This window comes from Thermovenabulum sp. (assembly GCF_049701175.1).
Lineage (GTDB): Bacteria > Bacillota > Thermosediminibacteria > Thermosediminibacterales > Thermosediminibacteraceae > Thermovenabulum.
Window position 1 is genome coordinate 57672 of the sequence record NZ_JBNATW010000004.1, and the last position, 52071, is coordinate 109742.

The window sequence follows — 52071 nt, forward strand, 5'->3', positions numbered from 1 at the left end:
GATATTAGAACCAATAATAATAGAAAAGAAGGCAAATGAAAGATGCTATCATAAACTTTTAAGAACAAATGGAGCCGAAAAGAAAAACATATTACTTGAACTCAGAAAAGAGCAAATGATCCCTCTAGCACGCATTCAAACAAGCTTGGAAACAAATCAGCCCAACAGAATAAATATAGATATTCGCCCAGATTTTTTTAGCTGTGAAATATACCCTGATTCAACGATATTAGAAACGAAAAAATTCTTAAAATCATCGAACAAAAACAAAATAAATGATAAATTAATGGATTTTATTTCAATAATACTATTAAAAAATGATAAAAAACTAATGGAAAGAATAGTAAAGTACTGTAAAGAATCAAGAAACAGAACAAACACACGTGAAGCGGTAATACTTAGCATAATGGAAAACCTCATGGGTACAAATAACAACATTGAAGAGATATTTTTTGAAACAATACAAAAGGAAATTTATGATTATTTAGATTTTTTGTATGAAATAAGAATCAAAATATATAAATACGTAATAGAAACAGCGTTCAAGATATATTCCCGGATAACAGAATTTATAGAAAGCAATGCACATATATTTACAATGCCGTCATATACAGAAGAGGGAGCTGTTAAACTATGGGAATTGCTTTATCGTAATTTAGACATAATATTCTTAAAACCACCGCTATACACATCTGCATTAAAAATAACAAACGCAATAAATAAAAATATACCCTGCGAAGATATCAAAGAAGAAATAAAAAAAATTATTATAGATAATAATCGAAAAGAAACAAATTACACTTTTATTGCAAATTTAATAAATACAGACGACTTAGTAAAAATGAAAATTAAGTTAGATCAAGCAATTATAGCAGCAAAAATATATGACACAATTAAAAATATTAAAAAATATGAAAAAAACAATAAAAAAAGTAAAGAAATAATGAAAGAAAAAGACATATACACACAAATAAAAGATCTAGTTGAAGAAATAGAAATAATGGCAGAAAATATGGAATTAGAGTATATAAAGAATGAAATAGCTATAGTATCACAATTAATAGAAAATAAATTAAAAGAACAACCGTATAAACTAAGGCAGGTATAACAATACCTGCCTTTTAAAAATATTTCTTGAACAAAAAATGATATAAGATTAAAATATTTAAAAGAAAAAAAAATAAGGAACAAAAAAGACTACAAAATCCCTCCAAACCTCCTTCCATCAAAAGGAGGGCTGTTTTTTTTATAAATAACATAAAAAAAGGAAGAAAAGAGATGATATTAAATGAAGTGGAAAGAAAGGGCAAGGCAACATTAATATTAGTTTTTATATTAGTAATATTGACGGATGTTTATTTTTTAATGTCCTCATATAATGAGATAATAGCAAATGACACATTATGGCACATAAAATCAGGGGAATGGATGATAAAGAATAAAGCAATTATAAAAAAGGATGTATTCAGCTGGACGGCACGGGGTATAAAATGGACAGCGCATTCATGGTTGTATGACATAATAATATATGTTTTATATAAATATAGTTCTTTTGCAGGGCCAATTATATTCACACTAATACTGGGTGCGATTTATGGGTATTTACTAATTGTAAATCATTCAAACAATTTTTACATGCTGATAACAAGCTATATTAACTATATAATAGTGCTTAAATATTTATGGACGATTAGACCACATACAGTTGCAGGAGTGCTGTTTATTTTTCTTCTTTACATCTTAACAGAAGGGAAATTAAAAGATGGCAGCTGTATAAAAGGAATCTTAATATTTGTGTATTTTGTACTATGGGCAAATATGCATTCGTCCGTCTCCATAGGAATATTCGTAATTACCATTTATGTTATATTTTGCAAAGCCGATTGGAAGCATTTAATATTTTCTATCATAGGCACAGTAATAACACCACAGTTTACAGGCATATTTAGATACAGCTATGCTGCAAGCAGCAATGCTGATATAATAAACAATATTAACGAATGGCATTCTCCTGATTTTCACAATATTCTATTTATCTATATAGCGGTTACATCAATAATCAATCTTATAATAAAAGCCAAAGAGGACAGCAAAATAACAGAGGCAGAAATAATAATGACAGCAAACTTACTGCTCTTTTTAAAATCTTTAAGGCACATGTTAATGCTTGTTCCCGTTATATCAATGTATTCCGTTGACATAACGAGAACATTCGCAATAATAAACAAGGACAACCTGATTATGATAAAAAGATATTCCCCATTAATAACGATGGTTATAATGATAACAATGTTATTAACAATGATTTTGGGATGCAATGCAAATCAGGTAATAACAAATATAATAACAGGTGACATATTAAGTCAGCAAACCGAAGCAAAGGTAGCGCAATACATATTGGAAAACAAACTAACTGAAAATATATTTAATGATTATCTTCTTGGGGATTATTTTTTATGGTATGGCATACCGGTATTTATAGACAGTCGTGCTGATATGTATATATTTAACAAAAAAGAGATATGGGACGATTTCATGGCACTTAGAAATATAACTACAGCTGAACCGGAGAAGATAATAGAAAAGCACAACATAAAAACGGTCGCTATAGATAAAAAGACAAGATTAAGTTTGTACATGCAAAAGCTGGCAGTAGAAGGCAAGGCAAAATATATAGCAAAAATAGGGAACTATGATATATTTAAGATAGAAGTCAATAAATAAAGAAGTTACAGAAAAATAATCAATAAGAAGGAGGTATAAGAAATGCTTAATAAGATTTTGTTAATAGGGAGGCTTACACAATATCCGGAAATAAGGTATACACCGGGAGGCTCTGCAATAGCGAGGTTTACCATTGCAGTACGGAGGCCTAACTGGAATAAGACGGACAAAAATAACGAGGTAGATTTTATCCCCATAGTAGCATGGGGTAACATGGCAGAGAATATGAAATATACTCAAAAAGGTGAGTTAGTATTTGTAGAAGGGCGACTAAATATAAGGAAGTATCAAACGGCAACGGGCGGAAATAAGACTGCAACTGAAGTTAAAGCAATGAGAATAATATTTATGGAACGAACCACAAAAGTAAAACAAGAGGATATGCAAAAAAGCAGTATAAATATCAATACAAGTAATAGTAAAGAAGATACAAGCGAGAATAAAAAAAGAACATACGATATTTCTTTTGCAGCTTCAAACGGTAAGAACACTTATGCAGAGCAAGAAAGATTCATAGACATAGACATTGAAGGTGATGTGGAAGAAGAACTGAACTTTGACGATGTAGAAGACGGGGTTGACATAGATTTAGAAGGATTAGAAGAAATAATAGGAGATATAAAAAAAGAAGATGACGAAGAAATAATTTTTTAATTTCTTAATAATAATATAAGGCAGAAAAAACTAAGAGAGCAGGCTGTTTTAAGGCCTGCTTTTTTTATTATTACATAGAAAGGTAAAAACCGACTCAGAAGGGAGCAAGAAGGAGTATGATATGCGGGCCATGTATTGTAGTACCTGCGTATAATGAAGAAAAGAGGTTATTAAAGTATAAGGATATATGGATAGAATCAAATAAAAAGTATTTTATCATTTTAGTTGATGACGGTTCTGTTGACAACACCAGTAAAATAGCAAAGGACTTAAATTTTTATATGGTTATAAGGAGGGAAAGCAATATAGGGAAAGGATACAGCGTAAGGGAAGGGGTATTGGAAGCATTAAGGCAGGGAGCTGAATCAATACTGTATGTAGATGCTGATTTAAGTGTTATGCCTGACGAATGGGAAATAGTATTAAACGAATTAAAAGACAGCGATATAGTTGTAGGTTCAAGGAATTTAAAGGAGTCAGAAGTTGAGAGAAGTTTATACAGAGATGCGATATCAAAAATACTATCAAGACTGCAAAACTCAATATTAAACCTTGGCATAAAGGATACGCAGTGTGGGTGCAAAGCATTCAGAAGGGAAGCAGCGGAAAAAATTTTTTATGCACCTTTGAAGCACAATAGGTTTGAGTTTGATATAGAAGTGCTTATCCGTGCAAGGAAAAACGGCTTGAAGATTAAGGAAGTAGGAATAAAATGGCATGAAGAAAAAGGCAGTAAAGTTCACATCATAAGAGACGGCATAGAGATAGCCAAACTACTTATAGAGGCTCAAAGAGAAAAAAGCATACTAAAATCAACATAATAAAAAGCAAGGGGGCATAAAGGAATGGCAAAGCTAAATCCCATACAAAGACTACCATGTGGCATATATATAGATTTAAGATATAACGAATGTTGCATAAGAGTCTGTCCAAAAGAAGAAGTAAGGGCAAATCCCAATAAAGTAGAGGAGTGTCAATACTGGATAAAAGAAGCAGAAAAAGAAAACAAAGAAATTCAGAAAGAACAAAAGAAAAGGAAAAAAACAAAAAATAAAACAAAACAGGAAGAATATATACAAGAGATGCTAATCATATAAAAAGGAGGTTAACTGCTATGAACAATGTAGTTTTAGTAGGTCGTTTGTCACAAGAGCCTTTGATAAAGGAAACATCTTCCGGCAGAAAATACGTAAGTTCACAAATTGCAGTTAACGATCGTCTAAAAGAAACGACATATTTTATACCATTTACAGCATGGGGCAAAAATGCCGATGTTATAGAACGTTATTGCCAAAAAGGGGATATGATAGGAATAACGGGAAAACTGGTAACGATAATAACAGAAGACGAAAACGGGAAATCAAGGAAAAATGTATTTGTTGAAGTAGAAAATGTAGAATTAATGATGACAAGGCCAATAAGCAAAGAAAACAACATAGAAGAAGATATAGAAGAAGAAATAGAAGTAGACGACAAATTTTGGGAAATAAAAGATGAAGATGATGATCTTGACGACGAAATAGACAAACTGTTAAATGAAGAAGAAGAAGAATAAAAAAGCAGGAGGTATAAGTAAACAAATGCTGGTAATAGCAAGGATACTTGGCACTATATCCACAATAACGGGCGTTATAGGCTTTATAGAATTCTATGCTAATCCTCACAAGATACCCATATACATATTTATATCCATAGCAACGGGCGTTGTAGCATTCATACTAAACAGCCTGTATAGGGCCTTTATTAATTACATCACGGGAGTAGCTGGCATACTAACGGCAACGAGCGTCATACTAGGATATATGTTATACAGCAAAGCGGGGAAATGGATTGAAAATATGAAGGACAATCCTTGGGTAACGGAAGGAGATATAAAACTAATAAGCAATTTAGCCAAGATTCTTCCGATACTTTTAATAGTTATATCGTTTGGGATAATATTGTACTTGGTAAGAGAAGGGCAGGGCAGGAACAAGCCTGAATATAAAGGCAAACATCCGGAAATAAAAAAAGAGAATACATTAGATATAGAAATATGCAAATACCAAAACAAGCCTGTAGTGTTAAAACATATAGACAGATACTTACACACCATAGTTGTAGGGACGATAGGTACGGGCAAAAGCAGCAGGGTATTAAAACCAATGATATGGCAGGACTTAAAAGCAATAGCACAAGGCGAAAAATTAGGTGTAACCGTAATAGAACCGAAGGGAGATTTTGCGGACGATGTAGCAGCAATGTGCAGGGATCTAAAAATACCGTATGTATATATAAACCCGATAGATCCCGGGACACCTTGTTTCAATCCAATGGAAGGAGATCCTGAAACGGTTGCCGAAATAATGAGGACGGTATTGCGTTCACTATTTGGCAAACAGGAAGCATTTTTTAGATTGAACCAAGAGATCGCAGCAAGAAACACGGCATTGCTGGTAAAAAAAATCAAAGGAAATAATGCAACAATAATGGACATGGTAGAAGTATTAAGGAATGAAAACATGTTAATGAAGTATGTAGAAGAATTAAAAAACAAAGAAGGAACGACAGCATTAGTACAATATTTCTTGGTAGAAGTTTTAGGGCAAAACAAAGACAAGATAAACCAGTTTACATTAGGATTAAGATTACAGCTTGAAGACATAACAGGGAACAGCATGTTGCAGAGGGTATTGATAGGCAAATCTGATGTAAAATTGGATGAGCATTTAGAGAAAGGCGGAGTATTAATAGTAAACACGGCGATGGGCAATCTTGGCAAATTAGGAGATGCTTTTGGTCAGTTTATAATGATGCATTTACAGCAAGCGGTATTTAGAAGGCCGGGTACAGAGAGGACAAGAACGCCGCATTTTTTATATATTGATGAATTTCCAAGGTATATAAATCCTGATTTTGAGCGACTTTTGGCAATAGGTCGTTCGTTTAGATGTGCGACGGTATTAGCATTACAAACTACTGAACAGTTAGTACATGAAGACAAGCATAATTTTAAGAACATAGTTTTAGAAACATGCAGGAACAAAATTATACTCAATTTGGGAAGCGAAGGGGATGCACAACTGTTTTCAAAGGAATTTGGGGAATTTGAATATCTAGAGAAGGTATTTTCTTATAAAAGAGATTCGTCAATATTGTTGATGCCTTTCTGGAAAGAAGAAAACTACAGATTAGATACAAAAAAGGAGAAGAGATTTGATTATACAAAATTGTTAGAAATACCACGATTCAAGGGAATAGTAAGGATAGTAAAAGATGGGGAACCAATTATGCCGATAATGGGTGATTTTGATTTATGCGAATGGGACAAAAAGAGATGGAATAAAAACAAAGCAAATAAAAATCAAAAACGCTTAAAAATAAAAGATGACTTAACAATTAAAGAAAATAATAAAAAATTAAACATTATTTACGATGAAGTAAAAGATATATATGTGAAAACAAACAACAATGAAGACAATACAAACGAAGAAGAAAAAAAGAAAACAGTAACTCAAGATGATAACTTTTTTGTTGTATAGATAAAACAAAAAAGCAACAGAGGCAATAATATTAACTCTGTTGCTTTTTTTATTATATGGAGGGCCGTTTAAAGAGGGATATCTTCTACTACAACATAATATTTAATGCTGTGTTTAGGGATAATAAGATGCCTATTATCTCCCGTCATCACTTCAATGCAGTATTGTCCTGCATCAATTATTTTTGCAAGGAATTTTTCTCCATCATTTAGCACTATCTGGATGACTTTTAATTCTTTCAGTCTATTTTCATCTTTATAGGCAGGGGGTTTGTCTTTCTTATCTGTATTATTTTTGTTTTCATTCAAGTTATTTCCTCTGGATTTTCCTGAAACATTTTTATTATGCATAATATAATATTCCCTCCTACAACAATTAATACATAAAGATTATATCAAATAAATTAAATTTTTTAATAACTGGAGAAAGATTTTTAAAGGAAAATAAACCTAAGTAAGGAGAAAAGAAACAATGATATATATAATCATATCCATAATGCTTGGTTCTGCAGGGCATATAATTGCAAAATATTCTACATATAACTTAAAAAACATTGTTGGATTGACAAAAAATCTATATTTTTATATTTCTGCTTTTTGCTATGGCATAAGTTATATTTTTTGGTTGATGTTTTTAAGGGACAAGCCACTTTCAATAGTTGTTCCGTTAAACAGTATAACTTATGTAATTGTAGCAATGTTATCTCATTTTATTTTTGGAGAACAATTAAAACCAATACAGTATATAGGTATTGCTGTTATCATACTAGGTATTTCTCTCTTGGAACAATAGCAACAAAAAATAATATTCAACATTAAGGCAAGGGGGAGACGTATTTAAATTAAAAATTAAATACAATAAAACTTAAAAACAATTAAAAAACAAAAATTATATTATAAAAAAAAACATGAGGTATTTGGAATGTATTGTAGAAACTGTGGAGAAAAATTAGAAGACAATTCAGAAATATGTCCAAAATGTAAAACCCCGGTCAAAAAGAAAACAAAAACAATATTCCTCCCTAAGAGATACATTATGTACGCAGCAATTATTTTAGCAATAATTTTTGTAATAACTCTGCTACGTCCTGCTAAACCCGAGGACATTGCAAAGAATTTTCTAACAGCTCTAAGAACAAGTGATTACAATAAAGCCTATAGCATGTTACATTTTGAGGGCCAAAATTATTCAAATGTATTTCTGACAAAAGACGATTTTATTAAAGCAATGAAAGACAAAGAAAAAATAAAAGGTAAAATAACAAATATAGACTTAGATACACAACAAGACGTCAATGAGATTAACAATCTCTTGTTAAATACTTTGGGGACAACAGAAATGAAAACAAAATATTCCAAAGACAAATACAAAGAATATTTAGGATATATAACACGAGAAAATGGGAATAATGAGACAATACAGCTTTTCCTTTTAAATACTGGCAGCAAAAGGTGGCCAAAATGGAAGATAATAGGAGATAATTTAAGTGAAATAAGAACTATAGAGACATATCCTGAAATCAAAGTGTTCGTAAACGACAAAGAAATAAATCCTAAAAATCCGGGATTTTATCAATATAAATGCTTTATAGGATTCTCTCCAAAATACAAATTAACAGCTGATTTAATACAGCCTGTAGAATTTGAAAACAACGAAAATTATATAAGATTTTATGATTTTGAGCCTTCAGAAAAAATAAAAGAAGAAATAACAAATTTAATAAACAATTTTATAGAAGCCGATATAAAAGCCTCAAAAGAACTTGATCCTTCGTATTACGAACCATTCGTATCAAAACAACCTGTATTTTTGACACAATCATTGTATGACAGATTATCATACAACATAAATAATATGAAAAATTATGGATATTATTTGGAAGCTAATTTGGTAGATATAAATTATGAAGAAATTAAGTTTTTCAACAGCCTAAATGAAATAACTCTACTTGCAAAAGAAACGTGGAAATATGTAAAAAAGAACACTACTGACAATTCAATAATAGAGGAAAAACCTTCTTTTACTGTTAAATGGCAGTTTAATATAAGAAAAGAGAATAATAAGTGGGTTATATACGATATGAACAATAGGTCATATTTCTAAGTTAATAAGGCAAAGGGATATTTACCCTTTGCCCTGTACTTATCAAAAAAAGATAAGGAGGAAAACATTCAATGAAAAGGCGAACTTTGTTGCTTTTAATGTTATTTTTAATAGCAACTTTAACAATTAACGCAGCATACCTGTATATGAAGCAAAAATCTACACAAGAAGCAATACCAAACAACAATAAGGATATTGCTAACAATCCCGAAGAAATACTTAAAAAGATAGAAGAACAACTGAATAAAAACCAATCAATGCATTGCATAGTATCCACAAAACTTAATGACGAACTAAAAACAAAGACAGAATTGTTTATAAAAAAGCCAAAACAAGCATTAATCAAATTTTTACAACCAAACAATGGGGTAACAATTGGGATAAATAATAAAGAAATGTGGGTGTATTTTAAAGGGGACAATACATTACATGCAGTAGACATAAATCAACTAAATGGAATAAGCCAAAGCATAATAACAGATGTCAATACATCATTTAAGAAATACATACAAGACTACGAAATAACTGCGGAAAATGAGACAGCTGATAACGAAATAATGTTGATAATGAATGCAAAAGCAGAGAAAAATAACGATCCTCAAAAAGATACAAATATTACAATAAAAATAAATAAAGAAAACTGGGGCATAATAAGTGAAACTCATGAAAAATTTGATGGGACAAAAATAACAATAGAGTACAATGATATTAATTATTCGGATATAGACGACATCGTATTTGAACCACCTCAAAGTGCCAAAAGAAGTTATTCCCCTGAAATTTTCTATGAATTTCTGATACAACTTTATGCACAATCAGGGCAATATGAAACAGCGAGATACTTTGCGAAAAAAGCATTTGAAAATCTTACAGAAGAAAGCAGCAAACAATTATATGCTTATACTGCAGCAAGTTTAAGCACACGAATAGGAGATTACGAAACTGCACTAAAATACTTTACGGAAACCGAAAAGTATCCATTAAGTGAAACAAGCCGTGATTCAATAACATATTTCAAGGGACTATCGCTATGGCATCTAAAAAGGTTTAATGAAGCAATAAATGAATTTGAGAAACTCACAAATAAACCATCTACAAGACATTATATAGATAGTTTAATAGCAATATGTCGGATATATTATGAAAATTTAAACAACAAAGAAAAGGCCATACAATATTTAGATAAAGCACTAAAAGAAGCTCCTGAAGATCGCAAAAAAGAAATACAAGAACTAATATCAACATACAAAAATTAATAAAAGCATTAGAGGGTAATAAATATGGGAAACAAATTTATAAAAAAACTTATAGAATGTTATAAACATAAAAGTAACACAAGTAGATACATCAAAATACCCAACAATTGTGTATTATATTTCTGTATATGATGCTTTAAATAACCCGGTATGCGGAACCAAATTAGAATAAAAAAAATATACAAAAATCAAAGGCAAGGGTTAAAACCCTTGCCTTGAAAATACAAAAATTGTCGAACAAAAAGAAAAATATAAAAATTAGAGCAAAACAAAGAAAATGGAAAAATAAAAACGAAGCAAAAAGGACAAGTCTAATATACTGCCAAAAAAGGAAATTGAAATCCAAAAAGGGAAAAAATATAATATAAAGTGTAGCCCAAAAAATAAAAGCGGCACGTAGCCCGTGCCGTACGAAAGGAACGTAACCCTATGTCAGTAATTATTATATCAAAAATATTGAAAAAGTCAATACAAAATATGCAAAATAAATCACAGCAAGAGACGAAGCACTATATTACAGCAAAGGACATAGCACTGGCAGAAGGTTGTTCCATTCGTACGGCACAGAGGTTACTAAAAACCGCTTTTATTGAGGGTTACGTTCGAAAGGTGAAAAAAGGCATTTATGTAATTAATAAGGAGGTCTTAGCTATGGAAAATAAGATTAATAATGATTTGTGTATTTCTGAAATGGTTAATGATTTAAAAAATTCCAATAATATAGATAACGACAAGAAAGGAGATGACTTATATAATATATACAAACAAACCGACATACATACAGATAAACAAATTAATTATTTTAAGGCAAGCGACAGCAAAAAAGTAGCAGAGATAAGCGAAGAAAAAAGGGCGGAGCATGAAAGGAGGAGGAAATTCCTTTTTGCCCTTGCTGAAGCAATTGAAAATACATTAAAGGTGCAAGGGACGAAGGAAACTTTATATTATCTACTTTATAAGGCATTCTCCGAAGATTTTAAAATGCTAAAATACACAAATACCGCTGCAGCAACAATAGCAGCAAATATAACGGTAAAAGCTGTAACATCCAACAAAGTATATAACCCACTTGCTTATACAGTGGGTGTGCTCAAGAACATGGCTATCAATAAAAAAATAGCCGAAGCAATAAAAGCAAATAATGTGGCTGTTGGAGAGGACTCTACACCATTTAGGTCTGAAGAAGAAACAGCATGTACGCACGATGAAATGGAAAAAACATTTAATAATGCATACTTGGCAAAAGAAGAAGCAAAAGAAGAATGCAAAAATGCAGAAGAAAACATTGCAAAAAATGACGTTAACAACATAGGAGCAGTTGAAAAAACAGCCGAAGCAGGAGAAAATGAGGAAAAAGAGTGTATTGAGGCGGTGAGGGAGAGGCTTGTACGGCAGGGATTTTACCTTTATGCTGAGAATGAAGGTGTAAAGAGCCGTTTGGGCAACGTGATAAGGAAATTAATTCAAGATATGAAATTATCCGGGGAGAGGGTGATAGAGATAGTTGAAGAAATGTTGAGGGAAGGAGAGATGCTTTTTGTAAAAGGTGTATCTGTCCTGCCGGAGATGATTTTAGAATACTGCTATGCTTGTTTTTCCAATACTCTGATGCCTCAGGCAAAGGCAGCAGCGGGGTGAAGTAATATGTCATATCCAGAAAATAAGGGGTAGCTCCGGCTCCGTTAAGGGGTATATCAAAAAGAAGTTGCAAGAGCGATAGGAGATAAAAACATCAAAATTTATATAAAGAGGTGATATATTTTATGAAAGCTGCTGTATTTGAGATAAGGGCAAAGAAATATTCGGTAGGGCTCCCCAACAACAAGAATGATACAGCAACGATAGTCCCAAAAACGACCGTCCTTGGCATAATAGGAGCATTTGCAAAGATACAGAGAAATACGGAAGCGTATGCAAAGCTGATGGAAGGCAGTATGTTAGACATTCTGATAGAAGCAAAAACCCTCCTGAAGAAAATCGCAGGCGATTCAGTACTTAATAAGGAATGGAAGATAGTAGTCAATGCAGGAAATCCGTTCAGAGAAGACGTAATATTTCAAGTAACGGCCATACCGACGAATGAAGAAGGGAAAAAACTGCTGGAGAAGTTTGAGAAAGGCGTAATTAAAGAGAAAAAGCGTAAGAAAAGAGATCCTAAAAAAGCCGTATATTTAGGCAGGCAGGGTTATCCATTAATGATAGGAGAGATTACATGGGCAGATTTTAAGAAACTTTCTCCTGAAGAAGCAAAAGACAAGGTTGTAGAACAAAACAGCATAATCCCTTCTGACAGGAACAACATTGAGATTATATCCGAACCGGAGAAGGCAATAGGAGTCCCGATGGCATATTCTATGGAAATAGAAGGTTTAGAAAGAAAGCCAAAGATGAGATACTACAGAATAACTAACGATATTAAACCGTTTAAAGTAAAAATAAAGGGTAGAATAGAAAACAGCGTTTATGAAGTAAATGGAAGAACGATAATTTGTATGTGATGAGAAGGAGGAAGGAAAATGGCGAAGCTTTTCATAACCTTAAAAGCTGACAAGATAAGCAGAAACTACAACATGCAGGCGGTAGCGTTTATAAAAGACGTAATAAAGAGCATAGACCCAATAGAATATGAAAAACTTTATCATTACAACGATAACGGAGTGGTAAGGGCAAATAAAAAACCGAAACCCTTCTGTATAGGAGTGAAACCGTATAATTACTTAAAGACGAAAGAAGAAATGGAAAAACAGAAGCAAAATAAAGAGAAACTTTATGAAGCAGAAGGGGATATGCTTAAATTAAAGGAAGGCATATTCACAATAATAGTATCGGCAGCGGATAAGGAATTATTGCAGAAGATGGCAGAAGAACTGAAGAAATCCAGAGAAGCGTATAAAGTGGCATTTGGGTGGAACATAGCATTTGATCCCGTAATAAAACAGGAGCCATATATTAAAAGTGGGCGTATAAAGATAAGAACTGTAACACCGATTGTTGTAACCGACAGGGAAGGGCATCTTATAGACATAGAAAAAGAGGCGAATAAATTTAACGAATCGCTGAACTATATAATGAATCAGGTATTTTTGGCCGTATTTGGTAGGCCCTTGAAGAAGCCGATAAACCTTATGCCGGTCAAGGATAAGGATACGAAAAAATATGTTTACAGCATAGTAAAAAACACAATAAAAGTGGACAATTTTGAAGGTATAATCAAAGGATACTGCGGAAGATTTTACATTGCAGGAGATCCTGAGGATATAAACCATATCATAAATTTGGGTATAGGTTTTAGGAGAAGCCAAGGATACGGGATGATAACCCTTGCACCGTCGGAAATGGTAAAAATAAAGCTCAAAAAAGGAAAGGCAAGGTTTTCAGACAAAGGCAAAAACACTAACAAACAAGGGAATCAAAAAGCAAACAAACAGCAAAAAGCAAAACGATAATGCAAAAGAAGATGTTAAGGAAGTATAGTGTAACATTATGTTACACTACACTTCCTAACATCTTATGTTTAACATGGAAGGGGGAAAGCAATGATGGAAGTAATATTTTTAGGCGGGGCTAAAGAAGTAGGGGCTTCATGTTCGGTAATAAAGATAAAAGACAAAAACATAATGATAGATGCAGGTATAAAGGTAAACGAAGAAGGGACTGAGTCACTTCCTGACATAAGCTATTTAGACAATCTCAGAAAAGAAGGCAAAAATTTGGATGCAATTATAATCACCCATGCTCATTTAGACCACTGCGGAGCACTTCCCGCAATAAACAAAATATTTCCTGAAGCGAGGATATACTGCACTCCGCCGACAAAAGCCATAATGCAGGTTATGCTTGAAGATGCCCTGAAGGTGGCAAGGGCAACGACCGGGCTGGCCTTTTACGATGAGTCCGACATAGACAGAACGATAAACAGCACTATAACGATCGGCTATGAGACGACATATCCGATAGCCGATGGCATAAGCATGGTATTATTGAACGCAGGGCATGTATTGGGTGCAGCGGGAGTCCTGCTTCAGTCCGATGAAGGGACTCTGCTTTATACAGGCGATTATACGACTTTTGGGCAGAGGACGATAGAAGGCCAATCAATGACGGCTTTTTTGGACGAAGGAGTGAACGTAGTAATAAGCGAAGCGACATATGGAGAAAGGATGCACCCTAAACGCAGGGACGAAATAGCGAAAATGATGAGCATAATAGAAGAGACTATAAAGGACGGCGGCAGGGTATTGATCCCTGCATTTGCACTCGGCAGGGCACAGGAAGTGATACTGGCGATAAAAGACAACAAGAAAAAGGGATACAAGGTATATGTGGACGGATTGATAAGAAGGATAAACGGCATATATAAGAACATGAGCAATTACCTGACGAAAAGATGCTATAAAGAAATAGACAAAACAGGCACTTTGTTTTATACGGATGAGATAGTGGAAGTAGAGAGCGACGAAGAAAGGAAGAAGATATTAGAAAGCAATGAGCCTTGCGTCATTATAGCGAGTTCCGGCATGTTAACAGGGGGGCTTTCTCCAATTTACGCAGAAAGGCTAATAGGGGATAAAAAGAATGCAATAATCATAGTTGGATACCAAGATGAAGAATCGCCCGGCAGGAAGTTATTGGAGCTTGCTGAAAAGCCGGAAGATGAAAGGGAAATAGAATTAAACGGGATAAAAAGGAAGGTAAAATGCAGGGTAGAAAAATGCCAGTTATCTGCACATGCTGACAGGTTAGGCATAATAAACTTTTTAGAGTCAATAGAATCGGACTATATTCTACTTGTTCACGGAGATGGAAACGCATTAGAAAGCTTATATGGAGACATAAAAACAAACTCAAAAATAGCAGCGGTTACGCAGATAGCGGAAAGAGGGAAGCCCTATCAATACAATCTTCCTCAGGGCATAAGGAAAAGGTACTCGCTTGAGGAGAAAGCATTGGAGATAGCGTTAAACAAAAACAGAGAAGAAGAAATAGATCCGGATTTATTGTGGGAGCATTTGATAAACAACGGCAAAGGCGGGACAAATATAACGATAGGCGATTTAATGGCAGTATGGTATGGGATTGAAAATAAAAAAGGTTTAACGGAAGAAGAAAGGAACAAATTTATAAATTTAATACGAACTAACGACCGTTATAAAGTCAATCCTTATCAATCAACCGTATATATAAAGAGCAGAGAAGAATACGAAGAAGAGAAGAGATCTGTTAAGATGGAACAGAACGCAGCAAGGGAACTGATAGAAGATAAGATAGGCAATTATGGATTATACAAAATAGGTTTTGAAAATGAGAAGATAGTGCTGTATTTCCATACGCCAAAATATGCAGAAAAGTGCAAGAAAGAGATAGAGGAACTGAAAAAAGAGACACAATGGGAGATAGAAGTATCGAACAACATAAACACGGCATATATAAGCGAAATGATAGTAAGGAGGCTTTTGAAAGCGGGAATAGAGCTTGCAAAAGGGCCTTCATTTAAGGGGAGTTATATATTAGTGAAGCTGCAGGAAGGGGAAAGCGAAGAAGAAGCTAAGAAAGTAATAGAAGACATAGCAAGAGAGACGGGGTTGGATATAAGGATAGATGGGATAAAAGAGCAAAGAGAAGAAAACGAAAACACTCCCAAAAGGGCAAGATTAGAACAGAACTACGCAAGGAAGATAATAGATGATAGGATAAATAAAGAGATAAGAGATGCAAATTACAAAGTGAAGATAGGGATGTATCCTGATGAGGGCAGGATGGTATTGAGTTTTGTTTCGCCTGAATATGGAAGGCGGTATGAAAAAACGATAAGAGAACTTGAGCAGCAGACGGGATGGGATATAGAGATAGCGGAGACATACAGGCAGAATGTATTAATTGACGAAGCAAGAAAGATGCTGATAGAAAGGGGCATAACAAAGCCGAGGGTAAGCTTCTGTTCAAACTATACAGAAATAAGGGTAGCTAAAGGAGAACTGCAGGAAAAAGATAAAGAAACGATAAAAAGGGAATACGAAGAAAAAACTGGAGTAAGGATAGAGATAAAGGAATTATAGCCAATGTTAGGATTTCTTCAATGCAGCGAAGCAGGAAAATAACAAAAGAATATAGGAAACACAAAAATTAAGGGGTGATAAAAGCAATCAAAAGGAATACGAAATATGCACTGTTGCTTCGCTGCAAAAAATATGCTTCATAAAAAAGGAAAAATGTTTTATAATAGAAATTAGAAGGATAACAAATATAAAAAAAAGAAGGGTTTTTATTTCACTATATGGGTAGATAATAGAGATCTTTTGGTTTGTGGCCGTAACTGTTGTTATAGTTTTTATTTCACTATATGGGTAGATAATGTATATGCATATATTTGACCTCCATGTTTTTATTTCACTATATAGGTAGATAAATTGGGTAAACAATTTTCTCTCTTATGCTTACTTTTTTATTTTCCGGCATTTTTCTTTACTATATCAGGTAAAAAACCAAATATAGACAACATTATGGCTATTGTAAAACTCGCCTCTATGTAATGCCTGTTGATAAGCGTTTTTTTATAACTACATGGGTTAATAAAAATCGTAAACAAAGTTATGGATTCCCAAAATGTTAATTAAAACTACATGGGTTATTGGCAAACTCTCCTCACTAGAAGAGGGGAGTTTTTTATTTTTAGAAAAATAAAATAAAATTAAAACGAATAAAGTGTAAAGCAAAATATATCAAAATATAGCAAAGTAAAGCAAAATATTGCAAAATATTGCAAAATAAAGTATAATAAAAGTAAGATAATATGATTCATTTTAATAATATAGACATGTTTAATGTAGCTCATGGAGGATGATGTATGAATAGAAGAGATAATAGAAGAAATAATAGCATAAAAACGAGCATATTTTTATTTGTATTATTATTATGTATCATTGTTCATCAATCATCTCCTATTTATGCTGACGAAGGTCAAACCAATGGGGAAACAGTATATTTTAATAGAAATGATAGTATATTTAATCCCAATTTTGATCCTAACATACTAAAATTAGACGAAAATTATATAGGCGATAAAAGTAATTATAAATTTATGCCAGACTGTGTAGAAGCAATTGGCACTATCAATAAATTAATAATAAGCGTTTACAATAATGATGTTAATACATACAATGAGATTCTAAAAAATATCAAAGATAAGAATTCATTTATAGAATTTTGCAAAACACATTATCCACAAACGGTAGAGAGCACGACAGGCACAAAAAATAAAGATGAGATTACGGGCGAAGAATACATAGACCCGGATTGGGTAGAGGTTGCAATAGACGATGCACAATTTGATGTCCAACATTCTGCAACAGGGAAAATATCTGCAGGTAAAGGCATCATCATAGTTACTTTTACACCAAATGATAATGATGAGTCAAATGAGAAGGATGTAAAATTTTATTTTGAATATACTAATGGTCATTGGGAATTAATGAATATAAGTATTGGAAATGCTGACGGAAATCCAACAAAAACTCCTGTTGGTAATGCACATGCAACAAACGTATCTAAAAGAAGTAATGGTAAGCCACCAAAAAGTAATAAAAACATTCCTTACGATCCTTTTGTTCTTTCAATGGGCACATGGGCTGCTCTTCAAATATATAAATATCGAAAGAGTATTTTAAAAACGTTGAAAAAATTTTTTAAAGAAAACAAAGACGATTTAATAAAAGAGACATCAATTGCATTAGGGAAAGAGTTGTCTTCGAAGTTTTCAAAGAATACTCTTGTTGAAAAAGGAAGCCAAATTGTTCTCGAAGCCAGACCGCACATTTTCAGAAGGATATTTGAAGGTCTAGATAAATTTAACAAATACTTTGATACTGCAAGTAATGTAGTAGATTTTGGGGAATTATTTTATTTAGCCTATAAAAAACGTAGTATAGAATATGCAATACGAGGCTCCCTTAGTTTAGCTGTAGAATTAGGTTGTGCATATTCATGTGGATTAGCCGGTGAAAAATTCGGTATATTGATTGGGACACTTGTTGCAGGCCCTATAGGCGGAGTAATAGGTGGAGTCATTGGCAATGTGTTATTTACATATATTGGTTCAGAGTATATTGCACCAAAAGTGAAAGTAATAGCAGATAAGGCATTAACAAAAACCATCACAAGTATCCGCAAAGCAGAAAATTATCTAATACCTAAAATCCAAACTAATATCCAAACAACAAATACTATTGTATCAAAAACAATTATCAAAACGAAAACTAATATAACATCTAAAATTAATTCCCTAAAATCGAACATTTCAAAGATGGGGCAGCAAATAAAAAGTTCTATATCGAATGCGAAAACATCATTTATAAGGAATTTGCTTGGCAAATAGTCAATAATTTAGAATTTAGTAAAAAAGACAAGGATTAGGAGGAAATTATTATGAAATGTGACGAGAACATAAAAATAATTAATATAAGAATCCCCAAGCCTTTATATGACGAATTCAAGGAAATAACAGAGAAAGAATCAATGAACATATCAAAGTTGATAAGAAAATGGATAGAAGAATTTGTAAAAAGAAATAAAGAAAACATATAAAAAAGTAGATAATAAACAAAATTTAGTATAAAATAAAAATTAAGAAACAATAAGAAGGACGTATAAAAACAATAAAAAGGAGGAATAAAAAATAATATGTTATCAACGTATTATCAAAAAATATACGGGTTTACGGATGGTATATTAAACAAAAATATAGAGCGTACGCACAATCACATAGAAATAAGTGACATATCAGCTATAAAACGGAAGGAAGAATTAGAAAAGCAGGGATACAAAGTAGAATTAAGAAGGTATAATAAAAGAGAACCATTATGCGTAGTATACCACATATAAAACTATAAAGAAGTTCACAAAATTAAGCACTATACACCTTCCGTATAGTGCTTAATTTTTTCAGTTTAAATTTAAATTTAGCGATGATATAATAAAATTAAGGAAGAACATATAGAAATAATAATAAAAATCATTTATATCAAAAAAATAAAAAGGAAATTAAATCAATAGTAAGAATAAGAGGAGGTATATTTTATGGCAAACAAAATAAATACGGTATTTCCGGAAGGTTTTGCGGGAGAAAAGAAAGAATTTTTAAAAGATACCCTGCCTGACTTATATGATGCAATGAAGACAGGGGCAATACTGCAGGAAAAAGTAGTCGGGATAGAAAAAATAGATGGTAAAGATGCTTTAGTAGTATTTTTTAATCAAAATATTAAAGGGATAATATTTGAAGAGGAAGCAGGATTACGTCCAAAAGAAAAACTGCACTACTTAGTTGGAACAATGGTAAACTTTAAGGTAAAACATATAGATAGACAAAACAATATAGTGTATTTATCGAGAAAAGAAGCATTAGAAAAAATGAGCGGGATAACATGGGAGACACTCATCAAAGATGCACAAAAAATGCTGGAAGTATACAAAATAATACAGAAGAAGAAAGAAGAATACAGAAAAGCGAAAGAAATTGGGGACAAAGTAAGGATGCAAGAGCTGTACAATGAAATAAATAAATTAACCGAAAAGATGGAATCATTAGGCCCTGTTAGAACGTGCGTTGTAAAGCACGTTACTGACAGAGTAGCCTATGTAGATATAGGTGGAATAACGGCAACCCTCCCCAGAAGAGAAGTTTCATGGGGTTATGTTGATGATGTAAGGAACTATATACAGACAGGGGACTCTTTTGATGTAAGAGTTATATTTTTTGATAAAGATACAGGATACGTTGAGGTGTCTATTAAACAGCTTTTACCTGATCCATGGGGATATGTACCTGACAAATATAATGAGGGAGGGCTGTATGTAGGCAAGCTGGTAAAGATATTTCCTAAAGGGCTTTTAATAGAATTTGAACCTGCGGTGATGTGCATGGTGCCACATCTGCCGTATGGCAATCCAAACGAAGGCAGCGAACTTCTGGTGAAACTTACAAAAATAGATCAAGATGAAAGAAAAATGTATGGATACGTAGTAAAGGTTGTAAAAAAAGTATAACCCCCTTAAGTTTTTTATACCGGCAGAACACAGCACACAGAAAGGGGGAACTATATATAGAACAAAACATAGAATCAAAATTCAAAGAATTTACAGACGAAGTATTCCCGAATGAAGGGATACCGGGGCATACGATGACAGGCCCGTTTTCTGGAGATCCGATGGGTCAAAAGAAACTGATCGTAGAGAGAAAAGGTTGCAGCATGATACCTCTGGTTGCAGAGAATGATATAAATATCCTTCATGCGATAGGCAAGTGCAGAGTAGCATCATCTTTACAATTATCATCATTACTTTCTATTAAACAGAGATCGGCCAAGAAATCACTTATAAGGTTGTTTTCTTTAGGGTACGTAGATAAACTGCATATTGAACGAACACCGCCACTGTATAAGCTGGGCAAAGGAGGAGAAATATTATTAAAGGATAAGGTTTACAAGCAGTTAGAAATAAATACGTTAATGGCATTAAAATATGCAGCATCAACGCAGCTTTATGTTCAATTTTATAAATATTTTGGTGATAGCGTTTCATATAGGACAATTGGGGCAGACAGTATAATAGCTGAGATAATATTAAAGAGAAGCCAATATATAATAGTAGTACCACGGATATGGTCGGGTTCAGAAGAAGAAATAAAAGCAGCAGAAATTATAGAGGATATAGATGATAAAATAATTATAGTGGCAGGTTCAAAAGAACAGGCTGAGAAAATAGCGAGGATTCAAAAAGGTAAGGAAAACGCAGTAAGGTATACATGGGATGGCATATTAAAAGATGGTCTCGCTTTCTACAAAAAATCAGGCAATATACTTATAGAAAGCGAACGATTTAGGACATAATTACTTGCAAAGCAAATTATTGACAATAGTAACAAAATCGATTATAATAAAAGCAAACTAAATAACTAAGGCTATTAGGCACGACCGACAGCCTATGCGATAATCGCATAGGCTTTTATTATTATTAGCAGGAACAAAAAAGTTTACAAACAAATATTCATCTATCAAAACATAGACTCAATCACTTTGAAAAAAAAGAAAGGGTTTTTATTTTTTTATGGGGAAAAAACAAGTTTTCAAAATAAAAAGTAATAGTTTAAGGAATGTGAAGCTCAACAAGACAAATAAAAAGGAGGTATAGGGAAGCATGATTAAAGAGCTTCTGAAGAAATACGGGTTAAAAGGTATAAATATAGGTATTGTAAAAGAAGGGGATATACTTGTAATAGAAGGAGGCATAGCAAGGCAAATAATAAGGAAAAGGGGTAGTGTAATAAAAGGGATTTACTGCACTATTATAGATGAAGCTAATGTCCCATATACTACATACTACGATGTGGCAGAAACTCATGAAAACACAGACGAAGAGAGGTTAAAAATGGAGTATATATCTAAAGCATTAAAGGAGTATTTTGGGGAAACAGAAGGACTGCTATATGAAAATAAACATCAAGAACAAGATAGAATGGAAAACAAAAGCAAAAGTAGCAATGAATCGTATGTTAGAGCAAGGATTATAAAAATACTTGATGCAGTAGAAGAAGAAAACAAAACAGAAATAAAAGCAACGGCAGAAGTAAAAGGTAAAATATGTGAAGCAATTATAAAAGGGAAAGAAGCTGTAGAAAAAACACTACTAAGTCTTGAAGAAATTTATTTAAAAATAAGCAAAGAAAAGATAAGAAAAGAGAATAACAAAATAGTAATAGAGACCGATGAAGTAAGATTTAGCAAAAACCAAGAAACATATAAAGCAGAAATAAACAGAGACGGCGACAATTTAAAAGCAATAGTAAACGGAGTAAACGGAAGTGAATTTAAAGTGGTAGCGATAAAAAATATTTTAGAGAATATAAAAAATAAAAAGGATGTTATGATAACTGGAAGAATAAAGGATAATATTCTGCTGGTTGACGAACTGGCAGAACAATAAAAAAGAAGTAAATAAAAAACAATAAGAAGGAGGTATACAAACATGGCTATCTCAAAGATAGCCCAGATAATGCTAATTGTGGCGTGCTATCATGCTGTATTAATAGTTGGAGCAATAACTCTTTGCTGTATTTTCCCAAAGAAAGCAGATGTTATTTTTACATCAGTTCTAGTATCCAACACTATATTTCTTTTTTTAACATACGGAGTACTAACACCGTCAATATTTTTGGGAATATTTTTTGTTTCGATGCTGTTTATGATAGCAGAGTGCAATCTTATAACGATCGTCGAAAACAGATATATAGAAAGAAATGCAATAATAGAACGTTTAATGAATATAAAAAGGCTCAGCCATTAAATAAGAAGGAGGTATAAAAAAGAATGATGACAACAATAGATGTTAATAAAGTAGTGGGGGTACAGGAAGAAAACACCAGTATACTTGGTTATTTATGCTGGTTTACCATACATGAAGTAAAATACAAAGTAGATCATATTAAGAGTATTATGCAAGATGTAGGTATTCCGGAATCATACCATCCAAAGGCGATAAATGATGTTGATGCATTTAAGCGGGCGACATCATCGCTTGAAAAAGAAAAACTGCCGACTAATGATCCTAATATATACGAAAATATATTGATAAGGGATGTAAGCAACAATAAAAATGCTGTAGTAAGAAAAGTAGTAAAAGAAACAGTTGATGCAAATAATAGAAGATTAGCATATAAAGAAACAGCAGACATTATATTAGACAAAAAAACGGGCAGGATAGAAATGATAAGCCTTGGAAATGAATCCTTTGATATAAACATAGAAAAGGTATACAAAGAATATAAAGAAAACTATGATGGTAGCCATATTAGGAGAATTGTAAGGGATATACTTTGGAGCATGAATCCGATAGCGGTTAGGCCATCTGGGGGCGTATATTTCGTACCCAAAATGCACAAAGAAATGCTGGAAAAACTGGAGAATTTTGTAGAAAAAATAAACTGTGAATTTTTCACAATACCGCTTATGGATCAGGCAAAATCAAGGGATATGCTTTATGAGAAATACAATGAACAAATAGATCAATCAATAAAGGAAATAAAAGAACTAATAATAACGGAACAGAACCCGCAGAAGCTAAGCAAAATACTGTCACAAACTGCCAATATGATGAAAGAAATAGAGATGTATGAAACAATGCTTAACAAAGATTTAGAACATCTGAAAGAAAAAGTAAACATTATCAAAAAGCAGATTAATTATATCTTAATAAATAGTTAGTATATACATACGGCAGGCATTGTACCTGCCGTATGTTTTAAAAAATAAGAAGGAGGTATTTTAAAAATATGCTGAGCGGTATTTTTTCTGATGTTTTTAAGAAATTTTATGAAAGAGAAGAAATAATAAGAACGATGGTTATATCAATTATAAGCCGGGAACATTGCCTTTTATTAGGGCCACCGGGAACGGCAAAGTCAGCATTAGTAGAGGCTATAGCCAGTGCAGCGGGTCTTGGGTATTTCAGGACACTTTTAACGAGGTTTACAACACCCGATGAAGTGCTTGGCGTTGTAGATATAAACCTTATTGAAAAGGGCGAATATAGAAGGATAACGAAAAACATGCTACCAGATAATGAAATAGCATTTATAGACGAAATATTTAAAGCATCTCCGGCAATATTAAATGCTTTGCTCTCTATAATGCAGGAGAGGAAATACAGAAACGGGACTCAGATGGAAAATGCAAAAACAGTAACAATATTTGGAGCAAGTAATGAACTTCCTGATGGGGAAGAAGAGGATATACTGCAAGCTTTTTATGATAGGTTTTTATTTAGGCTTGAAGTAGAGCCAATAAAATCAAAAGACAATTTTATATTGATGCTGCAGGAAGATGAAGAGTCCCTCAATAATAATGGGGTACAAAAAGTAAACTGGGGGAAAATATGGCAAGAAGCAGATAATGTAAAGATTGACAGCAGCATATATGATGCAATATATGAGATAAAAAAACAAATAACGGATTTTTATATATCTGACCGAAGATGGAAAAAGACGATAAAAGCAGTAAAAGCCTCAGCAGTATATGAGGGAAGGAATAACGCAGAGGTAGATGATTTAATGATATTAAAACACATAATATATGAACCAAGATATAAGGAAAGCAAAAAGACGATAGAAGATATAATAAGCAGAATAATAGATCCATATAATGAAGAAATAAAGGAAATAATAAAGACACTTAAGAAGATACAAAATGATGTAGAAAAAGACAGTGGAGAAAATCCGAACTATGCGACAGAATTGGTATTAAAGATTAAAGACATAAAAAATGAAATAAAACAGATAGAAGAAAGCAACAGGATAAGGAATAAAAAACTCATAAAAGATGCAGCAGATCTATCGAATAACTTGCTGAAGGGTATAATGGAAAAATATTTTGGCATAAAAGAATTGGTATAAAAAGAATAAAAAGGAAAAATTAAAAAAATAGAAAGGAGGTATCTTGCAGCGGTAAAAAACCGCTGCATTGGAATATTATGGGATACACTCATTACTGGTATAGACCGAAAAACATAAAACCTGATGTATTTTCAAAAATAGTTGAGGATTTTAGAAAAGTTCTCCCTATTATAAAAGGATATGGGGTAGTTTTAAAAGGCCCATTAGGGGAAGGAGAACCAATAATTAACGAGAATGAAGTAAGTTTTAACGGAGACAGGAATTGTGGACATACAACAGAAGATATGGGTATATTATGGCCGTCGGAAAACGCAGGCGGTGTGAATATTGACCTTGAAAACAAAATATCTGGTGAGTGGTATGCAGGGAAGCTGATAGAAACAAGAACATGCGATGGAGATTGTTCTCATGAATCATTCTATTTCCCAAGAGACTACAAGCCATTAGAATGGGAAAAACCGAAAAAAAATGGTCTTTATTTTCAATTCTGTAAGACAGCATTTAAACCTTACGATTTAGCAGTCAATGTATTTTTAGTCATTGCGAAATATCATTTACAAGATAAGATAAGAGTATGCAGCGATGGCAAAGATACACATTGGTTTGACGGCAAATTAATATGCCAAATGGAACTAGGATATGGAATGGAAATGACCATAGATGAGCAAAAAGGCGAACTGTTAATAATGAAAGGAAGTATTAAATAAAGGGCTGGCAATAGCCAGCCCTTTATAAAAAAATAAGAAGGAGGTTATTTAATATGGAAACAATAATCTATGAAGATGGTTGGGATATTTATTGTGGTACACGTAAATTAAACAAAACGGAGCTAAAAAAACTAAAAAAAGAACAAAAGAAAAAAGGGGAATATGGCAGAATGTCCCAAATGCGGTGAAATAATGGATATAAGAGGATTAAAAAGCCATATGGGAAGTATCAGATGTAGAGCTGTGCAGAAAAGAAAGGAATATAAAAGCAAGGGATATACATTATATGAAAACATATGGCATAAGACATACAAGAACTTACTGTCTAAAATGATGGAAAAAGGGATATTATATATTGATATATGCGATTATTATGCGGGATCTATTAATAAAAGAAGTACATTTAAATACGGTTACTGGGGGCAGGTTAAGTATAAAGGGATATGGGATTTAATGGACAAGTTTGATATAAAGGAATACAGAGATATTGTAAAAGGGATAATGCTGGAATGTATTGAAAAAGAAGAAATAACAAGTGAGGCAGAAAAATTAATAAACAGCAGAAAGCTATTGGATTTAATAGAGGATAAAGTTCAAAAAAATATTATATCTAAAAGAGAAGTAAGAGAAATTTTTAAAAACTATACGAAAAACCGCAATATAGATGAATTAATAAAAACATTACAGCTAATGATGCTGAAATAAAGGAATACCGAATAAAAGTATTTGACAGTTTTCACAAACAATAGAAAGGAGGTATAGCAAATACCGGCTTTTGATAAGCCGGTATTATTATATGATGAATAATATTTGGATGATGGACAATATTTTAGATTGTACTTTATTTCAAAAAGGCATAATAAAAACTGATTATATTGACAATAAAAATTACAAAAGGATATGTAACACAACAGGGAAATTACAGGATGTTTCAAAAACAATCAGTGAAATAGTAATTTCCCCCGAAATATTTTTAAGAGACGTCATATATTATCTTTACAAGGTAAAGCCTGAAAAAGAAGATGAGATAGAAAATAAAAACAATGAAAAAATATTTGATACGATAACAAATCTAGAAGACGTAAAGGAAATAAAACAGCAATGCCAATTAAACATGCCAAAAACGATCGTTGCAACATATACAATACTAGACAAAATAATGAAAGAAATCAAAAAAGATAAAGAACTAGAGGAAAAATTAATACAACAAAAAAATGATGATATAAATCAAATAATAAACCAAGTAAAAAGAGAAACACAGAAGAATGATGGAAATAACAGAGAGGAAGATGAAATAAATACAAAGTTAGAGGAAATATACAATAACGTATCAAAAGAAATAAAAAAGGAATTGCAGCAACAATTTGAAGAAATAGATACGATAGAAAACATAATAAATACTTTTGGGAAGCAAGCAGGTAAAGAAGCAGGCATATACGAAGGCCTGATTGATCCTGACAAAGTAACCAAGATAATAGAATATATAAGCCATAATAATAGTTTTGCATACCAAAAGATAAAAAAGATAACAGATTTAGCAGGAAGAATGAAACTAACGTATAAAGAAGGGAGAAAAGACAAAGTAAACGATGTAGCAAGAGAAGAATATAAAGGCATTGTATTAGGTGACGATTTATCCAATTTACTGCCGTATGAGGTAAACCTTTTGAAGAAAAACAAAAAGGAATTTACGGTTAAATATCTCAATAAAGAGTTAGCGGTGTATGAAGTCGAAACCAAACACAATATAGGATACGGGCCTATAATATTATGCATAGACGAAAGCAGTTCAATGAAAGAGCGAATGGCAGACTATACAAAAGAAATATGGGCCAAAGCACTTATGATGTTAATATTGCAGAGGGCATACAAACAGAAGAGGAAATTTGCAGTAATTCAATTTACCAGCCATATAGGGGGGATTACGCACTTTGATCCAAGAAAGGATAATAGTTTAAAAATACTAAATGTAGTTCTAAGGCATTATAATGGAGGAACCAATTTTAGGGAACCTATAGACAAAGCAATAGAGATAATAAAGAGTGAAAAAGTATACAAAAGAGCGGATATTATATTTATAACTGATGGTGAAGATACTCTTGGGAGAGAGTATATTGAAAAGATAAAAGAAGAAAAGAAAAAACACAACATTAGATTTATAACAATGCTTATAGGTGGGGACAGTGAAGAATTAAGGCAAATATCCGACCAATACATGAACAGCGATTTTGTAGATGAACAAATTGTTAGCAAAATAGTGAAGATGATATAATTTTCAATAAATTAAATAATGAGGAGGTGGATTAGACAATAACAAGAACGTATAACAAGCAATAACAAATTGCAGGTTTCCAATAAATGGAAGAATACTATGTAGAGAATGAAAACTGTATAAAACCATTATGGGACTGGTGGGTATTTGGAGGACGATGGAGCGGGTATTTCACTTTAAGAAAATTAGAGAAACAATATCCTGAACAATATAAAAATTTCTGGGAAGAATATGATAAGTTAGGATTAGCAATAATAGGGCCTAATAAAACCGAAGAAGAACAAAGGGAGAGGTCATTTGAGCTTTTTAGAAAATACTTCCCGGACTATGAAGGAATCATACCTGTTTACAGGGATGTATATAACGGACTATACGATGATGATATAGTGCCCTTATTAGAAGTTTACGACATCTTAAAAGAAGTCTATGGAAGATACGAGAAAGACGAAAAAGAGTGGTTAATGAATATGATAAAAGAAACGGGACAAAAAGGCACAGACTACAGCAATATTGTAGAGTATTACGAAGAAGCATTGTGGCATTTAGAACACCCTGAAAAAGCAGAGCTAACAGAATATTCTCTTGTTTATAATATTGAAGAAAGAAACGCTGTTATACCGACCGATCCGGAAGAAATAAAAAGATACTGGGTTGCAGTAGTAGACATGCACTTTTAAAAAAAAGAAGTAAGAAGAAGGTTATATTAAGTTCTCAATAAGAAGGAGGTATATAAAAGTGAATAAGAAGGCGGTAAAAATAGTACTAAATTTTTACTATTTATTTCTTTATGGTCTGAGTATTTTGCTTTCGTTTCTAAACAAGATTGCACAATTTATAGAAAAAACAGCAGATAAAATAATTGACAAAACATTAATATATAAAAGCGATAACGACAGTTATATGCATGAAGAGAAAAAATTGTCAAGAAAACAAAGGAACAAGAAAAAAGTATATGATGTATATAAATACGAGAATATTTATTTTGTAAATTTCCGGAAGTAAAGAACAGGGGGGAGGCTAAAAGCCTCCCTTAATTATTTTGTAGTATATTATATGAGAGGGAATAAGGAAAAGGAGGTATCGAGGATGAATAACCTTTAAAAGGGAATAAGAAGACGAGGTATAAAAAGGCATGACAAAAAAGAAGTATCAATAAAAAGGAGGTATCAAAATTGTGGGACATATTAACTATGGACGATATAAAATACAGCCCGCATAAAAGCACACCAAGCGGGGAGATAAGGATATGCTGTCCATTCTGCGGTGATAAAAAATATCATATGTATGTGAACCTTGAAAAAGGAGTGTACAACTGCTTTTTATGCGGGGCGAAAGGGAAGATAAAGGACAGGGACAATATAAATGAAGGTATATCAATGCGTAGGATATCCAATCAAGAAGAAGAAAAAGAAATTAAAAGCAAAAGGAACAGACTGCTAAAACACATAATATACAGCGAACTTTTAAACCGGCTTGAATTAAGCGAAGCACATTTAAAACATTTAAAAGAGGAAAGAGGACTGCCGGAAGGTTACATAATACAAAGAAGGTATAGAACGGCTCCTCTGCCGGAGAACACAATGCATATAGCTTGCAGCATAGCATCAAGGTATGAAATAAACAATATCCCGGGCTTTTTCAAGAACGGTCGTTTTTGGGACATAACATCATATAAAGGGATATATATACCGTTGGAGGATTTTGATGGCACGATTCAAGGCATACAAGTAAGATTGGACGAAGCAGTAGATGGAGCAAAATACTTATGGTTCTCGTCGGCTGGTAAAAACCAAGGAGCGAAGGCTGAAGTAACATATCACGTGGCTGGATATAAAGAAGGGGTAAAGAAGGTATGGATAACAGAAGGGCCATTAAAAGCGGATATTTGTTATGCAAAAACAGGGGAAACATTCATAGCTGTGCCCGGAGTGCATTCATGGAAGAGCTGTAATATTATAGAGGAGCTTAAAAAAAGGGAGATAGGAGAAGTAATAATTGCTTATGATGCTGACTCTATAACGAACGATCATGTAACAAATGCGGTAATAAACTTGTATAACAATTTAGCAAAGGCGGACATCAGAGTAAATGTAGCATATTGGCTGATAGAGGACGGTAAAGGCATAGACGATTACGTTTCGAACAAAGGCAGACTACCCGAGGTAGTAGATATGGTAACTTATATGAAGAAAGTAAAATTTGAGAAAGTAAGAAGGGGATTATTAAACAAATACGGTTCGATAAATAATTTGGTACTGAGCGGATTTATAACTAAAATAAACGAAGTGATAAAAAACAACAGAAAGTATTTGCTCTTAAAGATGAAGTATGTATATAATAATATTGAAACATATATTGTAGTACTGACGCAAGGAGATAAAAGAAATCTCCTTGACCGGAAGGTAAATATAAAAGGACGTTTGGCAACAACAAAAGGGGAAACCATTTATGTTGTTGCTGAAGAAATAGAAGTAATATAAGTTTCTTAACAATAAGAAGGAGGTATAATAATGAGTCAATATAAAGAAATTATTAAAAAATTAATAAAAATTAATTTACCTGTTATGTTGTGGGGGCCACCCGGAGTCGGAAAATCACAGATGGTAAAGGATGCAGCAAAAGAATTAGGGTATAGTCTCGTAGACATGAGGCTTCAAGAGATGTCTCCCGTGGATCTACGAGGCATACCTGTCGAAGACAAAGAAACGGGCAGAGCAAAGTGGTTGCCACCGTATGACTTACCGATGGAAGAAAGGGATGGCGTAAGAGGTGTATTATTTTTAGATGAGCTTCCCAATGCCGACCGGGATGTCCAGTCGGTAGCATTGAGGTTGATACTTGACAGGAGAATAGGCACATACGAACTACCGAAACAGTGGGTTCCAATCGCAGCAGGGAACAGGGTACAGGACAGAGCAGGAGCATACAGCCTTATATCGTCATTAGCTAACAGGCTAATACACATACCTGTTTATTCATCAATGCCGTCGTTAGATATAGAAATCAAGGACGTAGAAATAAACGTTGAAGAATGGCGTAAATGGGCTTACGAAAATGACGTAGCAGAGGAAATAGTGGCATTTATAAGTTACAGACCTAAGCTATTATATACAGTAACAAAGCAAGTGGCCTACCCAACCCCACGAATGTGGGGTGACTATGTAAATAAAGTTATTAAGACTATAGGGTATGATAGAGAAATTATATCAGGATGTATAGGGGAAGGCCCGGCAGCAGAATTTATGGCTTATGTGAAAGTTAAGAACGAATTGCCGGATATAGAAAAGATACTGGCAACCGGGGATGGCGAAGTACCCACAAGACCTGATGTAACCTACATGCTTGTAACCTCGCTAATCTCCAAAATAAAGGATTTGAAAAAACAGGAAAAGAAATTAGAAAATGCATTTAAATATATAATGAAGTTACAAAAAGAGTATCAAGTAATGTTTGTAAAGGATTTAGTAAACGCTACAAAGAGCGTAGCAGAATTGATGAAAAAAGATTATATGCGTCAATGGATGAATGAAAATAATATTATTTTTAATATATAGAAGGTAAAAGGTAGAGGCAGTTTTCAAACTGCCTCTACTATCATATTTAGGGAAAATAAAAAGGAGGTATTAAAATAATATGACAAAAAGAACGGAAATAATGGAAATAGCGAAATCAAGATTAATTGTGATGAACCCTTTTTTTGGCACATTGGCATTATATCTAAGTAACAAAGAGACAGAGGACAATATAGTAGCAGCAACAGATGGCGAAAACATATACTACAACCCGCAAAACTTTGAAACCATAAAAAACACATATGGCATGGATATTTTAACAACGATAGTTGCACATGAAGTAATGCATTGTGCATTACTTCATATACTCAGAAGGCAATCTAGAAATATAAAGTTATGGAACCTTGCAACAGACATAGTTATAAACAACATATTAGAGGAATGTGGTTTTAAAATCCCGGACTTTGCTTTTAAAGATAAAAGATATGGTGGGAAATCAGCAGAAGAAGTATATGATGATTTAAGCAAGATGATAGGAATGGGAAATGGAGATAAGACAGTAATTAACGATAATCAAAAATATAGAACGCAAGATGCAGAGCAACTGGAGAAGATAGCAGACGATATAGAAAAAAGCCACAAATATTGGGATTACGCAGTAGGTTGTAATGACAACAACGAAAAAAACAAGACATATTGGAGGGAAGATGTAAAAGGTAATGAGAAGGAATGGAAAGAACGGCTGATAAGAGCAGCGAACGTGGCACGTCAAAGAGGGACGCTGCCTGCATCCCTGCAGAAAATCATAGATGAAATACTAAACCCAACAGTAGATTACAGAATCTTACTGCAAGACGTATTAGAAAAAATAAACGCAGAATATAACTGGAACACATTTGACAGAAGGTATATAAGCAGAGGGATGTACTTGCCGGGCAAAGAAAGCAGAGGGGCAAGAACGGTCGTTATAGCCTTGGACACATCAGGGTCAATTACAGATGAAGAATTAAACAATTTTGTAAACGAAGTGTATGGGATAGTTTCGCTGCGATACAGAGATGTATATGTAATAGCATGTGATGCTGAAATACACGAAGTATATCATATAGATGAGTATGGGAATATACCTAAAATAAAAAACGTTTCAGGACGAGGAGGCACAGATTTCCGGCCTGTTTTTAATTATGTAAAAGAAAATTGTATAGAGCCTACTGCGTTGATATACTACACAGATGGAGAAGGGACATATCCGACGCACGATCCCGGATATCCAACAATTTGGGTAGTAGTTAATGAAGTTGATGTCCCATTTGGCAGAAAAGTAATGTATAAAAAAATATAGCAAACACTTGTTCGATAAATTAAATTATGATAAAATTTTATTAAAATAAGAAGGAGGTATTATTATGAAAATAGGGGTTGACATATGTAATACTGTAGCCGATGTTTTGACGGAAATAGAAAGAAGGTTAGGCAAATATGACTGGCATACTTATTATCATCCCAACATGCCGGAGTCTTTTTTTGAAGAAAATAAAGACATATTTTTAAAAGCAAGGCCTTATGCTAATGCTGCAAAGGTATTAAAGGAATTGTCCAAGGAACATGAGATTATATATATAACGTCAAGGCCTGCGTGGGCTAAAGAATATACGGTACAGTGGCTTAAAAGCCATGATTTTCCCAATCCTGAAAATGTCATATTTACAGACAACAAGGCAAAGGCTGTTGTTGAAAACAGAGTAAAATACATGATAGAAGATGCACCACATGAAATAAGGAAAATGCTTTCAATCGATGTAAAACTTATTATGAAGGTTCAACCTTATAACAAGGACTACTTCTACTTTATAAGGAAAATAGTTAAATGGGATGATATAATGTATTATTTTAATCTAAGCAGGCAAATAGCCTAATAAGTATAAAAAAATAAGAAGGAGGTATTTTTATGCCAATAAAAGGTTGGAGTGATGTTACCAGATTACAAAGAATTGGACAGATAGCAATAGGAAAGAAAGATGAAAGAGGAATACCTACTCCTACAGATTATTTTGTGGTTCCTGACGAAGTTAAAAAAGTTTATGGTGAAAAACCAAGGGAATTAGACATCATTATACCATCTGAAGATATAGAGACCATATTCCCGGCCTATCTAAAAAGATATGGGGAACAATACGGATTAATATGTAGAGGAGACGGCGAATACGCATCCCTTTCGCTCGCATATGCAAAGATAAATCCACAAGAATATAGGTTAAAGAGGGTAGGAGATGACTTCTTTGATGAATATGGGGAAAAATTAAGTAAGGAAATAGGCAGGGATGGGAAGGAATGGCTACAGATAAGATGCACATATAAAAATTGTCCTTTATATAAGGCAAAGAAATGCAAAGAGATAGCAGTATTAAATGTAATACTACCTAAGGTATCAAGCCTTCTAGGGGTATATAGCATTGATACAGGGAGTTTTAATTCATATATCAATATAAGGAACGCATTAGAATTATTAAGAAGAATGATAGGAAGAATAAGTTTCGTTCCTCTCAAATTAAAAGTAAAGATGGTAGAAACACATCCGACAGTAACAATAAAAGGAGAAGAGAAAAAAATAAAAAAATTAGTTCCGGTAATGTATATAGACATGGATATGAATTATGAAACCCTTTTGTCATATCTAAGACAACAGAAGGAATTACAAGAATTATCCCTGCATAGGTATATGTTAGACGGTGGAGTGGAAATAGAACCTGTAAATGACGAACAAAAACCGGAGCTTTTATATCCAGAAACGGAAGAGATACAAAATGAAGAAAACGAATATGAGAATTTCAACAAACAATTTGCAGAATTTATCTATCAAGAGATACAAAAAGATGAAGAAGATATTGAGCAAATAAACAAGAATAGCGATACAACCAAGGAAAAAAGTGAAGATACAACAGATAGTAAAAATGACGATAACCCCGAAACCCAAAGGAACAAAATTAAGATAGAGATTCTATCAAAACCGATAGCATCAATGATAAAAGCTGGCCCAGTTGCAAAAGGAGAGGCATTAATAGTTAAAGGCAATGGTGTTATTAACGAAGGTATGAGGACGATAATATACACTATTCCAAAAGATACGGAACAGATGGAGAAATTGCTGAAGTTTACAGAAGGAGATGAATTAGAAGTAGAAGTTTTAAAGACAAACCCAGAATTAGACAAAATATTTATAAGGGTATAAAAAAACAAAGCCGGTATGCAGGGGTGATGACATTTCCAGCATACCGGCTTTCCTTTTTTAATAATAAAAAAAATATTTGCAAAAATATTGCTATATGTTATAATTTTTATTAGGAGGCAAAGACGGAAGGGGGTTCAATAATATAGATGGTAAGTCGACAGGAGAATGCATTAACAGGAGAAACAGAGGTCACAGACGAAATAATAAGTGAAGAGATAATAAACATAATAGAATACGAAGAGAATATATTATCGGAACAACAAAAGAAGATATATAATTTAATAAATGAAGGGTATACCCTTAGAGAAATATCGTATATATTAAACACTTCCCCTGATGTAATAAAAAAGCAAATAGAGAGGATAATTAAAAAAATAAAAGCAAATAGAAGTACGGAGGAAGATTTAAAAGAAGTGATAGAAAGCGAGATATTAACAGACCGAGAAAAGGTTGCTTATTATTTACAAAGCAATGGAATAAAAATAAAGAACATAGCAAAAATAATGGGAATCAGCGAAAGTGCTGTTAAGACATACATAAGAAGAGCTAAAATGAAAAATAGGAAAAAGAAGAAAGAAGAAATCAAAGTGTATAATATAAATGAGCTACCGGAAGAAGAAAGAAGGGAATTAATAGAAAATATTAATAGCAAAAAAGATAAAAAAGACGAATTAATAGAAAATGTCTTAAAAAGTATATACATAGAAGGAATTAACAAAAAAAATGCAATGCTGGCAACAATATTAGGGCAAAAGAGTATTCAAGCGAGGGAAATATACTTTAGAGAAAACACCAGCAAGTTAAAGAAGTTGCTATATAGAAAAAGCAATGGAGACCTAATAAGGATAGGGAAAAAAGAAGAGAAAATGGCAATAGATATTATATCAAAGTATTTTGAAAAAATAGATGATGGATGTTACAAACCGTTAATGAAGAACAGCAACACAATATTAATAGAGGCCTTACAGGAAAGAGAAGAAATGATAAGACAGTATGATGGTATAATAATAAGGGAGAGCAAAGCATCTCCCATAGGAAAGGTATATAAAGCAAATAAGGAGAAGATAAGAAAAGATGGAGAATATAATTTACTAAAAATAAAAGAAATAAAGAGGGTAGGGGATAAAATACAGGTTTGTATGGAAGATAAGAATAAAAGAATCATAACAAGGGAAATAGACAGCGTTTATATAAGATATAGGAATAATTATTATTCAACAAGCCCACTAGTATTAGAGAAAGAAGATATAGTAATGGTAGATGACAGCAAGGTAATATTATATGAATGTGAGGATGCAATACATGTATTTATAAAAGAATTTTATGATTTTGATGCATAAAATTACAAAAAGGCAGCTTTAAAAAGCTGTCTTTTTTATTTTTTAGAAGCTCGCAATATGGTAAAAAATAGAAATGATGACGGTAAAATTAGGGAAATTTGGCCAGAAAATATGGTATTTTATGGGGAAAATAACGTCCGATAATAAACGTTATGTAAACTTTACCTCTGAATACTCAAAAAATACTCAATTTTCGCAAATAACCTGCTTTTCAAACCAACTTCTATTGCTCCTCTTATGGTTATTATAAAAATGCAAAAATGTGCATAAAAATACATTTGTTATAATATTAAAAACATTATTAGCTTTACGTTTTCTTCTTTTTTTAGTTTCTGACAATTTAAAATTATCCTTATACATAGCAGAAATCTCTCCCCTACCCTCTCATTTAAAACATAAAATGTCGTAATATTATAAAATAAAAAAATAATTTTTAAAATCTCCAATAGATATTTTATACAAAATAACTATTTCTGTCTATATAATTTATATGACAATTTATTACAATTTATACAACGATCGGCAAATGGCAAACTCTTACAAATTTATAATTGTCTAAAAATAACGCTATATGTTATAATAAAATTAAAGGAACTTTTAATTTAAAGCAGGAAGGAAGAAGTATGGACAACAACATTGAAAACATTAACATCATAATAGGCAAAAATATAAAGAAGTATAGGACTTCAAAAAAAATGACGAGAAAAAAACTGGCAGAAAAATTGGGAATATCTCCTCAATACCTATACAATATAGAAAACGGGCAAAGAAGGATAAATGCCGAAAAACTTTATGCAATATCAAAAATATTAAATGTAAGTATAGAAAAATTTTTTAAGGAGTAAAATCCTAAAAATATAAAGAAAGTATTTATACAATAAATAAAAAGAAAGGAGCATAAATTATGCAGATATTTTTTTACAAAAAAAAGCTTTTCCCTAAGGAAATAGTGTTCTCTTCCCTACTTTTTTCAATAATTGGGGCATACTTCTATGCAAATCACTTTACGGCATCTTTTCATATAACGGCCGTTTTAGGAGGACTAGTAATTGCTTTTCTTACCACTAGCCAAAATATTCAGGAGAACACCTGCATATATGTAGATGAAAGTGGCATAAAACTTTATATAAACAAGGTATGCCTTAACTATGACTGGAAGGATATTAAAGAAATCTATATAGATGAAATGTTTACTAGGATAATAATGTCAAGCGGGAAGCGTTTTATGGTATCTAATGAGCTTGTAGACTATGATTTGTTTAATAAAAAAATATCTTATTTTGCTAAAATGCAGGGCAAAACCGTAAAAACTACACAACCCTAAAAGGGGGCATTTTTGTTGGAGCAACTATATAACGTTTGCATTGATCGTATAATCTTCTATAATCCTGTTACCAACTATACTGTAGCATCAATAAAAACAGAAGACAACAGGAAACTCATGGCAACATTTAAAGGGGATTTGAAAGAAGGGGAAAAGATAATAATAGTAGGCAACTGGGTTAATCATCAAAAATACGGCCTTCAATTTCAAGGAGAATATGTTACAAAATTCGACCCTGAAAAAATAGAAAACGGGACAATACACTTTCTTTCTGAAATAAATCACATTGGGCAAGCCCGAGCCAGTGAAATTGTTAAAGAATTAGGCATAAATGCACTTTACAAAATATCAAAAGAACCGCTATTGCTTTCAAAGGTAAAAATTCCACTTAAAGCAAAGGAAGAAGTATTAAAAGCCCTGCAGAATGATGATAAGATACTTAGATATATCAAGATGAACCTTCTGCCGTTGGGCATTTCAGCCAATATTATTGAAAAAGCCTATAAAACTTATGGAGCAGAAGCAGAAAAAATCTTATTAGAAAAACCATATAAAATAGCAGGAGAAGTAAAAAAAGTGGGAGCAAAAAAAGCAGAGCGGATAGCACAAACAATAAACTATGATAACAACAGCGAAAAACTCGCAATGATAATTAACTACATAATAAAGCAGAAAAGTGATCAAAACGGACACCTCTACGTTACACTTGAGGAACTAAGGCAAGAAATCAGCGATGCTTATTTAATGGATATTACGCAAAGAGAGCTTAGCGATTTCATACAAGAAAACATGACAAATCTATCTATTATTCAAGACAATAAAATATACAAAAAACGGGATTTAATAGACGAACAAATAATAGCATCAGGGATAAATGCAATGGTTGAAAATTATCAGTTTAATATATTTAAGAATTATAACGACTTAGACAATTTTTTGGAAACAATGCCTATAAAATATACCGATGAACAAAAAGCAGCAATTAAAGAAGCCATACAAAGCAGCATCAGTGTAATCACCGGTGGCCCCGGCACAGGAAAAACAACAATAATAAAAGCCATAATAGATTACTTTGCAAAGAAAAATGAGACTGTTGAATTGGCAGCACCTACAGGAAAAGCATCAAAAAGGTTAACAGAAGCAACAGGTTACAGGGCACAAACAATCCACCGTCTGTTGGAAGCTGCATATGATGAAAAAAGCAAAAAGGTATATTTTGGGCGAAACAAGTACAATCCTATATATGCTGACGTTGTTATTATTGATGAAAGCAGTATGATCGACAATTTTTTAATGGCAAGGCTTGTAGAAGCATTGGATTACAGGAATACGAGGCTTATATTAGTGGGCGATGCGGATCAGCTTCCCTCGGTAGGTCCCGGCAATATTCTAAGGGATATAATATCTTCAGGCGTGGTAAATGTATCAAGGTTGTCAAAAGTATTCAGGCAGACTGACCAAGGAACGATTAAAGTAAACGCACATTTAATAAATATGGGTAAATATCCGAAGTTTAACCAATCTGATTTCATATTTAAGGAAACAGAAGACCCAGAAGATGTAGTAAAAGAATACATAAAGAATATACAAGAAAACGGTATTTCTTCTGTTCAATTAATCTCACCCATGAAAAAAGGTATTTTTGGCACAGAGAAATTAAATAAAATGATACAAGAAAAAGTAAATCCAAATAATTACGGTATAAAAATAGGGGAAAATGTATTTAGAATTGGTGATCGAATTATACAAAACAGCAATAATTACAGAATAGGAATATTTAACGGAGATACAGGTGTTATAAAGGACATAATCATTGCAAGAAGAGATAAAGATCAAGAATACAATATTAAAGATGTTATAATTATAGCCGAGTTTGATGGAGAAGACAAAGAAATAATCGGGGAAGAAATCAAACAGATATCGCTTGCATATAGCATAACAGTCCATAAGTCGCAGGGAAGCGAATACGATACTATCATTCTTGTGTTAAAAACCGGGCACTACGTTATGCTTAACAGGAACCTTTTATATACAGCTGTAACAAGGGCAAAGAAGAAAGTTATTATTATGGGCGATAAAAAAGCTATAGCATTAGCTCTGCATACTACAGATAATATAAAAAGAAATACTGGTTTAAAAGAAATTTTATCAAATAAGGAGATGGTATTACGAAAACAGGTAGGACTATAAGATTGACATTAGATAAAGATGAATTAATATACCTGATAAACACAATTGAAATAAGAGCTGACAAAATTAAAAACAAGTACCCGAATGAATATGCTAAAAACAGGAGAATACTTATGAAGCTTTACAGTAAGTTAGGGGTAAGCGAAGAAGTATATAATGCAACAAGAGTTTTGGCAGGCGAGAAAATGGTTAATGAAGAAGAAGAATTAGTTTAACAGTCTTCCCGCAAGAAGTCTCCATCTTCTATAAGATGGAGATGAATTGTGGTTGATGACTATTGTTCCGGGAGTCAAAGTGAAAAAAGAAAATGCTGAAGGCATACAAATATCGAATATATCATACTAAAGCCCGGCAAGAGTTTTTTGAAAAAACTTTTTGAAAGGGTACTCAATGTTATTGTTCATATGAAGTATTAAAATAATGGTTATAACGAACGTTATAAACGAAAAATAAAAGAGGGATTAGCATGATAAGTCATAACCGGATAAAAAGATATATTATATTATTAATGCTGTCTATACTTCTGTTGCAGACTCCATATTTTTTAGGCAAAGCAGATGCAGCAGAAGAAGAAAATATAAAATTAATTCAAACTAAAATAGTAAAGGTATTAGACGGTGATACAGTCAATGCAAAAATAGGAACAAAAACAGTAACAATAAGGCTGATAGGAGTCAACTGTCCGGAAATAGAACACAAATCTTTGAAGATAAAAGAACAACCATACGGTAAAAAAGCAATGGAATATACGAAAAAAGTATTATACGGAAAAACAGTATATATACAAAAAGATGTACAAGAAAAAGACAAATATGGAAGATTACTTGGATATATCTGGCTAAGCAAACCAAAAAATGATAGCGAAGAGGAAATAAAGAGCAAGATGTTTAATGCACAGCTTTTGTTAAACGGTTATGCACAAGTGATGACAGTACCTCCGAATGTCAGATATGCAGACTATTTTGTAAAATACGAAAGAATTGCAAGAGAAAACAAAAGAGGTTTATGGTCGGACGAAAATATAGAGAAACCAAACAGCGGATATGATAAAGCAAAAGAAGAAAAAACAGCTGAAACAATTAAAAACATTAATAAAAATCAATATAAGTATATAGGCAACAGTAATACAAAAAAGTTTCATTATCCCTCTTGTAAATGGGCTAAAGAAATAAAACCAAGCAACATCGTGTATTTCTCTACAAGAGAACAAGCAATAAAAGCAGGATATAACCCATGTAAAGTATGTTATCCTTAAAACTCAAAAACAAAATATAGGAAAATAAACAAGGGTATTGTCTTTTTAAATAAAATGCATTATAATGGAAGTGGGGAAGATGTAAAAAAAAATCCAGAACAAAAAAGACTACAAATGAGAAATTAAAAAAGGGAAAAACAAAGAGGAGGAATAAAAACCTTCTCTTTGTTTTTTTTATTATTTAAAAAGCAGAAAAAATTATAAGGGCAGAAAAAGGCATGAAAGGAGGAATTTAAACTAAAAGATCCCTTAAATACGCTTATCATAATATTAATCAAATAAATAAAATAAAAAGGAGGTAGATATTTTGGAGAAGAAGACGGTAACAATAAGAGAAGGTGGTTATCGGGCATTAGCCTCTGCTATAATATTGCAGGCAATAGAAGACATAGTAATGGCTAATGTGCCCGAAAAAGAAAGAAATGAGGCCATGAAGTTTTTTGAAGATTCATGGTTTGAATTTATCTCAGAGGCATTAGGGTATAACTCTGAAGAAATAAGAAGAAGGCTATACAATCAAATAGCGGAAGAATATTTATCAAGGAAATACAGAAAGACAAAATCAAAAGCAAATTATTACTATGCAAAAGCAATGCTTTCTGAAATAAAAAAGAAGAAAATTTCAAATTGCTATTAATATAAAAATCTAAAAGGAAGGGGAAGACTTTTATGAAACGGAAAAAAATAATTAAAACCCTTGCATTATTTTTTATTTTATTATTAATAATCGGCATCTGTGGGACAGCATTAGCAGACGGTACTAATAACAATCAAATCAAAGGGAATGTTTCCACCGGCGATGATGGAATAAATGCAAACAAGGGATTGCAAGATATAGCAGACTTTCTATCAAAGTTATTAACAGCCTTTTCTGCTTTTGGAGGAATTGTAATAGTTTTTGCATTTGTATACAACGGTTACAAACTTGTAGTTGCACATGATCCGCAGGCAAGGGCTTATGCAATGCACAATTTTATATACATAGTAATAGGAGGGCTAATAATATTTGGGGCAAGAACATTAGCAGCAGTATTAAAAAATGTGTCGTCAATGATGTAGAATCATAAACAATACGAAACGGCAGAAAACTTTTGAGATATAAAAAGGAATTAGATAAAGCAGACAAGAGATTGCATTATATAAAATACAGAAAAGGGGCAGTAATGTTATGATAAAGGTATCAGCCAAAACAAATCCTGTAAAGCTGGCAAGATACATTATAAAAGAGATAAGAGATGACGGGATAGAAATACGTGCAGCAGGGGCCTCAGCAGTAAACAATACTATTAAGGCCGTAATTATTGCTCAGAAAATGGTGGACAGAAACATATATGTTGTCCCAAGTTTTCAGGAAGGGAAAGGGCGAAATGATATAAGTAAAGTGATAAAAATAATCGTAAAAGAAAAAACTAAAGAAAGGAGGAAATAGGATAAACTGCCACTCTGCTACGAAAAAACGATATGAGTGGCAGTTTATTTATTATAATGAGAGTATACAAAGTCCCAATAATTCTTAATGAGGAAAGAAAATTGTTTGGAGGAATATTATCGATAAGACAGCTGACATATTTGCTAATAGGGCTTTTTGCAAACTATTTTATCTTCAAGGGGTTTGGGGTATACGGGATACTGCCATCACTGATAATAACGGTGTTTGTACTATTGTTGACATTTTACAAAATTTCCAAATATGACATTAACTTTGACAAATATATAGTCTTAAAGTTTAAATATCTATTAAAACAAAAAACATATCTATACAAGAAGTAATAGAAAGGCGGTAGAGCAGGTTGTTAGACATTATTTCCAATATCATTTTTTACTTAATGATAGCAGTACTAGCATTAGGGTTCCCTGCAATAATTTATCTATCAAAGAAAAATAAAGATGGCCAAAACAGCATGATAGAAAAAAAGAAAAATGATAAACAAGGGAAAAACGCACAAGAGTTTGCTGAGATAAAGGACATTAAAGACGGCATCATCATAATGGAAGATAATAGGTATTCGATGATATTAGAGGTTAGCGGATTTATTAATTTTATGCTTTTATCGGGTTCTGAGCAAGAAAAAATGGAAGCAAGTTTTAGAAGTCTAATGGGTTCAATAAATTTCCCAGTTCAGTTTTATTCGCAAACAAGGCTATTAGATTTATCGAAAGAAATAGAAGGGATGAGAGCAAGACTCAATCAATTAAATGAAAAAATGAAGGAATATGCAGGTGAATTAATCGGATATTTAAATAAGCTTCAATCTACAAAAACAATACTTGTAAGAAATAATTACATAGTGCTTTCGTGCATTGCATCTTCATATGAAGAAGCGTTAAGAGAACTAACTCGCAGAAAAGAAATAATAGAGATGGAAGTAAATAAATGGTTAAACTGCAATATGCTTAATACACCGCAGGTAATGGAAGTATTGCAAATATTTATGAATAAAGAAAAAGCCTTATCAAACAAAATAGAAGACGCATTGAATCTTGGCCATTATGATTATGTAGTAAGGAGTGTCGGAATAAATGAAATTATTGGGAAAGCATAAAAAGGAAAAAGAAATTGTAGATGTTGAGGAAAAAAGAGCAATGAATAAAGGGGTAACAACGATACTGGACACGATATCTCCCGATGGAGTTTTAATAACACCAAGCTACATACAACTCAGCAGCAACAGGTATGTAAAGTCATTTTTTGTAAGTGAAGTTCCTTCGACTGTATTCGTAGGCTGGCTTGACGAATTATATCTATTTGGGGACGTAGACATAAGCATATATGTTTACCCATACCCTAACAGAGAAGCAATAAAAGACTTAACCCAAAAAATAGAAGACCTTATGGCACAGCAAATACTTGATGAACGGCGTGGAGACTATACAAATGCATCATTAACTAAAATAACATTGGAAGACGCATGGAGATTAAGGGAAGAAATACAAACTAACAGAAACAAAATGTATAACGTAACTATACTATTTACAATTGCAGCAAAAACACCTGAAGAATTGGAGCGGAAATCAAAAATTATAGAAGAGCGTTTAGGCGGTATGGCAATAAACATAAGAGAGGCATTTCTACGGCAGGATGATTGTCTCAAAAGCGTAATGCCTTTGGGCAATAACAAGATGCTAGACATATACAGAAACTATGATTTGGGTGCAGCCACATCTTTACTTCCTTTCAACAATGCGGATATTACGCATGAAGGAGGGGTTTATTTAGGTCTAAATATTACTACCGGTGCTCCTGTATTTTTCAATCCATTCAACAAAAAGATACTTCCAAATCCGCATTTGGGAGTAATTGCCACTACCGGAGCAGGGAAAACGACATTTTTAAAGCTATACACATCAAGAAGTGCCATATATGGGATAAAGACTGTATTTATAGATGTTGAAAATGAATTTGGCAAGATGGTAGAAAACCTTGGAGGAGTACACGTTAAACTTTCGCCTAATGAGGCAGGATATATAAATCCCTTTGAGATAGAAGAAGATTACGATGATGATACAAGAAAATCATTTGTCAATTTAAGACAGAAAATAGCTGACTTAAAGGGATTATTTTCTGTAATGATAGAAGGGCAGAACGCACAGCTAACACCTATAGAAAGTGTAATTATAGAGGACACAATAAGAGAAGAATACGAAGCTATCGGTATAACAACTGATCCAGAATCTCTGTATGAATACAGATCAGAAGTTAGAGATGGTGTATATACTGCAGGCAAAGTAAAGAAAAAAATGCCGACAATCAGTTCGTTTTATGAAAGGTTAAAAACGAAAGGTGAAGGAGCAGAAAGGCTTGTAAAATTGCTGAAGCAATATCTAAAAGACGGATCATTGGGTTTATTTGATGGTGAAACAAAAATAGACTTAAAGGACGCAACAATGATAAGCTTTGATATATCAAAGCTGGAAGAAAAATTTATGAAACCTTTTGCAATGTATGTCATACTGCAATGGATATGGGAAAAATTTGTGAAGAAAGATAAAGGAACAAAAAAAATGGTAGTAGTAGATGAAGCATGGATGTTTATGAAGCATCAGGACACGGCAAACTTTTTGGAAGACATGGCAAGAAGGGCAAGGAAAAGAGGGTGCAGCTTGGTAGTATCAACTCAAAACTTCAGAGAATTCACAAACAGCGAGCAGGGAATTGCGGTTATAACCAACTTAGGCAGCTTGCTTTTTATGCAGCATACAAAAGAGGAAGTGGACATTGTAGGGGAAACATTTAAATTATCAGAAGGGCAAAAGGCCTTTTTAGAAACGGCAAGAGTAGGAGAAGCATTGTTGAGGGCTGGCAAGCAAACAGCAGCGATTCATATAGTCCCATCAAATTTTGAGAGAAAGCACATATTGGGGTGGTGAAACAATATGTCGCAATTGTTAGAGCTTTATATATGGTATTTGATGATAAATTTTACTGTATACTTTTGTTATAAAAATTTTATAAAATTTAAAATGAAAATAGGAAGTTGGTGGCAAAACATTAATATTATAGCAATATCATTAGTTGAAGCAATTTTGATAACAATTTTATTAACCTTTGTTACATTGTTAATATTTTTTTTAATAATGGTAATTAAAGACGGAATACTTAAAAGAGCGAAGATTAAAAAATACAACGTAAAAAGTAACGATAATAAACATACCGCACCAATAGCCATATCTAATATAGAATTCGACAACGGAATTACGATAAAACCTCGCATACTCTACATAAAAGATAAAGGAGAATATCGTATATATCTTCCCCTTGAAGAAAGATTAGATACAGAAAAATATAAGTTATTTCTTTTCCACAAAAAGAAAATACAAGAAATATTAGAAACTTACGTCAAAGATAAAAAATAAATTTTATACAAATTTTTAAAATAAGAAGGAGGTGAAAAAACAATAGAAAGAAGGTGTTCCGCTCACAATGAAAACAGTTTACGAAATAGCATTATTTATATTAAAAATCATAGCCGGAGAAATAATAGAGTACTATGCGGAAAAATACATAAGAAAGATAATAGACAGAAGCAAATAGAGAGGAGATGTTCCTATGAAGGGATTAACAATAAGAAGGAGAATAAGTCATGAAAATTGTTTATGAAATAATATCTTTCATTATTCTCATATTTGTAATACATGCTATTCTATCTACCGTTCATTTCCTGCTGGATTTATACGAAATATATACAAAACCCTTTAAAACCAAAATTCTTAATATGTTTAATATTAAACAAAAAGGGAAACATAAACATAAGGAAGAAAGCAAAAATGCAGGAACAAACAATGCTACAGCACCAGTAGCGACAAATCGTATTACCAATGCTTTTAACTTTTTAATAGGAGTAGACGAAGCAGTGGAAAAAATAAAAGACGCATTAGAACTGCCTATAATATATCCGGAAAAAGTAAAAGAGTACAGAATAAAACCAGCAAAAGGCATTTTATTGTATGGCCCACCCGGTACAGGCAAAACATCAATAGCAAAGGCAACCGCTTTATATTTCGGCTGTACGTTTATATACTTAAAAGCATCTGATTTACTTTCGTCGAGAGTTGGAGAATCAGAAAAGAACCTATCAAAGTATTTTGAATATGCTAGGGCAAACAAACCAGCAATAATATTTATAGATGAAATAGATACAATTGGAATGAAAAGGGATGGAATGAATATAAACAGGGCAAGCGACATACTTCTGAACACATTACTTGTGGAAATGGACGGTTTAATAAGTAATGAAGGTATATTCGTAATAGCGGCGACCAACAGACCGGACATATTAGACGAGGCCTTAACACGTCCCGGAAGATTTGATCATAAAGTTGAACTAAAACTACCCAATAGAGAATCAAGGGAAAAATTATTTGTATTATATTTATCCAAGAGACCCTTGGCAGAGACGATAGATGCAAGGTATTTATCAAGAGTAACGGAAGGGTTTTCACCGGCTGATATAAGGGCGGTGTGCGAAAATGCAGCCGTAAAGGCATTGAAAAGGGAAATAAAAAATACTGCAGAAAAAGGAATAAAAATGGAAGATATAATAGAAGAAATAAATAAGATTAGAGGGAGCCTTTAAAGCCAAAAAAGGTTTTAAAGGCTTTTCGTTTTTTATTATAGGTATTATATGAGAAGGGAGGAAAATAAAACAAATGACATCTATACTTAAAAAGTATAAAGCAATAGTAATTATTTTTATTCTTATAACGATAGTTCTAAATACTCAGTCTGCTTTAGCGGATGAAACTAATTGGAAGATTTATGATGAGAACAGAAAAAATGTAGGGGATATTAATGAGAATATCGTTGTAAGGATTATTGGCGGGTTGTTCAATACAATAGCAAATGGCATATTGAAATTAACAGAATACGCAGGTTTTTATACGATAGAACAGCTTGTATTCGACGAAGAAGTAGTCATAAAAAACGAAAAAACCGGAGAAATGAAAAAAATCAAAGCAGACACGGCAGAAGTATTTAACAAAGACGAATGGAATAAGGTAATAAACCCTTTATATCAATTCTTTTTAGTAATTGCAACAGGATTATGCGTATATCAGCTTGTAACAATTTTAATAGGTTTTAGGATGGTATCAAACAGCATTTCACCCGGCAAGGTTGCAAGTTTAAGCGAAACATTTTGGAATTTACTTGTTGTCATTATATTTATATGGCAAATGCCGACGTTGTTTAAAATGCTTGCGGATTTAAACACAGCATTTATCAATCAAATAAAGGACTACTTGATAAGAAATGAGTATTACGGGCAGGTAATAACACCGCTTTCAAGCAGCATAACTATGCTGAATCCTTACAATAATTCCATATTAGATGGCTTAATAAAGCTGGCTTTTGCTGGATTAATGCTTTATATGAACTTTCTTTACATGGTAAGAAAATTCATAATAGGGATATTGCTTATAATATCGCCAATAGTATCATGGGCATGGATATCAAAAAATACGAGGACACCAGTAATGCTAATGTTGAGCGAAATTATATCAAATACTTTTATGTCTCTTTCACATGCTATAGTATTGCTTTTTTATGCACAATTATATGCAGCAAATCCTTATGGACTGCTTTCAACATGGTGGGCAAAGCTATTCACAATAGGGCTTTTAGTGCCAACAGCCTCATTATTAAGAAGGCTAATAACAGGATGGTTTAACTTAATAGGGGCGAATGAAGAACAATGGGCAGGCCAAGCAATGGCAGGCCTTTCAACACTTGCTACTGTAGGGGCAATAATGACAGGAGTAGTTTTGGACAAAACCATGTCATCACCAAAGAAAACGCAGAGAACGAAAATTGAAAACATAGCAAAGGACATACGAAACACACCCGGAACAGAGGCAATAGCAACAGCAGGTGAAGAATTTGGAAGCCCTGCAATTAATTCTTTAGGCACAATACGAAAAGGAACGAATCTAATAGATGACGAAGGGGCTCAAATCATATCAGCCACCGGCGAGCCTTTGCTTCAAAGCGAGAATCTCTCTCCATCTGTTGGGACTCCTTTAAACAAGACTATAGAAAATCTTGCAACGGCAACGGAAGCAACAACTGAATCAGAAGCTCCCACAATACAAACGGCACCGTCATATGATCCGTTTAAGGGAGTAGATATAACAAAACTAAAGGTAGCAACAGATTTTGATGAAATAATAAATAATTTTGATGATGTAGAAAAAACATTAAAAGAAATGGGATTTAAAGGGACAATAATAAAGGACTTATCAGAAAAAGAACAAGTAACAGGACTAAGCAAAGAACCCGTAACTAATAAGAAGAACTTATTTGAAAGAATGAGCCCTGTTGCAAAAGATGTAATGCACATAACGGGAAGAGCAATGGGAAGAACGACAGTTGAAATGATAAAGGCAGCAGCAATAGGTATAGGTACTACAGCAGGGGCGGTATATGGTATGGGTATGGGGAATTCTTCATCAATGGCCAAGATGGGATATGATATTTCATTGGCAATAGTGAACAAGGTAGAATCAGGAGTTATACAAGCGAAAGATGTATTCTATATAGCGAGAAATAGGAGGTTAAATAATAATAATAACATTCCAAACAATATAGAAACACATTAAGAGAGGAACAAACATATGACAGAAAGGAGGAATAAACATTGGGAGTATTTATAAAAAATTTAACTCAAACTTACTGCTGGCCTATAATAGTAAATTTAGCAAAACAATATTGGTATTTTCTTGTTTTATATGCTTTATCAGCCATGTTTTATATAAGTGATTGGCTAAATAGCGATTATCAATAGAATATAAAAGAGGAGAGAAAAAAAGGGGAAATAAAAAATCCATGAGAACAATAGAAAATGTGATAAACATATTTTTAAAGAAGTTAGCAATAAAGTTTATAAAGGCAATGATGCCTTTTTTCATTATTTTGTTTATAATTCTGTTTTTAATAGGGATAATAGGGTATGTATATACGGAAGCACCGAAGGCATATGCCAATTCGGAGATAACAGAGCAATATAAGGAAATAGCTAAAGAATACGAACCGGAGAAAAAAAGTGCTGATGGCATAGAAGACCAATACAAAACGACATGGGGAATATTATTCTCAATAGATTACTACCGTGCATTAATGGAGACAAAAGATATAAAGAACATAATAGATAAGACAAGAATAAAGCAAAATGCAGAAAAACTAAGACCAACATTTGAATATAAAAAATCCCAAATAACGATAGAAAAAGAAGTAGAAGTAACAGAAAACGAGACAACAAAAAAAATAACGAAAACAGAAACAAAAGAAGTAATGCTTGTAACCAGAGCAATAACATATAAAGGAATTTATACTTTTGAATATGAATGGACAACATTAAAGGAAGGCAACAAGAAGATTAAAAAAGAAGTCCTTTCAAGGACAAATTATACAGAAGATTATACTATACTTAAGAATGTATTAATAGAAAATGGATATAAAGCTCCTTCCGAAGACGATATAACGATGGTTGTAAAGGCAGGAGAGGTATTTGAGACAGAATACCCCGACATGGCATGGCTTTTAGAAGAAGAAGAAATATGGTTGAATGAGGCTGTTGGATGGGCATGGGCAAGTGAAAGCGGAGCGTATTATATACCCAAAAAATACTATGAGATTTTTGAAAAAGCAGCAGAAAAATATAATATAAGTAGGGAACTTATCATAGCGGTAGCAATAGCGGAATCCGGGTTAAATCCATATGCAAAATCACCAAAAGGAGCTATTGGTGTAATGCAGCTAATGCCTGATACTGCAAAGTCGTTAGGAGTAGAAGATGCTTACGATATAAAACAAAACATAGAAGGAGGTGCAAAATATTTAAAACAGTTGCAGGACAAATATGGGAGTAAGAATATAGACTACATATTGGCAGCGTATAATGCAGGGCCGGGCAATGTAGACAGATATGGAGGCATACCTCCTTTCGAAGAAACTATAAACTATGTAGAAAAAGTAAAAAACATAATGGGGAAAGGGTATATAGTTATTGATGAAGAGTTTATAAAGCCTGTTGAAGGGAAAATAACAGATGGTTTTGGATATAGATTTCATCCTATAAGAAAAGTTTATGCAATGCACTATGGTATTGACATTACTGCACCAATAGGGACTCCTGTAAGAAGCACTAAAAGCGGGAAAGTTATTTTTTCGGGTGTTGCGGGAGGATATGGCAATACTGTAATTATAGATCATGGGAACAATATAAGGAGCATATATGCACATCTTTACGAAGTATATGTAAACAGCGGGCAGAATGTTGAAACAGGGCAAGTAATAGGGAGCGTAGGGAGTACCGGACTCAGCACAGGCCCGCATCTACACTTTGAGATAAAGGTTAATGGCAATTCCGTTAATCCTTTAGATGTAATTAATATTCAATAAAAGGGAAAAAGGGGAGGAGAATAAGTAATGATTAAAAAGATTTTACTATATAAAAATATTGTATTGTCTTTTATATTAATTGCAATGCTATTGATAATTCCTGCTGTTGCTTATGCTGACGGCAATAATACTACAAACAGCATTCCTACATCTGATGAAGTTTTAAGCAAATTAAATGGTGGGAAAATACCTCAAATGGGACTTGAAGACTTTACAAATGTTTTAATAAAACTTTCGATTAGGATAATAAACCTGTTGCAAACTCTTGCAGCACCAATAACAGTAATAGCAATAGTAGTAGGGGGGATAAGCTATGTTGCAGGGCTGATATCTCTGAATGCGAATCTTAGGCGTTCGGGAGCAGGAACAATATTTGGCGGAGCACTTTTCTTTATCATAATACGACTTGCACCTATCTTTGTGGCAACGCTTGAAGGCATTGTTAAAAATGCAAAATAATAAACAAAGATATAAAAAAAGAGGCTAATATTTAAAGCCTCTTTTTTTGTTTATTATATAGAGGGCCAAAATAATACAATATTTGATATTATATTTTTATGAACAATAAAAAGGAGGTGTCTGGATATTAGAGTAATATTAGCAACAAACGACAATGTTTTAGACGATCATTTAAAAAGACGGGGTGTCATAGAAGTAGTGGGAGAAGTTTATTATAAAGAAGCTCTCCCGGACGCAATAAGACGTTATAAAGCTGATACGGTAATATTAAGTATATATCTGCCGGGTGCAGAAGACATAAGGGATACGATATTTAAAGCAAGGATGGCAGATGTAAGGGTAATTTTTCTAGTTGGTGACACATCAAGAACCGACGAAACAATATTGGACTCAATAGCTATGGGAGTATACGACATTTTATTTGGAAGTATAAGATTATCAGATGTTGAAGAAGCCGTAAAAAAACCAGCAACATTTAGAGAAATAATAAAGGAAGTAAGGTATCCCGGAAAACCCGAAGGTAGAAAGTTATTAGGATTTATACAAAAATACATAAAATTATTCAGCAAAGAAAAAGAAGAAATAGATGAAGGAGAAACTGAACATAACGAAGCGAAAGAAGGCAGCGAAACAATTATAACGACCGTACATGATTCAGATGTAGCAGTAGGTAAAAAAGCAAAGCAAATAACAATAATCAATGAAGAAACGAGCCATGAAAGCAATAACATTAAAGAAAGACAAAAGAAAGAATACAAAGGATTATTCAGTAGGGTTACAGAGGAACCAATAAAAGAAAACAAAAAAAATGTAAAAGACATGAGGGCGAGATTATGGGTAGTTATGGGTACCAACAGGAGATGTGGGGCAACAACGTTCGTTTTAGCAACAGCAAATTATTTAAACAGGTATACAAACGTAATAATAGCCGACTGTGGGGGTGGAGCATGTAAATGGCTTAATGAAGAAGAAAAGCAAAAGATAATATGCGAAGAAGTGGATATAAAGAACATCCAATTAGCACCGGGGACAATAACAATAGCAGACATAGGGAGCAGAGAACCAATCGAACTAATACCTTTTGCGGAGAAGATTTTTATAATAAGCGACTTGTCACAGGACAGCGATTTGCAGCTGATAAAACCGTATATACCCGGGAGCACGTTCTTAATAGGAACTATGGGGGCAGA

At 33.0% G+C, this 52071-nt stretch carries 54 protein-coding genes (1 of these 54 cut by a window edge); 53 read left to right on the top strand and 1 reads right to left on the bottom strand.

Features of this window, described 5'->3' with window-relative positions; all coding sequences use genetic code 11:
* The 7 genes from ACPLVF_RS02180 to ACPLVF_RS02210 all read left to right on the top strand — a co-directional run.
* Positions 1-1108, top strand: partial view of a hypothetical protein gene (locus tag ACPLVF_RS02180; protein ID WP_424906188.1) — the 3' portion only. It extends 98 nt beyond the left edge of the window; only the last 1108 of its 1206 coding nucleotides appear in the window; the start codon falls outside the window, past its left edge; it ends in the stop codon at positions 1106-1108.
* A gap of 170 nt (positions 1109-1278) precedes the next feature.
* Positions 1279-2724 (top strand): hypothetical protein, encoded by a 1446-nt coding sequence (locus ACPLVF_RS02185; RefSeq protein ID WP_424906189.1) that lies wholly within the window; start codon positions 1279-1281, stop codon positions 2722-2724.
* Between the two features lie 42 nt (positions 2725-2766).
* Positions 2767-3378: a single-stranded DNA-binding protein gene (locus ACPLVF_RS02190; protein WP_424906190.1), complete on the top strand. Its 612-nt coding sequence runs from the start codon at positions 2767-2769 to the stop codon at positions 3376-3378.
* 116 nt (positions 3379-3494) lie between these two features.
* A complete protein-coding gene (locus tag ACPLVF_RS02195; RefSeq protein WP_424906191.1) occupies positions 3495-4199 on the top strand; it encodes a glycosyltransferase in 705 nt (234 codons plus the stop codon).
* 24 nt (positions 4200-4223) lie between these two features.
* On the top strand, positions 4224-4475 hold the full coding sequence (locus tag ACPLVF_RS02200; protein WP_424906192.1) for a hypothetical protein: 252 nt from the start codon (positions 4224-4226) through the stop codon (positions 4473-4475).
* Positions 4476-4492: 17 nt separating this feature from the next.
* Complete coding sequence (locus ACPLVF_RS02205) at positions 4493-4933, top strand: single-stranded DNA-binding protein (protein WP_424906193.1); 441 nt, start codon at positions 4493-4495, stop codon at positions 4931-4933.
* 25 nt (positions 4934-4958) lie between these two features.
* Complete coding sequence (locus ACPLVF_RS02210) at positions 4959-6899, top strand: type IV secretion system DNA-binding domain-containing protein (protein WP_424906194.1); 1941 nt, start codon at positions 4959-4961, stop codon at positions 6897-6899.
* Positions 6900-6967: 68 nt separating this feature from the next.
* On the opposite strand, the gene ACPLVF_RS02215 is transcribed toward ACPLVF_RS02210, so the two are convergent.
* Positions 6968-7207 carry a hypothetical protein gene (locus ACPLVF_RS02215; protein WP_424906195.1) on the bottom strand — a complete coding sequence of 80 codons (240 nt, stop codon included), beginning with the start codon at positions 7205-7207 and terminating at the stop codon, positions 6968-6970.
* Between the two features lie 163 nt (positions 7208-7370).
* On the opposite strand from ACPLVF_RS02215, the gene ACPLVF_RS02220 reads away from it, so the two are divergent.
* From ACPLVF_RS02220 to ACPLVF_RS02445, 46 genes are all read left to right on the top strand, one after another.
* Entirely contained in the window at positions 7371-7691 is a 321-nt protein-coding gene (locus ACPLVF_RS02220) for an EamA family transporter (protein WP_424906196.1), read from the top strand.
* Positions 7692-7820: 129 nt separating this feature from the next.
* A complete protein-coding gene (locus tag ACPLVF_RS02225; protein WP_424906197.1) occupies positions 7821-9002 on the top strand; it encodes a hypothetical protein in 1182 nt (393 codons plus the stop codon).
* A gap of 71 nt (positions 9003-9073) precedes the next feature.
* Complete coding sequence (locus ACPLVF_RS02230) at positions 9074-10258, top strand: hypothetical protein (protein WP_424906198.1); 1185 nt, start codon at positions 9074-9076, stop codon at positions 10256-10258.
* A 429-nt stretch (positions 10259-10687) separates the two neighbouring features.
* Positions 10688-11896 carry a hypothetical protein gene (locus tag ACPLVF_RS02235; RefSeq protein ID WP_424906199.1) on the top strand — a complete coding sequence of 403 codons (1209 nt, stop codon included), beginning with the start codon at positions 10688-10690 and terminating at the stop codon, positions 11894-11896.
* 125 nt (positions 11897-12021) lie between these two features.
* A complete protein-coding gene (locus ACPLVF_RS02240) occupies positions 12022-12756 on the top strand; it encodes a hypothetical protein (protein WP_424906200.1) in 735 nt (244 codons plus the stop codon).
* A gap of 18 nt (positions 12757-12774) precedes the next feature.
* Positions 12775-13704, top strand: coding sequence for a CRISPR-associated endoribonuclease Cas6 (gene cas6, locus ACPLVF_RS02245; protein WP_424906201.1), 930 nt, complete (start codon positions 12775-12777; stop codon positions 13702-13704).
* Positions 13705-13794: 90 nt separating this feature from the next.
* Positions 13795-16314 (top strand): MBL fold metallo-hydrolase, encoded by a 2520-nt coding sequence (locus tag ACPLVF_RS02250; RefSeq protein WP_424906202.1) that lies wholly within the window; start codon positions 13795-13797, stop codon positions 16312-16314.
* A gap of 788 nt (positions 16315-17102) precedes the next feature.
* Positions 17103-18629: a hypothetical protein gene (locus ACPLVF_RS02255; RefSeq protein WP_424906203.1), complete on the top strand. Its 1527-nt coding sequence runs from the start codon at positions 17103-17105 to the stop codon at positions 18627-18629.
* A 50-nt stretch (positions 18630-18679) separates the two neighbouring features.
* Positions 18680-18838, top strand: a complete 159-nt coding sequence (locus tag ACPLVF_RS02260) for a ribbon-helix-helix protein, CopG family (protein WP_424906204.1) — start codon at positions 18680-18682, stop codon at positions 18836-18838.
* 96 nt (positions 18839-18934) lie between these two features.
* A complete protein-coding gene (locus tag ACPLVF_RS02265; protein WP_424906205.1) occupies positions 18935-19135 on the top strand; it encodes a hypothetical protein in 201 nt (66 codons plus the stop codon).
* A 195-nt stretch (positions 19136-19330) separates the two neighbouring features.
* Complete coding sequence (locus tag ACPLVF_RS02270; protein WP_424906206.1) at positions 19331-20299, top strand: S1 RNA-binding domain-containing protein; 969 nt, start codon at positions 19331-19333, stop codon at positions 20297-20299.
* 134 nt (positions 20300-20433) lie between these two features.
* Positions 20434-21141: a hypothetical protein gene (locus ACPLVF_RS02275; protein WP_424906207.1), complete on the top strand. Its 708-nt coding sequence runs from the start codon at positions 20434-20436 to the stop codon at positions 21139-21141.
* Positions 21142-21448: 307 nt separating this feature from the next.
* Positions 21449-22234: a hypothetical protein gene (locus ACPLVF_RS02280; protein ID WP_424906208.1), complete on the top strand. Its 786-nt coding sequence runs from the start codon at positions 21449-21451 to the stop codon at positions 22232-22234.
* Positions 22235-22276: 42 nt separating this feature from the next.
* Positions 22277-22594, top strand: a complete 318-nt coding sequence (locus tag ACPLVF_RS02285; RefSeq protein WP_424906209.1) for a hypothetical protein — start codon at positions 22277-22279, stop codon at positions 22592-22594.
* Positions 22595-22617: 23 nt separating this feature from the next.
* Positions 22618-23511 (top strand): DUF6744 family protein, encoded by an 894-nt coding sequence (locus ACPLVF_RS02290; protein WP_424906210.1) that lies wholly within the window; start codon positions 22618-22620, stop codon positions 23509-23511.
* A 68-nt stretch (positions 23512-23579) separates the two neighbouring features.
* Complete coding sequence (locus tag ACPLVF_RS02295) at positions 23580-24698, top strand: AAA family ATPase (protein ID WP_424906211.1); 1119 nt, start codon at positions 23580-23582, stop codon at positions 24696-24698.
* A gap of 77 nt (positions 24699-24775) precedes the next feature.
* A complete protein-coding gene (locus tag ACPLVF_RS02300) occupies positions 24776-25405 on the top strand; it encodes a hypothetical protein (protein ID WP_424906212.1) in 630 nt (209 codons plus the stop codon).
* A gap of 53 nt (positions 25406-25458) precedes the next feature.
* Positions 25459-25593: a hypothetical protein gene (locus tag ACPLVF_RS02305; protein ID WP_424906213.1), complete on the top strand. Its 135-nt coding sequence runs from the start codon at positions 25459-25461 to the stop codon at positions 25591-25593.
* The gene (locus ACPLVF_RS02310) at positions 25568-26110 is read left to right on the top strand and encodes a hypothetical protein (protein WP_424906214.1); all 543 of its coding nucleotides are present in this window, start codon (positions 25568-25570) and stop codon (positions 26108-26110) included. Before ACPLVF_RS02305 ends, ACPLVF_RS02310 begins: the two co-directional genes overlap by 26 nt.
* 91 nt (positions 26111-26201) lie before the next feature.
* Positions 26202-27677: a vWA domain-containing protein gene (locus tag ACPLVF_RS02315; RefSeq protein ID WP_424906215.1), complete on the top strand. Its 1476-nt coding sequence runs from the start codon at positions 26202-26204 to the stop codon at positions 27675-27677.
* 86 nt (positions 27678-27763) lie between these two features.
* The gene (locus tag ACPLVF_RS02320) at positions 27764-28354 is read left to right on the top strand and encodes a hypothetical protein (protein WP_424906216.1); all 591 of its coding nucleotides are present in this window, start codon (positions 27764-27766) and stop codon (positions 28352-28354) included.
* A gap of 58 nt (positions 28355-28412) precedes the next feature.
* Entirely contained in the window at positions 28413-28679 is a 267-nt protein-coding gene (locus tag ACPLVF_RS02325) for a hypothetical protein (RefSeq protein ID WP_424906217.1), read from the top strand.
* Positions 28680-28849: 170 nt separating this feature from the next.
* Positions 28850-30157 (top strand): DUF3854 domain-containing protein, encoded by a 1308-nt coding sequence (locus ACPLVF_RS02330; RefSeq protein ID WP_424906218.1) that lies wholly within the window; start codon positions 28850-28852, stop codon positions 30155-30157.
* Between the two features lie 30 nt (positions 30158-30187).
* Positions 30188-31231: an ATP-binding protein gene (locus ACPLVF_RS02335; RefSeq protein WP_424906219.1), complete on the top strand. Its 1044-nt coding sequence runs from the start codon at positions 30188-30190 to the stop codon at positions 31229-31231.
* 79 nt (positions 31232-31310) lie between these two features.
* Positions 31311-32531, top strand: a complete 1221-nt coding sequence (locus tag ACPLVF_RS02340) for a DUF2201 family putative metallopeptidase (protein WP_424906220.1) — start codon at positions 31311-31313, stop codon at positions 32529-32531.
* Between the two features lie 64 nt (positions 32532-32595).
* Positions 32596-33105, top strand: coding sequence for a 5' nucleotidase, NT5C type (locus tag ACPLVF_RS02345; protein WP_424906221.1), 510 nt, complete (start codon positions 32596-32598; stop codon positions 33103-33105).
* Positions 33106-33137: 32 nt separating this feature from the next.
* Positions 33138-34418 carry a hypothetical protein gene (locus ACPLVF_RS02350; RefSeq protein WP_424906222.1) on the top strand — a complete coding sequence of 427 codons (1281 nt, stop codon included), beginning with the start codon at positions 33138-33140 and terminating at the stop codon, positions 34416-34418.
* A 146-nt stretch (positions 34419-34564) separates the two neighbouring features.
* Positions 34565-35758, top strand: a complete 1194-nt coding sequence (locus ACPLVF_RS02355) for a helix-turn-helix transcriptional regulator (protein ID WP_424906223.1) — start codon at positions 34565-34567, stop codon at positions 35756-35758.
* A 623-nt stretch (positions 35759-36381) separates the two neighbouring features.
* Complete coding sequence (locus tag ACPLVF_RS02360) at positions 36382-36603, top strand: helix-turn-helix domain-containing protein (RefSeq protein ID WP_424906224.1); 222 nt, start codon at positions 36382-36384, stop codon at positions 36601-36603.
* A 59-nt stretch (positions 36604-36662) separates the two neighbouring features.
* Positions 36663-37082: a hypothetical protein gene (locus tag ACPLVF_RS02365; protein ID WP_424906225.1), complete on the top strand. Its 420-nt coding sequence runs from the start codon at positions 36663-36665 to the stop codon at positions 37080-37082.
* A gap of 15 nt (positions 37083-37097) precedes the next feature.
* Positions 37098-39272: an ATP-dependent RecD-like DNA helicase gene (locus ACPLVF_RS02370; RefSeq protein WP_424906226.1), complete on the top strand. Its 2175-nt coding sequence runs from the start codon at positions 37098-37100 to the stop codon at positions 39270-39272.
* A 2-nt stretch (positions 39273-39274) separates the two neighbouring features.
* Positions 39275-39487 (top strand): hypothetical protein, encoded by a 213-nt coding sequence (locus tag ACPLVF_RS02375; RefSeq protein WP_424906227.1) that lies wholly within the window; start codon positions 39275-39277, stop codon positions 39485-39487.
* A gap of 92 nt (positions 39488-39579) precedes the next feature.
* Positions 39580-39651: a helix-turn-helix domain-containing protein gene (locus ACPLVF_RS02380; protein WP_424906241.1), complete on the top strand. Its 72-nt coding sequence runs from the start codon at positions 39580-39582 to the stop codon at positions 39649-39651.
* An 87-nt stretch (positions 39652-39738) separates the two neighbouring features.
* A complete protein-coding gene (locus ACPLVF_RS02385) occupies positions 39739-40527 on the top strand; it encodes a thermonuclease family protein (protein WP_424906228.1) in 789 nt (262 codons plus the stop codon).
* A gap of 307 nt (positions 40528-40834) precedes the next feature.
* Positions 40835-41164 carry a hypothetical protein gene (locus ACPLVF_RS02390; RefSeq protein WP_424906229.1) on the top strand — a complete coding sequence of 110 codons (330 nt, stop codon included), beginning with the start codon at positions 40835-40837 and terminating at the stop codon, positions 41162-41164.
* A gap of 32 nt (positions 41165-41196) precedes the next feature.
* A complete protein-coding gene (locus ACPLVF_RS02395; protein WP_424906230.1) occupies positions 41197-41586 on the top strand; it encodes a pilin in 390 nt (129 codons plus the stop codon).
* A 109-nt stretch (positions 41587-41695) separates the two neighbouring features.
* Positions 41696-41956: a stage V sporulation protein S gene (locus tag ACPLVF_RS02400; RefSeq protein WP_424906231.1), complete on the top strand. Its 261-nt coding sequence runs from the start codon at positions 41696-41698 to the stop codon at positions 41954-41956.
* Between the two features lie 56 nt (positions 41957-42012).
* The gene (locus ACPLVF_RS02405) at positions 42013-42297 is read left to right on the top strand and encodes a PrgI family mobile element protein (protein ID WP_424906232.1); all 285 of its coding nucleotides are present in this window, start codon (positions 42013-42015) and stop codon (positions 42295-42297) included.
* Positions 42298-42317: 20 nt separating this feature from the next.
* Positions 42318-43070 carry a hypothetical protein gene (locus ACPLVF_RS02410; protein WP_424906233.1) on the top strand — a complete coding sequence of 251 codons (753 nt, stop codon included), beginning with the start codon at positions 42318-42320 and terminating at the stop codon, positions 43068-43070.
* Positions 43048-44895: a VirB4 family type IV secretion system protein gene (locus ACPLVF_RS02415; protein ID WP_424906234.1), complete on the top strand. Its 1848-nt coding sequence runs from the start codon at positions 43048-43050 to the stop codon at positions 44893-44895. Before ACPLVF_RS02410 ends, ACPLVF_RS02415 begins: the two co-directional genes overlap by 23 nt.
* A gap of 6 nt (positions 44896-44901) precedes the next feature.
* Complete coding sequence (locus ACPLVF_RS02420) at positions 44902-45381, top strand: hypothetical protein (RefSeq protein ID WP_424906235.1); 480 nt, start codon at positions 44902-44904, stop codon at positions 45379-45381.
* A 227-nt stretch (positions 45382-45608) separates the two neighbouring features.
* Positions 45609-46601 carry an AAA family ATPase gene (locus tag ACPLVF_RS02425; RefSeq protein ID WP_424906236.1) on the top strand — a complete coding sequence of 331 codons (993 nt, stop codon included), beginning with the start codon at positions 45609-45611 and terminating at the stop codon, positions 46599-46601.
* A 73-nt stretch (positions 46602-46674) separates the two neighbouring features.
* A complete protein-coding gene (locus tag ACPLVF_RS02430; protein WP_424906237.1) occupies positions 46675-48621 on the top strand; it encodes a hypothetical protein in 1947 nt (648 codons plus the stop codon).
* Between the two features lie 226 nt (positions 48622-48847).
* Positions 48848-50422, top strand: a complete 1575-nt coding sequence (locus ACPLVF_RS02435) for a peptidoglycan DD-metalloendopeptidase family protein (RefSeq protein ID WP_424906238.1) — start codon at positions 48848-48850, stop codon at positions 50420-50422.
* A 27-nt stretch (positions 50423-50449) separates the two neighbouring features.
* Positions 50450-50881, top strand: a complete 432-nt coding sequence (locus ACPLVF_RS02440; RefSeq protein WP_424906239.1) for a hypothetical protein — start codon at positions 50450-50452, stop codon at positions 50879-50881.
* A 198-nt stretch (positions 50882-51079) separates the two neighbouring features.
* The coding region (locus ACPLVF_RS02445) for a hypothetical protein (RefSeq protein ID WP_424906240.1) at positions 51080-52071 on the top strand (992 nt) is incomplete at its 3' end.

Excerpts from the sequence above, each read along its gene's own strand:
- ACPLVF_RS02185 (WP_424906189.1), top strand. The coding sequence starts at position 1,279 with ATGATATTAAATGAAGTGGAAAGAAAGGGCAAGGCAACATTAATATTA.
- ACPLVF_RS02190 (WP_424906190.1), top strand. The coding sequence starts at position 2,767 with ATGCTTAATAAGATTTTGTTAATAGGGAGGCTTACACAATATCCGGAA.
- ACPLVF_RS02195 (WP_424906191.1), top strand. The coding sequence starts at position 3,495 with ATGATATGCGGGCCATGTATTGTAGTACCTGCGTATAATGAAGAAAAG.
- ACPLVF_RS02200 (WP_424906192.1), top strand. The coding sequence starts at position 4,224 with ATGGCAAAGCTAAATCCCATACAAAGACTACCATGTGGCATATATATA.
- ACPLVF_RS02205 (WP_424906193.1), top strand. The coding sequence starts at position 4,493 with ATGAACAATGTAGTTTTAGTAGGTCGTTTGTCACAAGAGCCTTTGATA.
- ACPLVF_RS02210 (WP_424906194.1), top strand. The coding sequence starts at position 4,959 with ATGCTGGTAATAGCAAGGATACTTGGCACTATATCCACAATAACGGGC.
- ACPLVF_RS02220 (WP_424906196.1), top strand. The coding sequence starts at position 7,371 with ATGATATATATAATCATATCCATAATGCTTGGTTCTGCAGGGCATATA.
- ACPLVF_RS02225 (WP_424906197.1), top strand. The coding sequence starts at position 7,821 with ATGTATTGTAGAAACTGTGGAGAAAAATTAGAAGACAATTCAGAAATA.
- ACPLVF_RS02230 (WP_424906198.1), top strand. The coding sequence starts at position 9,074 with ATGAAAAGGCGAACTTTGTTGCTTTTAATGTTATTTTTAATAGCAACT.
- ACPLVF_RS02235 (WP_424906199.1), top strand. The coding sequence starts at position 10,688 with ATGTCAGTAATTATTATATCAAAAATATTGAAAAAGTCAATACAAAAT.
- ACPLVF_RS02240 (WP_424906200.1), top strand. The coding sequence starts at position 12,022 with ATGAAAGCTGCTGTATTTGAGATAAGGGCAAAGAAATATTCGGTAGGG.
- cas6 (WP_424906201.1), top strand. The coding sequence starts at position 12,775 with ATGGCGAAGCTTTTCATAACCTTAAAAGCTGACAAGATAAGCAGAAAC.
- ACPLVF_RS02250 (WP_424906202.1), top strand. The coding sequence starts at position 13,795 with ATGATGGAAGTAATATTTTTAGGCGGGGCTAAAGAAGTAGGGGCTTCA.
- ACPLVF_RS02255 (WP_424906203.1), top strand. The coding sequence starts at position 17,103 with ATGAATAGAAGAGATAATAGAAGAAATAATAGCATAAAAACGAGCATA.
- ACPLVF_RS02260 (WP_424906204.1), top strand. The coding sequence starts at position 18,680 with ATGAAATGTGACGAGAACATAAAAATAATTAATATAAGAATCCCCAAG.
- ACPLVF_RS02265 (WP_424906205.1), top strand. The coding sequence starts at position 18,935 with ATGTTATCAACGTATTATCAAAAAATATACGGGTTTACGGATGGTATA.
- ACPLVF_RS02270 (WP_424906206.1), top strand. The coding sequence starts at position 19,331 with ATGGCAAACAAAATAAATACGGTATTTCCGGAAGGTTTTGCGGGAGAA.
- ACPLVF_RS02275 (WP_424906207.1), top strand. The coding sequence starts at position 20,434 with ATGACAGGCCCGTTTTCTGGAGATCCGATGGGTCAAAAGAAACTGATC.
- ACPLVF_RS02280 (WP_424906208.1), top strand. The coding sequence starts at position 21,449 with ATGATTAAAGAGCTTCTGAAGAAATACGGGTTAAAAGGTATAAATATA.
- ACPLVF_RS02285 (WP_424906209.1), top strand. The coding sequence starts at position 22,277 with ATGGCTATCTCAAAGATAGCCCAGATAATGCTAATTGTGGCGTGCTAT.
- ACPLVF_RS02290 (WP_424906210.1), top strand. The coding sequence starts at position 22,618 with ATGATGACAACAATAGATGTTAATAAAGTAGTGGGGGTACAGGAAGAA.
- ACPLVF_RS02295 (WP_424906211.1), top strand. The coding sequence starts at position 23,580 with ATGCTGAGCGGTATTTTTTCTGATGTTTTTAAGAAATTTTATGAAAGA.
- ACPLVF_RS02300 (WP_424906212.1), top strand. The coding sequence starts at position 24,776 with ATGGGATACACTCATTACTGGTATAGACCGAAAAACATAAAACCTGAT.
- ACPLVF_RS02305 (WP_424906213.1), top strand. The coding sequence starts at position 25,459 with ATGGAAACAATAATCTATGAAGATGGTTGGGATATTTATTGTGGTACA.
- ACPLVF_RS02310 (WP_424906214.1), top strand. The coding sequence starts at position 25,568 with ATGGCAGAATGTCCCAAATGCGGTGAAATAATGGATATAAGAGGATTA.
- ACPLVF_RS02315 (WP_424906215.1), top strand. The coding sequence starts at position 26,202 with ATGATGAATAATATTTGGATGATGGACAATATTTTAGATTGTACTTTA.
- ACPLVF_RS02320 (WP_424906216.1), top strand. The coding sequence starts at position 27,764 with ATGGAAGAATACTATGTAGAGAATGAAAACTGTATAAAACCATTATGG.
- ACPLVF_RS02335 (WP_424906219.1), top strand. The coding sequence starts at position 30,188 with ATGAGTCAATATAAAGAAATTATTAAAAAATTAATAAAAATTAATTTA.
- ACPLVF_RS02340 (WP_424906220.1), top strand. The coding sequence starts at position 31,311 with ATGACAAAAAGAACGGAAATAATGGAAATAGCGAAATCAAGATTAATT.
- ACPLVF_RS02345 (WP_424906221.1), top strand. The coding sequence starts at position 32,596 with ATGAAAATAGGGGTTGACATATGTAATACTGTAGCCGATGTTTTGACG.
- ACPLVF_RS02350 (WP_424906222.1), top strand. The coding sequence starts at position 33,138 with ATGCCAATAAAAGGTTGGAGTGATGTTACCAGATTACAAAGAATTGGA.
- ACPLVF_RS02355 (WP_424906223.1), top strand. The coding sequence starts at position 34,565 with ATGGTAAGTCGACAGGAGAATGCATTAACAGGAGAAACAGAGGTCACA.
- ACPLVF_RS02360 (WP_424906224.1), top strand. The coding sequence starts at position 36,382 with ATGGACAACAACATTGAAAACATTAACATCATAATAGGCAAAAATATA.
- ACPLVF_RS02365 (WP_424906225.1), top strand. The coding sequence starts at position 36,663 with ATGCAGATATTTTTTTACAAAAAAAAGCTTTTCCCTAAGGAAATAGTG.
- ACPLVF_RS02385 (WP_424906228.1), top strand. The coding sequence starts at position 39,739 with ATGATAAGTCATAACCGGATAAAAAGATATATTATATTATTAATGCTG.
- ACPLVF_RS02395 (WP_424906230.1), top strand. The coding sequence starts at position 41,197 with ATGAAACGGAAAAAAATAATTAAAACCCTTGCATTATTTTTTATTTTA.
- ACPLVF_RS02400 (WP_424906231.1), top strand. The coding sequence starts at position 41,696 with ATGATAAAGGTATCAGCCAAAACAAATCCTGTAAAGCTGGCAAGATAC.
- ACPLVF_RS02405 (WP_424906232.1), top strand. The coding sequence starts at position 42,013 with ATGAGAGTATACAAAGTCCCAATAATTCTTAATGAGGAAAGAAAATTG.
- ACPLVF_RS02415 (WP_424906234.1), top strand. The coding sequence starts at position 43,048 with ATGAAATTATTGGGAAAGCATAAAAAGGAAAAAGAAATTGTAGATGTT.
- ACPLVF_RS02420 (WP_424906235.1), top strand. The coding sequence starts at position 44,902 with ATGTCGCAATTGTTAGAGCTTTATATATGGTATTTGATGATAAATTTT.
- ACPLVF_RS02425 (WP_424906236.1), top strand. The coding sequence starts at position 45,609 with ATGAAAATTGTTTATGAAATAATATCTTTCATTATTCTCATATTTGTA.
- ACPLVF_RS02430 (WP_424906237.1), top strand. The coding sequence starts at position 46,675 with ATGACATCTATACTTAAAAAGTATAAAGCAATAGTAATTATTTTTATT.
- ACPLVF_RS02435 (WP_424906238.1), top strand. The coding sequence starts at position 48,848 with ATGAGAACAATAGAAAATGTGATAAACATATTTTTAAAGAAGTTAGCA.
- ACPLVF_RS02440 (WP_424906239.1), top strand. The coding sequence starts at position 50,450 with ATGATTAAAAAGATTTTACTATATAAAAATATTGTATTGTCTTTTATA.